This window comes from Vibrio sp. NH-UV-68, assembly GCF_042940635.1.
Classification (GTDB): Bacteria; Pseudomonadota; Gammaproteobacteria; order Enterobacterales; family Vibrionaceae; genus Vibrio; species Vibrio pacinii.
Map to the genome: position 1 here is coordinate 1,210,656 of NZ_CP134976.1, position 57,671 is coordinate 1,268,326.

Sequence of the window (57,671 nt, forward strand, 5' to 3'; positions counted from 1 at the left end):
TGGCGCTGACGCCAATAAATACCTTGCCCCATTCAAACGAAAAATTGGCCCCGATCCGGCATCGATTAACACTTGCAAAATTGGGGGTATCGCGGCAAATAACGCCAGCGGCATGTGCTGTGGCACGGCGCAAAACTCCTACCGAACCCTCGACAGTATCAAAGTGGTATTTAGCGACGGAACTCTGCTTGATACTGGCTGCCCTGACAGCATTGCCGCCTTCCGAGTTGCACGTCCAGACATCATTGAAGGATTAACCGAACTGGTGGAACAAACTCAAGCGAATACTGAGCTCAGTGACCGCATTCACCACAAGTATCGTCTTAAAAATACCACCGGCTATGCACTTAATGCGTTGGTTGATTTTAACGATCCAATTGAAGTCCTTGAACACCTAATGATCGGATCTGAAGGGACGTTAGGCTTTATTGCTGAAATCACTTATAACACCGTAATTGAACACAATTACAAAGCCTCTTCACTTCTGGTTTTTGCCAACATTGAAGAAGCATGTCGAGCGGTCACCACACTCTCAAAAACGCCTGTCGCAGCGGTCGAGTTAATGGATGGGCGTGCGCTGCGCTCCGTTGCCGATAAACCCGGCATGCCAGAGTTTATTCAACACCTTGACCTTGAAGCTGCCGCACTTTTGGTTGAAACCCACGCCAGCGAACAAGCTAGTATTGATGTCCAGTGTGAGCAAATTCTCGCGGCATTGTCGCCATACACCATCATCGAGTCCGTGCCTTTCACCTTAGATGCCAACATGGTTGCGACGCTTTGGGGAATTCGCAAAGGCATGTTCCCAGCGGTGGGCGCCGTTCGTGAAGTTGGCACGACAGTGATCATTGAAGATGTTGCATTTCCAGTTGAAAACCTCGCCAACGGCGTGCGCGATCTGCAAGCACTATTTGACAAGTACCACTACAGCGAAGCGATCATTTTTGGTCACGCCCTTGAGGGCAACTTACACTTTGTCTTTACTCAAGGCTTTGATTCGCAGCAAGAGATAAATCGCTACGGTCAGTTCATGGATGATGTCGCCGAGTTAGTTGCGGTTAAGTATCAAGGTTCACTAAAAGCCGAACACGGAACGGGTCGCAATATGGCGCCTTATGTCGAGCTCGAATGGGGACAAGATGGTTATCAGCTAATGCAGAGAATCAAGACCCTGTTTGATCCACAAGGTTTACTTAATCCAGGCGTAATTATAAATGACAATCCACACTCGCATATTGAAAACTTGAAACCGATGCCCGCCGCTGATGATCTGGTTGACCGTTGTATCGAATGTGGCTTCTGTGAACCAGTTTGCCCATCTCGAACGCTCACGCTATCACCACGTCAGCGAATTGTTTTATACCGAGAATTACAGCGCCGCCGAGCGGCTGGTGAACAGACAGCAGCAACAGAACTTGAACAGATTTTCGAGTACCAAGGTATCGATACCTGCGCCGCAACTGGCCTATGTGCAGAGCGCTGCCCAGTTGGGATTAACACTGGCGATTTAATTAAACAGCTGCGCACCGCTAAGTATCAAAAATTCACCCCGATCGCTAAATGGACAGCGGATCATTTCTCTACCACGACTTCACTCACTCGTGCTTCTCTCAAAGCTAACCAGATTGCCGTTAATGTGATCGGCGAGCGTGCTGTGGCGGGCCTGACCAACGGTATTCGCAAGCTCAGCGGCAACAAAACCCCTATTTGGCTCCCAGAAACACCGCAAGCCAACAGCCATAAACTTGAAAAGTCGATGGAGTTGCTGGTTCGCTCCGATAAAAAGGTGGTCTACCTGCCCTCTTGTGCTTCTCGTACCATGAGCCAACAATCCGATGCACAAGATCAACGTAGTCTGACTGAAGTAACGTTGTCATTAATTAAAAAGGCGGGATTTGAAGTGATCATTCCCGACAAGCTCAATGACCAGTGCTGTGGTATGCCGTACGACAGCAAAGGAATGCAGGACATCGCCACATCAAAAGCCCAACAACTCGAGAATGCTTTATGGCAAGCTAGCTACGAAGGCGAATACCCTGTACTGATCGACACCAGTCCATGTGCCAAGCGAAGCATCGAGACCTTCAGCAAACCGATGGAAATCCTCGAACCAACAGGTTTTGTCTCTAAATATCTTTTGCAGCATTTGGCCATTTCACCTAAAGATGAAACCGTTATGCTCCATGTCACCTGCAGCTCTCGTCGTATGGGATTAGAAAACGATATGTTAGTCCTTGCAAAAGCATGTGTTACTGACGTTGTTGTTCCTGAGCACATCTCTTGTTGCGGCTGGGCGGGGGACAAAGGCTTCACCACACCAGAGCTCAATGAAGCGGCGGTAGACACATTAAAACAACAAGTTCCGTCAGGTTGTTCACGTGGTTTTAGTAACAGTCGAACCTGTGAAATTGGGCTCTCTCACCATAGCGGCATCCCCTATCAATCGTTGTTATATTTGGTTGATGAAGTCAGCACACCGTTATAATCAGGTCTTTTAATCTCTTCGGGCGACGCCATACGGCTAGCCCGATAAAAAGTTGCATCCAGCGCAACGGTTTTTAATGCTTTTCGCCTGTGAAAGTGATTAGATACTGCTATGAGGTTATCGGGAGAGTCGCATGAAAATCATTATCTTACACGGTCTGTATATGCACGGAATGGTAATGAAGCCACTTAGTTATAAACTCAGTGGTATGGGCTATCAAACTCAAGTGTTAACCTACAATAGCTTGGCCATTGATGAGCAACGCGTGTTCAGTGATATTGACCAAGCACTGAGTCTAAAAGGACCCAATGTACTGGTAGGCCACAGTCTTGGCGGCCTGATTATCAAACACTATCTCAAGGCACGACGTCCATCGGTTCGCAAAATTTCACATGTGGTCGCGATAGGCTCTCCTTTGCAAGGCGCTTCCATCGCATCACGCATCGAAGAGTTAGGAATGGGCGTTATTCTTGGTAATGCCCCTGATTTTGGCTTAACCGAGCACGAAGAAGAGTGGGATTTTGTCCAGAAACTCGGCAGTATTGCGGGCACCCTACCAATCGGGGCGCGTTCAATACTGCTTCAGGGCGATCAAAAACGTTCTGATGGCACCGTCACCGTCGAAGAAACTAAAATTCCTGGCATGACTGACCATATAGAGATCAACAATAGTCACACGAGCTTAATCTATGGTTCTGCTACTCTAGAGCAAATCCATCACTTCATTCAGCGCAGTCATTTTAAACATTAAATCAGTCATTCTAAGCATTAAAAAAGCAGCGACTGGTCGCTGCTTTTAGGGTTGGATTACGCTTAAGGCGTGAGCGTGTATTTAGTTATCAAGCTCTCGCGCCCAAATGACTCTTCAATCCGCTCTCGCACCTCATCAAGCGTTATTGACTGTGTCATCATGTCAACATCTTGCAATGCCTCTACGCCATAGTCATGAACCAAATACCGTGCATAAAACCAAGCGCGTTGAACAGGATCATCCGCTAAAGGATGAAGCGCCACAGCAAGTTGTTTGGCAACCAGATCAACATCTTGTTGCGTTACGTTATCTAGAAGGCCTTGCATCACTTTAGCGACAGCCTTATCGATCTTGTCGATATCTTGTGGTGCGACTTGAGCTTCGATGAACCAATCGGTGCTGGCCTCTCCATCGAGTGAGGCACTGTAAGCATCAGGCGCATAGTCTAGGCCAAGTTCTTCACGCACATAATCATTCAGGCGCTTGGCAAGTAAGCGCTGAATCATATCGTCAATAAATGCAAGACGTGCCGTTGTTATCGATGCATTAGGATTGGTTGAACGTAGCAGATAGAAACTGTTCTCTTCATTGTAGATCGGCATATCAACACGAGCTTTCGGACTACGCTGATAATCAGCCAGCAGTTTAGCTGCCTGGCCCTGTTGCAGTGGAATTGCTCCGACATAATACTTGATCAAAGGTTCAAGCTCTTGTTCTGTCATATCAGCAATCACCACCAGCTTGTTGTTGCGGTTAACCGAAAACAGTTGTTGGTACACTTGGTTAATTTGCTCGTCATTGACCATCGCCACTTCAGGCGCAGTGGTCATACGGTGGAAACTTGATGGCAGGTAACTGTTTTGGTTAATCGCTTTATTCCACTGACCGATAGGGGTTTCTAGGTCGCTTTGTAGCTCTTCAATCACCTCACGCTTAACCACCTCAAGCTGTCGAGTATCAACCTTCGCGTTAGTCACCGCGTTGAAGATAACATTAAGTGAATCTGCGAGTTTTTTCTTCGTGGTGCCGACCTCAAGGCCATGATGACTCAGTCCGACAAATGGATACACCTCAATCGACTGCCGCGTCAGATACGCATCAAATTCGCTGCCAGAGAACTCACCGATACCACTTCGACTAATCACGCCCGGAGCTAACCCATGAGCTGCATACAGTTCACTATCTAACGCCGCTTTGCCACCTTGGCTAATGTAAACCATATGGACGAAATCGCCTGCGGTTTTATCACGTTCAAACCACACTTCTACCCCATTGGAGAGTGTCCACACCGTAAAACCTGGCAGTTGCTCTTTACTGACAATATCCCCGCCACTTAAGGGATTACTCAACTGATCGACTTGAGCGGTTAACATCACGGGTTTCACCCCAGCAATATCAAAGCTCGCACGTAGTTGAGGTAGCTGTTTGGTCAATGTGGCAACCGCTTGGTCATTCTCTGCTGCCAGAAGCAGTACTTTCTCTTGAGTCAGCAGGGTTTGAATGCGTTGATTGATCCGTTCAGGCGTCGCAAGCGCTAAAAATTCATCTAAACTGCGTTGATAGTCGGCTTTGGATTGGTTCGCGCTCGACTGCGATATTGAAGCGACCATACTTTGTACCACGTCAATGCTGCTTTGCTGTTGCCAATTGTAATCAAGGTTCTCTGCCTGTTGAACATAACCTGCTAAACCAGTTTGATACTCTTGTTTACTGACACCAAAATCGCGCAGCGCTGCAAGTGTAGAGACAATCAATTGTTGAGCTTGTTGACGCTCTTGTTCTGCAAAAGCCGCTGACAAATAGGTGTAACGGCGGTAGTTAATATAATCACTACTGACGACAAGACCTTGCAGGGGGATCGCAGCATCATTGAATTCTCTGTCAAGACGATTGAAAATCAGCGACTGAGCAAGTTCATCAAGCCACAATTGATGCTGTTGACCACGTAACTTAACGATTGACGTTCCTCTATCAATCAAAACACTGATGCTTGGCGAGTCATATTGGCCGACTTCAGCGACATAATCGTCAACCTTGAGTACTACATCTTGATTACGTTTGTTTGATGCCTGATTGTTTGCCGACCAACTGGCGAACTTCGCTTCAATTAACGCCTTCGCCTCCTCACTAGTTATGTCTCCACTAATCACAATTTGTGCATATTGTGGCTGATACCAAGTTTGGTAAAAGTCACGAATCGAATCAGCGCTGGCATTTTGAACCGACTCTTTTGTCCCTACAGGGTCCCACAGAGCCAAGGGTGTGTCAGCAATGATATGATCATAGTATTTCTCTAAGAAAGAGCGATTTTCAGGTCGATTACGGCGAATTTCACCTTGAATCACCCCCTTTTCTTTTTCAATTTCTTGCTCTTCAAGTGTAAGGCCATCAGCGATATCACGCATCCAAACGAGCGCGGTATCCAGTCGAGAGCGATCGGGTAAATCGAGTTCGTAGACGGTTTCATAATATGAGGTATAAGCATTAACATCAGAACCCGTTACGCCCGCCTGTTCAAACATCGCGATAACATTGTCATTACCTAAGCTTTTTGAGCCGTTAAACGCCATATGTTCGAGAAAGTGAGCATAACCACGCTGGGCGTCTGTTTCTTGCGCAGAACCGACGTGGAAGAATAATCGTAAAGAAACTTCTTCGGTATCTTCCATTGGATAGAGGTGAAAACGGACACCGTTTTCAAGTTGACCAGATACCCAATCAGGATCCGGTTCAATCGGAGCTTCAACGTTTGGTTGAACACAACCAGACAAAATAAACAATAGTGAAAAGAATAATTTACGCATAGCCATACTGCATTGTTATTGGTATTAAGAGAAATATACCTTAAAGCAATCAATTGGCAGAATGATTTTTGGGGCTTAATCGATTATTCGGGCAGGTGTTGCATAAATGATATTATCTGCTGCCAACGAACGTGTATAAACGAACGTTGGCGCAGCAATGTAATGACGATAACAGTGACCTTCACTGCATAATCAACTGGCTAACGGCGTTGGAAAACGTTGCTCATACAGCGCCATAAAATCAGAGCGTATTTCTTGTTCGAGGTGCACGGCTTTATCGGTTGGGCAAAACAACATGATATGAACAAATTGCTCCCCTGTAATACCACTCGTAATATGAATGTGCGCTTCAGCCCCCGGCAGATCAACGCCTGCATGCTTTTCAATCATGGTGTTATATCTTGTAGCCACATCGTGGAAATAGTTGGTGTGATGCTCAATTTTTTCGTGCAGAGTTGGTAACAGTGGATACAAATTGACGAAATCTCTCACCACGATAGAGAAGTTGTGAAAGACATAACGCTTCATAAAGTTAAGGTTTTTCACCGGATAAGTGAAAAACATACTGTTAGGCAATGTGATGGTTTTTCCCGTGTAGTGATATTGACCATGGTGAAGGTCGATTTCTTGGATCACTGTCGCCATAATGTTGTGTTCAATCACCTCACCACATGTTTTGCCAACTTCTATCCAGTCTCCGATACGAAAAGAGCGCGAGCTTGCACGTTGGATAGACCCAGTAAAACACAAGATGATCTCTTTTGATGCCACAACAATCGCAACAGCGATCGCCGCCACCGAGAAGGCAAACTCACTGATCTCTGATTGCCATAAAATAAACAGCGTCAATACCGTAAAAATGAAGGTGCCGTTTTTAGTACGAGACATCCAATTACGCTGTTTTTCCGACACAAAGGCAACATCACCACGGATCTTCGACAGTACAAGTCGCCTTACTAGTGAGATAACGATAATAATCAGCGCACTAAACACCAACTTATGAGCCAGAAGAAAATCAATAACTAGCTGTACTTTCTCCACTCGGTACTCCTAATATTTTGTAAAAAAAGAGCGGCTATGCCCCTCAATGTAACCATGTCACATTCAATCGCGCCCGAATCTTATCATCGAGCACTCAGTCTTTGCTATTGGTAACGAGCAGACGTTATAAATTGACCAAACGTTTCACACCAGATCACCACAGTGTTGTAGTCATTGATTGGGAAACCTTCAGGCAACATCATTGTAAAACGATCAAAGTTTTTCACTTCACCGACTTCAATCATCGTGTGCTTTTGAGCAATAAAATCTTGCTCCGTTTCGATAAACGTAGGGGAAAAAAACAGTCGATAATCGGGGCCAGGAGCGAGTTCACCAATAAAAGCGACTTGTTCTTCATTGATAGAAAGTGAGCCAGCACCCCAATGCAGTAAGTCGCTGTCTTTCCGCGCACGCTGAAAAGTGCCAGTATAGACAGCGTGATCAGAAACATGCTGAACATCATTGACACTAGGAGGCAGAGGTTGAATAAGAATGGGCAGCGCATAAATTCCAATCGCGAAACCCAAACCTAAACAGACTGTATGCGATAACAGCAATAAAAACCTTTTCATTTTGAAACTCGTTGCTAACCCTTACTGCTAAAGGTATATGAATTTCAATGAAATATCAGCGTAGCAATGGTGACTTATTGGTATTTTAACGCCGTTTTTTCTGCCAAGGTCACAATTACCTTAACCGCTTGCTCCATAGACTCGATAGAGACAAACTCGTGAATGCCGTGGAAATTATATCCACCAGTAAATATATTCGGACATGGGAGGCCCATAAATGATAAACGCGCCCCATCCGTGCCGCCACGAATAGGTTTAATCACGGGCTCGACATCACAGGCAATCATCGCCTGCTTAGCAAGCTCGATCACATGTGGATAAGGTTCAACTTGCTCTTTCATATTGTAGTAACTGTCGGTGAGCACTAACTCGACGCGTCCCTTGTCTAAACTCGCATTCAATTGAGCAACTTTGTCACGCATAAACTGTTTACGCTGTTCTAGACCTTGACGCTCAAAGTCACGAATAATGTAGCCTAACTCACTGCGCGCAACCGTCATTTCGGCCGACTTCAAATGGTAGAAACCTTGATACCCCTCAGTGCATTCAGGCGTTTCGTCCGCAGGCATCAGTAGCTGAAACTGGGCGGCGATGTTCATTGCGTTGACCATCTTACCTTTTGCTGTGCCCGGGTGAACATTAACGCCATAACAGATAACATCTGCACTGGTCGCGTTAAAGTTTTCATACTCAAGTTCCCCCAAAGGACCACCATCAACGGTATACGCCCACTCAGCGCCAAACTTCTCGACATTAAACAGATCCGCGCCGCGGCCAATCTCTTCATCAGGCGTGAAGGCAATACAAATATCGCCATGAGGGATCTCTGGATGAGCAATCAACTCAGCAACAGCAGAAATGATTTCTGCAATGCCGGCTTTGTTATCTGCGCCAAGTAATGTCGTTCCATCAGTAGTAATTAAATTGTGCCCATGAAGCGTATGCAGATCTGGATATTGGATGGGAGACAGCACTTCATCTCCCTTTCCTAGCGCGATGTCCCCTCCTTGGTAGTTTTCAACAATTTGTGCTTTGACCCCTTTACCTGAGGCATCTGGCGCTGTGTCCATATGGGCGATAAAACCGATCGCTGGTACTGGGTAATTAAGGTTACTTGGCAAGCGTGCCATCAAATAGCCGTTATTGTCTAAACGGACATCACTTAAACCAAGCTCATGCAACTCTTGTTGGAGAAATTGCGCAAAAACACCTTGTCCTGGGCTACTTGGGCATTGGGTATTGGTCGGGTTAGATTGGGTATCAAAAGCCACATAGCGCAGAAAGCGTGCAATCAATTCGTTCATAGTAACATCTCATTGTTATTTGTTTTTTCAGCATGCAGACATCCTACGCCGACCAAACAAAATGGTGTTGCTATAAATCAGGTTTTCGCTAATTAGCGCAATACCATGCATAACCATCACGTCATTGGTTAAACAAAAAAACCGAGCGTTCCCGGCTCGGTTTTTGATAGTAAACTTAGCTTGGGCTAGAGCAAGATAAAGATGCCCGCTAAGCAGGCACTCATTAGATTCGCTAACGTACCTGCTAATACCGCTTTAATCCCAAGGTTTGCCACTTCAGATCGGCGTTCTGGTGCAATGACGCCAATCGAACCTAGTTGAATCGCAATAGAACCAATATTGGCAAAACCACATAGAGCAAAGGTAATGATGACTTGAGTGTGCTCTGAAAGTAGTGCTTTATGTTCAACAAAGTCGATAAAGGCAACAAATTCGTTCATCACGACCTTCTGACCGATATATGAACCTGCCATCAAGACTTCGTTAGCTGGAACACCAATCACCCAAGCAAGCGGTGAGAACAAATAGCCAAACAGTGCTTGTAATGTAATGCCGCTAAAGCCAATCAATTCGCCTAAACTTTCTAGACCAGTATTGACCATCGCAATCACACTGACAAAAGCGATTAACATCGTACCTACGGCAACGGCGACTTTCATGCCGTTCATCGCGCCACTTGCCAACGCATCTATCACGTTACTTTCTTTGGCTTTATCCATCTCGATATCGCACTGTTCTATGGGAGTGTCGCGCTCAGGAACAATGATTTTAGCCATCATTAAACTGCCCGGCGCCGCCATGAAGCTTGCCGCAATCAGATACTTAAGCTCAACACCTAAACCTGCATAGCCACCTAAAACGCTACCAGCCACCGACGCCATACCACCAGCCATGACCGCGAATAATTCCGAGCGGGTCATTTTAGAAAGAAACGGACGAACTAGAAGCGGGGACTCACCTTGGGAAAGAAAGATATTACCAGTAGCAACAAGAGACTCCGCTTTACTGGTGCCGAGAAATTTCTGGATTCCCCCACCGATAAACTTGATGACTTTTTGCATAACCCCTAAGTAATAAAGTGCAGAGATAAGAGCACTGAAGAAAATGATGATAGGAAGAACGCGAACCGCAAAAATGAAGCCAGTGTTGGCAAGATCGCCAAATAAAAAACGGATACCTTCATCAGCAAAACCGAGCAAGCTTGACACGCCACTACTTAAACTGGTGAGTGCGGCTTGCCCCAACGGGAAATAAAGCACCAATGCGGCGAAGCTCACTTGAAGCAATAAAGCGCGCGACACGGTTTTCCAATTAATTGACCGACGGCTTTCTGATAATAATACGGCACATAAGAGTAGGGCCGAAATTCCGATTAAGCCAAATAAAACATTCATTAAAAATTACCTCTACAAGCATTCAATTGGTAGCTGGTCCGGTCCGTGGGGTCATTCACTAATCCCTGTGACGGCTTGTATTGGTAGAGCTGTTATTCTCAACCGGGCGGAAAGTATAGCGGCATAAATGAGAGTTTCATCACATATTTTCACGCAAACGGTCACGCGCTTAATTAATAGTCATTTTCATCGTGATGGACGAAAAAAGAGCTCAATGACCGCGTCGAATGGCACAAATTAACAATAATAAATATTGAACTAAGATCACAATAGAGAGATAAACAACCAAAAATGGTAGCAAAATTACTGGCTTAATTATCAATAACACCTACTGTTAGAAAGTGATACTTAACGTGCTCTATCAAAACAAAAAGATACACTAATAACGTCAAGGCTTTACTGTCTACAAGCCCCGCCAAGTCGCGGGGCTTGTTTATTTAGTTTTCTGGCAATTTCATTTTTTATCGATAAAATACCAGGCCTCTTTCTTGTCTGAGATTGTCTATGCAACTTGATTATACCTATAACAGCCTCTCGAACATGGCGCGCGATGAACTTGAAACACTGAGCTTACGCATGATTAACCGCTTGGTACCTGAAGACTCCATGTCCGAACTGTTTACTTTCGATGGAGATGAGATGAGCTGTGCAGAAAAGCATCAAGAAGCACAATTTGATGCCATGCTAAGAATGAATGCCATCGCGCTAAGTGAGCTACCTGCATTGTTTTCTGAGTCTGCCAATAAACAGCAAAACATTCAGCGCATGCAACGTCTGTTACTGTGGCATTTTTATAGCGTCTCCTTCCATTTGGAACGGGCGATTCCCCTAGAAACACATTGCAATCATGTTGAAGTTATCGTTGAGCAACCACCACAAAATGCTCTCGAGTGGGTCACTACCCTAACCGACTTGCTGCGTCAGTATGCGCAAATCGCGCACAAGCAACAATAGACAAAACGCCAGTCGATACTGGCGTTTGTTTTTATTAGTCGTTTTCTACCACTAAGCGAGCATTTTTCGCTTGAACAGGGCGGTTATTTTTGCCCATCACCTGCCCCATTGCCGCCACTTGATCAGTACTTAAACGATGTGGTGATTTCAGTACAAACCAGCGCACTCCTTCGCTGCACGGAGGCGTCGTCAACGAACCATTAAAGCGATAGTAATCGTCAGACTTAGGGATAAAGTCGCTGATACTGATCGGCTCAGAGAGCGCAACACTCTCGCCTTTTGTCGGCATCTTAGCCAATAATGTCGCCATGGCATGATTGCTTTTCTCAACGGTATCGAACATCACCGCAACAACCGCTAAGTTCCCTTTGTCGTCGGCATTAACAAAATGAGCCTCAAGCGGGAACTGGCGACTGTCTATCAAGTTTTCTGATGGCGTGTGGAAGTGAAACTGCGCCAAGGTAAACACCTTGCCATCAACCTTAAACTGGTTATTGCCTTCTACCACCGCTTGCAACGTGTGACCGTTATTCGTTAAACCCGTCACCTTACCAAGGTAGTCGATGTTTAGCTTTTCAATGTCAGCCTCTACCACATCTCGAATATCTATCGGGCTTTGGTTTTTTCCTTGTGCGCATTCAATAAAATGCTCCCCCCAATGTTCAGGGCCATGCTGCCCCTCGTATCCCCAATCAGAAGCCTGAGTAACCCCAGAAATCGCAGCTAACATGCCTAATGCAACTATGGTTTTTTTCATCATTATATATCCTTGCTAATTGTTCTCGTAACCGGACACATCATATAGACATGAGAATATTGAGCTGAGTAGTCAGCAAACTATGATTACACTGTTTTTTTGGAATCCGATGCAAAATAATTGCAAACGAGAGAATGGCAACCTGACTAAGGTGTAATTGAGATATAAAAAAGGCCGAGCTGGGATGCTCGGCCTTTGTAATAAGAATTTTTTATTCCCAATCGAGGATAACTTTACCCGATTGGCCACTTCGCATAACGTCGAAGCCTTGTTGGAAGTCATCAATCTTGTAGTGATGAGTGATGATTGGTGTCAGATCTAAGCCTGATTGAATCAAACTCGCCATCTTGTACCAAGTTTCAAACATTTCGCGACCATAGATACCTTTAATCACCAAGCCTTTGAAGATCACTTGGTTCCAATCAATCCCCATATCAGACGGTGGAATACCCAGTAGTGCAATGCGACCACCATGATTCATGGTTTGTAGCATCGAGTTGAATGCCGACGGATTGCCTGACATTTCAAGCCCCACATCAAAGCCTTCGGTCATGCCAAGTTCTGCCATTACATCTTCAAGCTTTTGCTCAGCAACGTTGACTGCACGAGTCACACCCATCTCACGTGCAAGATCGAGACGGTACTCGTTAACGTCCGTGATAACAACGTGGCGTGCGCCAACATGTTTTGCAACGGCAGCAGCCATAATACCGATAGGACCTGCGCCAGTAATCAACACATCTTCACCGACAAGGTCAAAAGATAGCGCGGTATGCACAGCATTACCAAACGGGTCAAAGATAGAGGCTAAATCATCAGAGATACCTTCAGGAATCTTAAAAGCGTTGAATGCAGGGATCACTAAAAATTCAGCAAATGCGCCTTCACGGTTTACGCCTACACCAACCGTGTTACGACAAAGGTGAGTACGGCCACCACGACAGTTACGACAATGACCACAGGTAATATGACCTTCACCAGAAACACGGTCACCAAGCTCAAAACCACGGACTTCTTGGCCAATACCAACCACTTCACCGACGTACTCATGACCGACAACCATGGGAACTGGAATGGTTTTTTGTGACCAGTCATCCCAGTTGTAGATGTGGACGTCTGTGCCACAGATCGCGGTTTTCTTAATCCGAATAAGAAGATCATTGTGACCAAGCTTAGGCTTGTCGACTTCTGTCATCCAAATGCCTTCTTCAGGCTTTAGTTTTGCAAGTGCTTTAATTTTCATTATTTGATGATCTCCATGTCGCGGCCTACTTCGATAAAGGCATCGATAGCGCGATCAAGTTGCTCACGAGAATGAGCGGCTGACATTTGTGTACGAATACGAGCTTGGCCTTTTGGTACCACAGGAAACGAGAAGCCAACCACGTAAATGCCTTTTTCAAGAGCGCGCTCTGCGAACTCGGCTGCGACTTTTGCATCACCAAGCATGATCGGAATGATCGCATGGTCAGCGCCACCCATAGTAAAACCAGCCGCTTCCATACGAGCGCGGAAGTGAGCTGAATTTTCCCACAAGCGATCGCGAAGCTCGCCGCTCTCTTTCAGAAGGTCAAGAACACGGATAGAAGCATTAACAATCGCAGGTGCTACCGAGTTCGAGAATAAGTAAGGGCGCGAGCGTTGACGTAGCCAATCGATCACTTCCGCTTTACCCGAGGTATAACCGCCTGAAGCGCCACCCATTGCTTTGCCTAGCGTGCCAGTAATGATATCAATACGGTCAACAACGTTGTGGAACTCATGAGTACCCGCGCCGTTTTCGCCCATGAAACCCACCGCGTGAGAATCATCGACCATAGTTAATGCTCCATATTTGTCGGCTAAGTCACAAATTGCAGGAAGGTTTGCAACCACGCCATCCATTGAGAACACGCCATCAGTGACGATAAGAATATGACGCGCACCGGCTTCTTTAGCTGCAATCAACTGTTGTTCTAACTCTTGCATGTTATTGTTTGCGTAACGGAATCGCATCGCTTTACACAGACGAACACCATCAATTATAGAAGCGTGGTTTAACGCATCTGAAATGATCGCATCTTCTTTACCAAGAATGGTTTCAAATAGACCCGCATTTGCATCAAAGCATGACGTGTAAAGAATCGTATCTTCTTTACCTAAGAATGTAGACAGTTTTTGCTCAAGCTCTTTGTGGATATCTTGAGTACCACAGATAAAGCGAACAGACGCCATGCCGAAACCATGCTGATCCATACCTGACTTACCTGCTTCGATAAGCGCGGGGTGGTTAGCAAGACCAAGATAGTTATTGGCACAGAAGTTCAAGACTTCTTGACCACTTGAAATTTTAACCGCTGCTTGCTGCTGTGACGTAATCACTCGCTCGGACTTGTAAAGACCTTCAGTCTTCACTTGCTCAATTTGTTGTTTTATCTGGTCGTAGAATGTAGCAGACATGTCTGATTCCTTGCTCGTTATTATTGTCAGTGCTTCACGTACTGATTGTCTTCAGCGTTGGTGAAGACAGAAATCTTATTGCTTAAGTGTAATTCAATCGAAAGGTTTGCATTATCCTGTCGGACGGAAAAACATTAGTGAATGGCAGGCACAAATATTCAACTTTAATGATGACGGTCACATTGTTGGCCGCTACACTAACGGTTACTTTGGTTTTGAACAGTCGCTATTCGATGAAAAATACTCAACTGATTGCCCTGCTCCCCGATTTGGCGAGTTTTATTCTTATTGTCGACGAAGGTAGTTTTACCGCCGCTGCAAAGCAACTCAGTGTCACGCCGTCGGCGTTAAGTAAGTTAGTCACTCGACTAGAGGCCTCTTTGTCTGTGAAGCTATTTGAACGCACGACTCGAAAACTGCTCATTACCCGCGCAGGGCAACAAGTGTACGACCAAGCCATCGTAATGGTGAATGCAGCAAAGCAAGCTGTTGAGATCTCAACATCGCAGCACCAAGAGATGAGCGGTGCATTAACTGTTGCCGCGCCTGAAGCTTTTCTCAACTCGGTTTTACAACCCCACGTGGTGCCGTTCTTGCAAAAATACCCCCACATTCAACTCAAACTGCGGGTTGCCGACGGTGAGATTGATCTGATTCGTGATGGGATTGATGTGGCCTTCAAGCTTACCGATAAACCGGATGAGAATTTAGTATTGAAAGAGGTCAATAAAACCAACCTAGTGCTGTGTGCCAGCCCTAAATACATTCAGCAGCGCGGCATGCCAACTCATCCAACACAGTTGCTCGAACATGACTGTCTATATTTGGCCGAAAATGACAGCGACCATATTTGGGACTTCTTCAAAGACGATGAGTTTCACTCAGTGGCGGTCAATGGCCGTTACGCGGTCAATCACTCACAAATGCGACTGACTGGGGTAAAAAATGCGCTTGGGATAGGTATTTTCCACGACTTTGTTATCGCCGATGCAATTGCTCAACATCAGGTCGTGGCGGTGTTGTCTGACTGGACAATCAAAAGTAACTACCATGGGGCGATTGCAATGCAATTTCCGCAAACCAAATACATGCCCGCCCGACTGCGAGGATTTATAGACTATATGAGCGAACAACTCGGCTCCGCAAAACCATCGACTTAGCACTAAACATAAGCTGAGCATAAACAACAGCCCCGCACATGGCGGGGCTCATAATTAAGAGAGATAAGCCTTAAGCGCTTTGCTGCGCTGCACCAGTAAAGTATCCATCGCTAAGGTCACAATGATGCCAACACCTGCCATAGGAAAGCACACCGCAATAAGTACCACACTGATTGCACCCAGTTTCCAAATGCCATCATGTTCAAAATGGGCGGGGACACCGAGTCGACGTTGTTTGGCTGGACGACGCATCCACCACATTAACGCTCCTGTTATTGATATCACAATAAAAGCAAGACAGAACAGGGCATTAAGCACTTTGTTAACCATACTAAGATCGCCTTGATGCAGTGACACTCCCGTTGCCATTAACTTTGCAATCCAGCTATAGTCATCCCAAGTCACGTCCATTAACACTTGTCCGCTATATTGATCGAAATGAGTGGTTCGATCTTGTCTTGGATCAGTTACCTCACCGGCCATCGAGTTTGCTGATACGGTGTAAACCCCCATGTCTGACTGAGGAAAATAAAGACTAAATCGCTCAAAACCTAACTGTTTTGCCTGATTAACAATGCTATCCGCATCAACCGAACTCTTAGCACGGTATTGAGTGCTAAGTTGATGCTCACCACTATGATGAGATTGTGGAACCTCTGCCAGTTCTAAGTTCCACGGCATTTCTTCTTCGCTGCCATGGTTTAGGTCAGCATGGGTCAGAGTCGATTGTGGTTTTTCGCCCCATGTGTAATAAGTGGGAAACGTATTCCACGCTTGAACCATTTTCGCCCCCCAAACGCCAGCCCAAGCGAGACCTGAAAGCAAAAATAGACACAAAACAACCGAAAGCACACCGCCAAGATTCGCGTGAAGATCACGTAATAAAATTCGGCGACCGCTTACCATTCTTAACTTTAGGAAACCCGCTTTTGAACTGTTGTCCGTAGGTAGCCACAGATAAATACCGCTAATCAATAGCAAGAGGCTCAAACTGGTCGCTATCTCAATAAGATAATCACCGGTTTTTCCGATCAGTAACGTCCCGTGAATATCATTAGCCAGTTCATACCAACTGTCACTTCTATCGATTTCACCCAATACTTTTGCAGAATAAGGATCAACAGTGACGACCTTGTTGCCCCCCTCAGCTAAGTGAATGTTAAATCGATTAGCCAGATCTGCCTTCTTAGGGTAAACGAGCTGGGTGACATTCGATTTAGGGTATTGGTTGTTAATAGCTTCAAGTTGCTTAGAGATAGGTGCAACGGTGTCCTGCGGGATGACATTAAGTATTTCGCCATAACGAAATTGCTCTATTTCATCATCAAACAACATCGTTAGCCCAGTAAGGCTTAGCATCAACATAAACGGGATAACAAATAGCCCCGCGTAGAAGTGCCAGCGCCACGCCATAAAATAACGGACCTTGGCTTTACTATTTAGCGATTGATTTTTAGGACGAGTGCGTCCCTTAGGTTGAGCCTGTGGATGACTACCCAACATAAAACTTTCCTTTTATGAGCGCACAACAACAGCCACAAACATTCGCAGCAAGTGCTGAGCATAAACTTTACTTTCGGCTTATAGCCAGATTGTTAACAGATTTTTATTTGAGGAAAAATTCACCAAGGAGGCGCTCTGGGGATAGCCAACTGAAAGCGTTCGCTGAGAGACCAAAAGGCGTACGTTCTGACCAAGGCTAGCGTTAACGCGGCGCTGTAAAGAGGGCTAGAAAACGAATCTTGATGGAAACTAGAGAAATGAGTAAACGGACAAGCCTTGTTGTGCTGGGGCTCAAGTTCTCCGGGTTTAACTTGAACCAGCTCAAAACCATTTATCGTACAGAGCGTTGCCCAAAGGCCTGCTGCCGCACCGTGAGCATTGATTATTGGCATCAATGCAACAAGCACCCAACTTAAGGTGCTTGCTATGAGCATATTTCGCTTAAAGTAGGACGTTTTGATCATTATCGCTCTCAGTTAACTGAGCGCAAATATATAACCTCTTGGTTACGAAGTCAGTATGTTACGAGGTAACAGCGTGTTCACCTAAGCGGATATGATGACGCCATTAACTAAACAACTTACTCCAAATGCTTGGATTGCGTTTGTCATGGTACTCTTCACGCAGCGCGTCAACTCGCTTCAATGCTGCTTTAGCGGCAAGCAAATCGCCGTCAGCCAACTTATCTTCTACTGTATCTAACGCCACGGATAACTTATTAAACCCCTCTAAGTACAGTTCGGTCTTTTCCGGTGGGTATTCGCCTAACTTCGATTGTTCAACTAACTGTGACAAATTCGCCACAGCTGCTTGCATTTCGGTTATTTGTTCAGCTTGAGCGGCATGATTAAACTCGACTTTAATCTGTTTCATGGTCGCTTTAAGGTCAAAATCGCTGGCATATACTTGAGCTGAAAGTGCAAAGACTAAAACGGGAAGTAACTTTCTCATTGTTGTTATTCTTAATTTGGGTTTATCAAGTCGCTCAGTTTACTGGAATTTAAGCCAATAAATTAAACGATTTTTGTATCAAGTTATAAATCTTGATACTCACGGATAGCGTCTCTGCCTCTTAAAGCAAGAAAAGCTAAAAACTGAGCAGTAGAGTGAGTTATGACTTGGTGGCTCTCAACCCCGACTTGATCAAGCAGCTCAGACACTAGCGACAAGTTGCCGACATCTTGGCAAAAATGGGCATCGCTACCTGTGGTAAAAAAGACACCAAGCTCTTTGCCGATCGCCGCAATTTCGTAGCATCGTTCCACGCTACCAACTCGGCTATTGCCTTTTAAAGTGGTGTTATTTATTTCTATCGCCACATGATACTGCTGAGCGCAGCGCAATACAGATTCAAAGTCGAAATCAAAATTAGGATTACCTAGATGCCCCAGCGCATCGACATTGCCACTTTTAATGGTGTTAATCAGCGCTTTAGTGTGCGAGTTTTTATCACTCGGCCTAAACACCGGCTCATGAAAACTGGCAATGACCCAATCCAAACTTTTATAAGACGAGGGGTGAACATCAATCTCACCCTGGGTGTTTAAAATATTCGATTCGACACCTCGAATAACCGCGACGTCATCAATAAAGCGAGGCAACACCCGTTGATTAGAAAAAAACCAATAGTGAGGTGCGCCCGGCATAGATTCAGCGTGATCAGTAGTACAAAACATCTTTAGGCCATTGTGTTTGGCCAAACGTGCATTCTCGACCAAAGTGCTATAAGCATGACCACTGGCATAGGTGTGAGTATGGGTATCAACAACTAAATTCATTCTTCAACACAAGTTATCTCTATGGTGGCTATCATGTTAACAGCCTATCCTTCTCGTTGCTCGCAATTGTTTTAATCATCACCAAGTGCCACTCTCAATCACGATTAAGCATTACAAACCAAATGTTGGCCTTTGGTGCTATCGAAGTAGAAAATATTGAGATAACAAAAATTTGCTTAACTTTTTTTGCAGGTTGTTAAGTTTGTTCGATACTTAATAGGTACTTTATTAGTGGTGTCTCTATGAGAAAGCAACGCTATTCGCTCAGCATTCATATCATTAGTCTCTTTTTATTCCTGACAACACTTGTTGGCACGGTACTTATTGTCATTAGCTATCAACACGCTCAACAGCTTCTCACTGGCAGTGCGCAAGAGCTTAGCCGTGAAAATAGCCGTAAGCTTGAATCAACCTTCCAAGTTAAAGCAGGGCCGATCCTCACCACACTCGACTTTATGGCGATGAATGAAACGATAGAAGATCACACAACCCCAACTAAACACGCCAATTTCTGGACTTCGTTAAAACTCATTTTTGACCGAAACCCTGGAGTGGTTGCTTTATACTACGCCAATGACTCTGGTGACTTCACTCTCGCAAGAGCACTCAGAAATGAGGCAGACAAAGTACGTTTTAACGCCCCCAAAGACGCGAGTTTAATGATCAATAGCACCAACATAAAAGGGCAAAATCGTGTTTTCTTTTTAGACCGTAAACTACACCATGTGGGATACACACAAAGCCAAGACAACAACTTTGATCCTCGTGTACGGCCGTGGTTTCAAAACGCCAATGATGACGGTCAAATTCGCTTAACCGACCCCTACTTTTTTTATTTTCTTAAAACTACTGGAGTAACCTTGTCACGTCGCGCCGCCGACGGAAACAGTGTGGTAGGCGCTGACTTCACATTAACTTCACTGTCTCAACAAATCAGCAAAATGGGCTATTCTGACAACACCCAACTGATTCTGTTTGATCACAAGTTTAACTCTCTAGCGCATCACAACACTGGCCATACAACCCCCCTTGAATATGACAAAGTAAACTTGGACGACACCGTTTTCAGTTCGGTTATCAATCGTATTTCAAGCCAAATCATTTACGAAACCCCTGAGTTTAACAATAAGTTGTGGTCAGTGACGCTCACTCCAGTGCAACTGAACAGTTCGACGCGACTATTGCTCGCTGAAGCAACGCCACAGCAAGACTTACTCGCGCCGCTACTTTCGCTGCGCGATAAACAGGTCACCGTTGCGCTCGCTATGCTTTCAGTGAGTTTTATTTTGGTCTGGCTCGTCGCCCAACGTTTAGCTCAACCGCTGCGCGCGTTAATGGAACAAACCGACAATATCGCGCGCTTTGATTTTAAGAAAACACGTTACTCGCGTAGCATGATCGCAGAGGTGGCCAATCTCACCAATTCAATCGAGTTGATGGAACACACTCTATATGACTTGCTAAGACTATTGCGTGAAACGGCGAGTAATCAAGACTTTTCAGTACTGGCAAAAACCATTGCACATCAAAGCTTTCTGGTCACTCGTGCTGAGACCATTGTGCTGCACGTCAAAGAGGATATACAGGCAGATTTCAATTGCGCAGCCAATCACGCCATTATTCCTTTTAAGATAGACATCAATACTCTCGTCAATTCAATTGCTTGGGTAAAAACCGAATTGAATAAAGGCGAAATTGTCCATCTTAATCGAGATGATACCAACTTAGCGAAATTCCGTGATCAGCTTTATAACTCAGATATTTATCTATTCCCATTACATAGTCGTGACAAGCATCTGGTCGGCATACTCTTGCTTGGTTACGAACGCGCTATTACGTCGGAACAATCCGACAAACACGCTTTCCTTAAAGAGCTACTCAGTTTCGGTGAAATAGCCAAAGAGAATATCGATCGCATGGAGCAACAAAAAGAGATGCTTAATGCCTTTGTCGAACTGATTGCTTCGGCGATTGATACTAAGTCGCCTTACACAGGCAGTCATTGTCAACGTGTACCCGAATTAACCAAAATGCTCGTCACTGCCGCCAATTCTGATGAAAGTTACTTTCCGCATTTTTCGATGTCAAAAGATCAATGGGAAGCATTACATCTTGCCTCGTGGTTGCATGACTGCGGTAAAGTGACCACCCCTGAATATGTCATTGACAAGGCAACCAAACTAGAAACGATCTATGACCGAATTCATGAAGTACGCATGCGTTTTGAGTTATTAAAAGCGCAAGCCGAGACTGAATACTGGAAAGCAATTTCACAAGGGGGTGATACCGACAGGCTTAAGCAAGAATTGGACATAAAACATCAACAACTTGACGATGATTTTGCCTTTATCGGTCAATGTAATCTCGGCGGCGAATCGATGAGCGATGAAGCGTTAGAAAGGCTTGGTCGTATCAGCCAAGTAACTTGGACTCGCACACTAGACGACCAAATTGGCGTCTCTTGGATTGAACAACAGCGCGCTGGCAATAAGGTCCCACTTCCGACACAAGAACCACTATTGAGCGACAAGCAAGTTCATCAAATCGATTGGCCTGCAGTCGCAAACCCACAAGATCCATGGCAAGAGGAGTTTGTCCTTAAACCCGGTCAGCTGAAATACAATCGAGGCGAGCTTTATAACTTGTCGATTTACCGTGGCACACTCAATGATGAAGAACGATTTATCATCAATGATCACATTATTCAGACTATCACTATGCTCAAGCGCCTTCCCTACCCACAACATTTAAAAGAAGTGCCTGAGTATGCGGGTGGACACCATGAACGCATGGACGGCACAGGTTACCCTAAAGGTTTAAACGAAGAGCAGCTATCTATCCCTGCACGCGTCATGGCAATAGCCGATGTGTTTGAAGCGCTAACATCAAGTGATAGACCGTACAAGAAAGCCAAAACCTTAGCAGCATCGATTGAGATCATGACAGCGATGGCAACCACAGGTCACATCGATGCTAAACTGTATCTTCTTTTCTTAGAAAAAGAGATAGATCAAACCTATGCCAAACAATTTTTATCTTTAGATCAACAAGTTGAATTCGATCGAGCCGCCCATATCAAACGCGTAAAAATGTTTTTAAGGGGCGATTTCTAACCACTAACTGCTTGATCAAATTAGAGCAAACACTTTATTGTGCAGATTTTAGGCAATGACTACCTAAAGTCTAAATATCAATACCTTAGCTTGATAGCTAGTCATTATTTAATCGATTGCCCTGCCAAAGGTTGATGTATGTCAAAGAGTCATAGACAATACGCTGCCAACTGAACTTTCAGCTCTGATTTTTTCACTCCTTTTTAGTGATGCATTGAGATTTGGCGTATTTATTCTGTTTTACCTATTGGTTTGATAGGTAAGACCGATTTTATACTTTTAGGTGTCGTTGATAGGGTTGGTTATCTATTCATGCCAGCCAATGAGGCACATGACACTACCTCGTTTTTAAGGGAAAGATGATGGTAATACCAGAAAACAGCAGCATCGTTATTTTTGGTGCTTCGGGTGACTTAACGTATCGTAAGTTGATCCCAGCTCTATATCACCTTTACTCAAATAAACAGCTGCCTGAAAACTTTGCCATTCTTGGTGTAAGTCGTACAGAATACAGCGATGAGTCTTACCGCGAAAAGCTCAAGCGCTCGCTGCTAGAGATGGAAAAAACCGAACCAACAACGCTCGATGCTTTTATCAACCATCTTCACTACCAAGCCATCAACACTTCGGACAGTGCCGACTACTCGAAACTGACCGCCCGACTCGACCAGCTCGGTGAGCAGTACCAATTTGAACAACGTAATACGCTGTTCTATCTTGCGACACCGCCTAGCTTGTACAGCGTTATTCCATCTAGCCTCGCCGCGCACGGTCTTAACTGCGAAGACGATGGTTGGAAACGGCTGATCATCGAAAAGCCATTCGGTTACGATCTCGAGTCAGCAAAAACGCTCGATAAAGAGATTCACGAACACTTCAAAGAACACCAAATCTACCGTATCGACCACTATTTAGGTAAAGAGACTGTTCAAAACCTGCTTGTCTTCCGTTTTTCTAACGCGATGTTCGAGCCACTATGGAACCGTAACTATATCGAATACGTTGAAATCACGGGAGCGGAATTCCTTGGTGTTGAAGAGCGCGGGGGTTACTACGACGGCTCTGGCGCAGTGCGCGATATGTTCCAAAATCACCTATTGCAAGTATTAGCAATGGTCGGTATGGAACCACCAGCACAAATCAACGCAGACTCAATGCGCGACGAAGTGGTCAAAGTATTACAATGTCTTAAGCCGCTTGAGGAAGACGATCTGCGTAACAATCTTGTGCTTGGCCAATACACCGAATCAGACGTGCGCGGCGAGTTTTTACCCAGCTACCGTGATGAGCCAGGCGTGGCGACTGACTCACGAACCGAGACCTATGTCGGACTTAAAGCGTACATCAATAACTGGCGCTGGAATGGCGTGCCGTTTTATGTCCGCAGTGGTAAACGACTGCCGACTCGCGTCACTGAAGTGGTTATCCATTTCAAACAAACGCCGCACCCGGTATTTGGTCAAAATGCACCAGAGAACAAGTTGATTATTCGTATTCAACCAGATGAAGGCATTCAAATGAGCTTTGGCTTGAAAGAGCCAGGGGCTGGTTTTAATGCAAAAGAAGTAAAAATGAACTTCCACTATGCTTCTTTGCAAGAGACCCAGATGTTGACCGCGTACGAGCGCTTATTACTCGATGCGCTTAATGGTGATGCGACACTGTTCGCACGTAGTGATGCAGTAGAAGCCTGCTGGCAATACGTCCAACCTATTCTCGACTTCAAGCAGGACCCACAAGCCCTGTTTGGTTACGCCTGTGGCACATGGGGACCAAAAGAGTCAGACGACCTACTTCAGCGCGATCATCGTGCGTGGCGTTTCCCATGCAAGAACCTAACTGACACGGACTACTGTGAATTATGATTAACCACAAGATTTTTCAAACCGCTCAACAAGTTGTCGAAAGCTTAGCCAATGACATGCAAGCGTTGAGTGAACTTGGTCGCCCTGTGCACATCTCACTATCTGGTGGCAGCACGCCCAAAATGCTATTCAAGCTTTTAGCACAAGCGCCTTACGCTGAAAGCATTCAATGGCACAACCTCCATTTTTGGTGGGGCGATGAGCGCTGCGTGGCTCCTGATGATGCACAGAGCAACTATGGCGAAGCCAACACGCTACTGTTCAGCCAAGTAAATATCCCAGCCGAGAACATCCATCGTATCCTTGGTGAAAACGATCCTGAGGGCGAAGTTGAACGCTTTGCACAAGAAATGGTTGACGTTATCCCGTGTGAAAACGGTACACCAGTATTTGACTGGATTTTGCTTGGCGTTGGTGCGGATGGTCATACCGCATCGCTGTTCCCAGGGCAAACCAACTATCAAGATGAAAGCCTTTCGTTATTAGCCGCTCACCCAGAGTCTGGCCAAATCCGCGTATCAAAAACAGCCAAAGTACTTGAAGCTGCCAAACGTATTAGCTATCTAGTCCTTGGTGCGGGCAAAGTTGACATCGTACACGAAATTCATACCACTCCGGCAAGTGAGCTGCCTTATCCTGCAGCCAAAATCCAGTCTAAAACTGGTGAGACGGAGTGGTACTTAGATTCAGACGCAGCAGCAAAAATTGCGTAATGCGCGTCAAAATAGATCAATTGGAGAGCAAAAATGAAAGGTGATATCGGTGTAATTGGCCTAGCCGTAATGGGTCAAAACCTTATCTTAAACATGAACGATCACGGCTTCAAAGTGGTTGCTCATAACCGTACTGCAGCAAAAGTAGACGAGTTTATTGAAGGCCCAGCAAAAGGCACAAACATTGTTGGTGCCTACTCGCTAGAAGAGCTCGTAGAGAAACTAGAAACACCGCGTAAAATCATGCTTATGGTTCGCGCTGGTGATGTCGTTGATAAATTTATCGAGTCACTTGTTCCACTTCTAGACAAAGGCGACATCATCATCGACGGTGGTAATACTAACTATCCAGACACTAACCGTCGTGTTGCTGCACTGCGTGAAAAAGGCATTCACTTTATCGGAACTGGTGTTTCTGGTGGTGAAGAAGGTGCACGTTTTGGCCCTTCAATCATGCCTGGTGGTTCTCCTGAAGCTTGGCAAGCGGTGAAACCTATTTTCCAAGGTATTTCTGCAAAAACAGATGCTGGCGAGCCTTGCTGTGACTGGGTTGGTAACGATGGCGCTGGCCACTTCGTTAAGATGGTTCACAACGGCATCGAATACGGCGACATGCAGCTCATCACTGAAGCTTACCAGTTTATGAAAGATGGTCTGGGTATGTCTGCAGATGAGATGCAAGCTGTATTTGCTGACTGGAACAAAACTGAACTAGACAGCTACCTAGTAGAAATCACCGCTGATATCCTTGGCTACAAAGATGAAGATGGTGAGCCGCTAGTTGAGAAGATTCTAGACACTGCTGGCCAAAAAGGTACGGGTAAATGGACAGGTATCAACGCACTAGACTTAGGTATTCCATTGACGCTTATCTCTGAGTCAGTTTTCTCTCGTTGTCTGTCAGCTCTAAAAGATCAGCGTGTTGAAGCAGAATCTCTATTTGGCAAGACAATCACGCCGGTTGAAGGTGATAAGCAAGAGTGGGTTGACGCACTACGTCAGGCTCTTCTCGCATCGAAAATTATCTCTTACGCTCAAGGTTTCATGTTAATGCGTGAAGCGTCAAATGAAAATGGCTGGGATCTCAACTACGGCAACGTAGCGCTTATGTGGCGTGGTGGTTGTATCATCCGCTCGGCGTTCCTAAGCAACATCCGTGATGCATACGAAGCGAACCCAGACATTGCATTCCTAGGCTCAGATGACTACTTCAAAGGCATTCTGAAGAACAGCCTAAGCGCATGGCGTAAAGTTGCGGCTAAGTCGCTAGAAGCGGGTATCCCAATGCCTTGTACTATCTCTGCGCTTTCGTTCCTAGACGGTTACACAACAGCGCGTTTGCCAGCAAACCTACTGCAAGCTCAACGTGACTACTTCGGTGCTCACACCTATGAGCGTATTGACCGTGAACGTGGTGAATTCTTCCACACTAACTGGACAGGTACTGGCGGTAATACGGCGTCTACGACTTACGACGTTTAATAAAAGGATGAGTTTAGTCTTTATTCATACCTAAGACTCATACTATAATTATTGCTTCATGGAGGATGTTAACCTAGTTAACATCCTCTATTTTTTGAAACCTACAACAAGGAGTTTTACATCTTAACGATGTAGACCATGGTGATTAACTTAACCTGGAAGGTTATCACTCTTAATTGAGGTTCTTAACATGACTATTAATAAATACTTTGTCTTTGCTCCACAAGCAGAGAAATCTCAGCGTGCAAACGACAATGATCAATTGTTAGAGAAGGAAACTCAACGTCAGGCTTTAGTAAAACAGGCGCAGCAACAAGGCGGCTTGTAGGCTAGGTTTCAAGGAAAAGGAGTCCATCGTGGACTCCTTTTTATTTTTATACTTTAAATTCAGATACTTGCAGATTTAACACTTGGCTCTCATTCTCAGAGTCGTTTGGTAATACATTATCAATAGCTGTCGCTACAATTACGCCTAGCCAATCCCTATAGCCTTTAATTTACGATAGATGGTGTTGCGGCTAATCCCAAGAACACGTGACATTTTGCTGATGTTGCCATTGTGGGCGTGATAAGTATCGACTAACGTTGAATTAACCGTGGCTTTCAAGTCTGTTGGCTCTTGTACACTGTTGTCACTCAGATTCTGAGTAATATGGGTCGCCAAGTGAGCAGGAACATGCTCAAGGCGCAGCTCTTCTTCATCGCTCGCAATCAGACAAGTCACCTTAAATAGGTTATCTAATTCACGCAAATTGCCAGGCCAACCGTAGTGCTTCAATTGCTCCAATAACGCCTTTGATATGTTCTGATGCTGAGGTTTGTATTTAGCATGAATGACATCAATCAATTGCATTCTATCGCGCCGAGTACGTAGACAAGGCAGTTCGATAACCAATCCATTCAAGCGATAATAGAGATCTTCTCTGAAAAGCCCCTGTTCTACTAACGACCGGAGATCTTGATGAGTGGCAGCAATGATTTGAATATCAACTTGATACGCTCGGCTAGCACCAATCGACATGACGATTTTATCTTGTAGTACGGTGAGTAACCGGCACTGCGCCTCCAATGGCATTTCGCCAATTTCATCTAAAAATAGGATGCCTTTGTCTGCTTGGCGAATTCGGCCTAGATAGCCTTTCGTACTGGCTCCAGTAAACGCCCCAGAGGCATAACCAAATAACTCAGACTCAATCAAATCCTTGGCCAACGCTCCACAGTTGACTGTAACCAAGGGCGCGATATTCCGAGTACTATGTTTATGCAGCGCTTTAACAAATTCACCTTTTCCAACCCCAGTTTCCCCTAGGATAAGTAAACTGATGTCTTTACCGATAACTTTATTGGCTTGCTGCCAAGCGGTTTCAACTTGAGGCTCTCCGTAATGAAGTTCACTAGACACACTAACGGCGCTTTTGACTTTGGACGCGCCGTTAAGCAAGCGCTTTTCAAACACTAAAGGCATTTGTTGCTTAGAGCGTTCAAGCAGTGCTTCGATTTTTTCACCAACAATATTCGATTGCCGAGTAAGCTGACACGCAACATGGTTATGAGCAACCACTCGACCTCCCTCATCAGCAATAACAATACCTTGCCACCCAGTATGCAAAACCGACTCATTCAACGCCAAATCGACTTGGTACGCCGCTCCTGGGATTTGGCATAACAGCCGATTTTCAACCAATTGAATCATATTTTGCACTAACAACTGAGTGGTTACATCATGTTGTTCTTGTTCACTGGTGATATCTAATATCCCGACCAGTTCGCCTTTATGATTAAACAGTGGGCTGGCCGAACAACTGATAAAACGGTGTTGTTTGATAAAGTGCTGCTCGCCAATAATCGAAACCGCACGTTGCTCAAATAAAGCGGTGCCTATTGCATTGGTTCCTTTTAAACGCTCTTGCCAGCAATTTCCAGACTCTAAAGCTATCTCAAGCAATTTTTCTCTAAATCGCTCTTGGCCCCAACTGGCTAAGATCACCCCTTCTCCATCGGTGAGAATTAAACGACTATCACTACGCCCAAGCACTTGATTAAACAGGGGCAAGGCCGCTTGTTCAACCGCCTCTATAACGCCTTTATTGTCATAACGACGCTCTTTCATCACTGCATTAGACAGCACTGCATCACTTGGCCGTTTGATTTCTTTTAAGCCTGCATCACTACTTCGTCGCCATGACGAACTCAACCAATCGCTGTTTTGTTGTCGCTGTAATTCCATCGTTGTACCATTTTTGAGCAAACTGACTGTGTCACTTTGGAACAGGTGAACATTTCATTAACATTCAGCCCTGTTGTCTTGGCTTTTATAAAACAAGCGCAAAGCCTCATTAACTCTAGCGCCAACCCACAAATGCAACAAGTTATTAACACTTGGTCTGTGATTTGCGTTTGTTGAAAACGATAAAAAAACATTCCGCATGCGAATGACATAAACACAACAACGAGAAACCAATAAGGAAATTGTATGATCTACGCACAACCAGGTAACACAGACTCAGTCGTTTCATTTAAAACACACTATGACAATTATATCGGTGGCGAATGGGTCAAACCGGTCAATGGTGAATACTTTCACAATACCTCGCCAGTCAATGGTCAAGCGTATTGTAAAGTGGCGCGTTCAGGGGAAGCCGATATCGCGCTTGCCTTAGATGCGGCCCATAACGTGCGTGCATCGTGGGCCAAAACTAGTGTCACTGAACGCGCCAACATCATGCTAAAAATAGCCGATCGCATTGAACAACATATCGAAGAACTTGCGGTGGCTGAATCATGGGAAAACGGCAAGCCCGTTAGGGAAACGCTGGCCGCTGATTTACCTTTGGTAGTCGACCACTTCCGCTATTTCGCTGGTTGTATCCGTGCCCAAGAAGGCAGCGCAGCCGAGCTTGATGAAACAACAGCAAGCTATCACTTTCCTGAACCAATTGGGGTTGTCGGCCAGATCATCCCTTGGAACTTTCCTATGCTAATGGCTGCGTGGAAACTCGCTCCAGCAATGGCGGCAGGGTGTTGTGTGGTACTTAAACCCGCCGAGCAAACGCCAACCTCTATTTTGCTTTTGATGGAAAAGATCGGCGACCTTATCCCTGCAGGTGTGATCAATGTGGTCAATGGTTTTGGTAATGAGGCAGGTCAAGCACTCGCAACCAGTGATCGGATCGCCAAATTGGCCTTTACTGGATCGACGCAAGTGGGTAACCATATCCTCAAATGCGCCGCCGACAACCTGATCCCTTCTACGGTAGAGCTAGGTGGTAAATCACCCAATATCTATTTCCCCGACATTTTTAATCACGAAGACGAATACCTAGATAAATGTATCGAGGGCACATTACTTGGATTCTTTAATCAAGGGGAAGTGTGTACCTGCCCTTCTCGCGTTTTGGTTCATGAGTCCATCTACGATGAATTTGTGGCCAAACTTTCCGAGCGAGCCAAGACGATTAAACAAGGCAATCCGCTTGATACAGATACTCAAGTTGGTGCGCAAGCGTCACAAGAACAGTTCGATAAAATTTTGAGTTACTTAGAGATAGGTCGTCAAGAAGGCGCCAAAGTGGTCTTTGGCGGAGGCGTATCACAGCAGCCAGACAGCATTAACCAAGGCTACTACATCCAACCGACAATGTTGGAAGGCCATAATAAAATGCGTATTTTCCAAGAAGAGATTTTTGGGCCCGTGATTGCTATCACTAAATTTAAAGATGAAGCCGAAGCCTTGGCCATTGCTAACGATACTGAGTACGGCTTAGGGGCTGGGGTATGGACGCGTGATGCTAACCTTGCCTATCGAATGGGTCGCAACATTGAGGCCGGACGAATTTGGATCAACTGTTACCATGCTTATCCTGCCCACGCCGCGTTTGGCGGATATAAAAAATCCGGTATCGGGCGTGAAACCCATAAAATGATGCTTGATCACTACCAAAACACCAAAAATCTATTGATTAGCTATGACGTCAACCCGCTTGGGTTCTTCTAAAACACGCAAAGGGGTTCATTCATAGAGCGCCATCAGGCGCTCTTTTTCAGTTTAGATTTGCGATACTTGTCGTTGATATACAATGCCGCACTCACTACTAACGCAGCGATAGATACGGTAAGAAGCACTGGCATCTTAAACACCCACGCAAAAACTGCACACAGAAATGCGACGAAGGTAATCATGCGGCTGCTCGACATGACTCTGCCTAGTTTTCTACTCATAACGCCTCCTTAAACAACAGTCCATCCTGTTGTTTGATAGCGTTATTATGCCGATAGGCGAGCTAAATAAACCTAAAATGACCTCAAATCGGGGCAGAACGTGATCAACAACACTTACCGCTATGAGAGCGATAAAATACGTTTACAAATATACATCAGCGAAAAAATACAACGTCATGGCGATGCTTGATAATGCCACAAAACCTTTCACATATTTTTGCTCGACTTTTCTTGAGACTCGCGCCGCCACGTAACCACCTAACAGTGATCCCATCATTACCGCAAAACCTTTTTGCCAATCAATCACCCCATCCACCATGAACACCACAATCGCAATCACAGAGACACACGATGAAACCAGTAATTTTAACCCGTTCATTTGATTGATGTTGGTGTAGCCTGCTAAAACAAGGTAGCTCAGTACAATAACTCCTAGGCCAGCATTAAAAAAGCCGCCATAAGCCGAGACCAGTAATAACAACAAACTGATTGAGATCGTTGACCATATCGGATTAAGAGAGACGCGTTGTGCCCCTTTTGCAAGCCAAGTACTTAAATGATGGCCGAACAAAAATAGTAAGGTGGCAAAAAGAAGCAACCAAGGAATAGCAATTAAAAACTGCTGCTCTGAGACATTGAGCAGTAAATACGCACCAAGTGCACCACCCAATAAGCTGATCAAAATTAATGAAGGTAATCGCTGGGCCGAATGTGCAATGTCTTGGCGAAAACCATAAGCACCACTAATATAACCGGCACAAACGGCGAAGGTGTTGGTCGCGTTCGCAGCAACCGCAGGCAAACCAAAAAACATCAGCGCGGGAAAGGTAATAAAGCTACCGCCACCGGCAATACTATTTAAAATACCACCTACCACGCCCGCTGCAAAAAGTAGAATCCATTCCATATGCAAATTTCGTTATTTTCAAGATGATATACATTAACGTGCGGTGTCAGAAGAAAAAACCACCGATGGCTAAAACTGTGCTCATCCTACTGAATATCCAATGCCAGCTCTTTCCAATCTTCAAGCTCATCACGAAAATGCTGCGTCTGTTTTAACGACATGGTATTGATAATTTGTGTTAAGTAAGTTCTTGCCACCTCCCGGTTATACTCAATTTTGCCTGCAAGCTGAGGCGAATAAAAACTATCAGGGTTGAACATGAGATCTTGAAAATCGGGTTTAAATAATGCTTCGTTAAGCCTCTCTACCAGCAGTGCGTTGATTTCAACACGCATCTTAGTTTGATGGGTGACCCAATCGCGCGAAGTAATTTGCAACTCATTGGTCCAACGGGTGAGAAGTTGCTGCTGTTTTTCCGTTAAGTCGCCCAGCCAATTCTCAAGATTTTTCTCAATTCGCTGGTGATAGCGTTGCTTGATCTCTTCATCAGTGAGTGACTGGTATTTCTTTTTGTATTTAGTATGACGCACACGTAGATTATCCATAAACTCATTGACTTGATCGTCAGACAACTGTGTCGTAATTTGATATAGGTCTGGAGCAACTCGTGCAACTAGCCGTTGCGAATGGGCACGTATTTGTTGTTCGTGAACTCGCATATCATCAATAGTAAATTGACTTGGTTCAATCGCGATAAGTTGATCAAGTTGCTCGATATAATTGGGAATTTCTTCCTTTCGATGCCACTCACTCAGTTGCGAAATTTTATCGCTAACAAAGTCTTCTTGCTGTTCATCAAGTTCTACGTAATCTTCAACAAACTCAAGCACCAACCAATCGATGTGGTTGTATACGAACTTTGAGCTACAACCAAATAAACTCAAACTTATCACTATCAATACTATTAGTTTTCTCATGCTTATCCCTGCAAAAAGCCATTCAGCGAGTTGGGTCACTCTATTTATTATTAAGTTTAGTCATTACACTCTTTACGATGATGCCAGCATTATCGAATCTAGTTTCAGCGCGACTAGTTTTGTACGTAGCTCTACCTATTTTGACTCAAAAACAACCCAAACGACCAATTATTAACCGCCAAATCACTATGTCAGTGAAGAGTGAGTATCTTAAACAAACGCTATCACAAACCGCGATTTTGTTTACGCAGCAGTGACAGTCTTATTTCGTTGCACAGTAAGCTTGTATTTGAGAGCCCATTAGGAGACACAACGATGAAAAAATTGATTCTTTTTGCCACATTGGTGATCAGTGCTTCTGTATTCGCTGCCAATCAAACTGTCATTAGCCATACCACGCTAACGACTGACGCATACGCAACCAAACAACAAGCCTATGATGCTGCGTTTGATCTAATGGACGAAATGAAAGCGATGGATAGCGCTAAATTGAAAATTGTACTCCCAATACACGAAAACAATGTTATTTCTCCAAGTGTCAAAGTAAATGACATGTTGGTACAAGTTGAAGAGTATGCCAAAGCTCCCGGCCAGTTTGAGTACAAAGCGAAGCTCGGGGTTGATTATCAGTACACCTACCGTGAAAGCCGTCGAGACTAATCTTGTTAGCGCAAACAATCAGGTCGCAGTGCGCAAGCATCGCGACCTTTTTATGACGGTTTCCTGACTTATCAGAGCTCGATCGAACTATACTCGAAAAATAAACTTGCTTCGGCACCCTTTCGCTGTCCGTCATTTTTATTTAGAAGGTAAACGATGAAAATTTCTATACTCAGTTCTTTGTTGACGACCCTCGCGCTAATGGGATGCAGTCAGACTTCTCAACCCACTATCCAAGAGCCTTCACCTAACCCGCTATGTACCACTAAATCTATGCCTGGGGGATGGAGTGATGCCGACATCACGCCTGATGTCCAAGCTGCCGTCAATGCCCTCATGTCACATATGGGCAGTCATTCAGAATTACAAAGTGTCGACAAAGTGCGCACACAGGTAGTCAGTGGCATCAACTATGCGATTGAATATCGTCTGAAGAATGGCGAAGTGTGGCATGCTGTTGTTTATCGGAATCTGCGAAATGACTACATGGTCGACCAAGTTGCGACGCCTGGCCCACTGTGTCCATAAAAAATGACCTTTGTTTGAATGAAAAAGGCATAATTAGGTCGCTTCATCGCGTTTGGCCGATATAATAAGGGTTCAATAACAAATAGGTTTAAGCATGAAAATTTGTGGTGTAGAACTAAAAGCAAACGACGCAATTATTTGTCTTCTTTCTCATTCAGACAGTGTGGTTCATCTGCCTGACTGCCGCGTATCGAAATTAACGATCGGCAATGCGAATGACACACAAGAAATCCGTAAGTTTCAGTTCTCTTTCGCCAAGCTGGTCGAAGATTATCAGATCGAAAAAGTGGTGATTCGTCAGCGTCAAACCAAAGGAAAATTTGCCGGTGGTGCCGTAGGTTTCAAACTTGAAGCAGCGATTCAACTTATTGAAGGTCTGAATGTTGAAGTCGTCTCTCCGACAGAGATCAAAGAGAGCTTAAAGCGAAATCCACTCGCCATCGCATTTAAAGAGACTGGCCTTAAGCAATATCAGGAACAAGCATTTGCGACTGCTTACGCGTGTGTAATGAAACGCGGCTAATCGCTGTTAATCAAACGCTTAATGACATAAAAAGCCCAGCATTGATTGCTGGGCTTTTTGTTATCCGTTCACGTTATGCTACGCGTCGGTCTTTAAAATTACCTAACAAGGCATCGTACAATTCATTATCGGTGAGTACGCCCACCAGCTGGTTATTTTCAACCAATAAAATAGGTTGATTACTGCGTTGTTTTAGCTCAATTGCTTCACGCATCCCAATTTCAGGGCTTGCCTGAACCACGTTGGATTCACTGACTTGTGCCATTTCAAATGTGCCATCACTCCAATCTAGTAATGTTTTATCTGAGTCAACTAAAGCAACACCATTGGTTTGCTGTTTTACCCATAAATCGTCACGTGAACAAATTTGCCATTGGTCATCTCGGCTGATGAGCTGTTCACGCATTTGCATCAACGAGCGTCCTTTCAACACGTTCAATGGATTAGTGTGTGCGACAAAGTCTTTGACGTATTCTGTTTCTGGTGCAAGTACGATCTGCTCTGGCTTACCATGTTGAATAAGCTTACCAGACTCCATAATCGCGATATTATTACCAATCTTGAGCGCTTCGTCTAAGTCGTGACTAACAAATAAAATCGTCTTATTGAGTTTTTTCTGCAATAGAATCAGCTCGTCTTGCAATTGAGCACGAATCAAGGGGTCAAGCGCTGAAAACGGCTCATCCATCAATAAGATATCGGTATCCATAGCAAAAGCACGAGCAAGACCAACTCGTTGCTGCATTCCCCCTGAAAGTTCATGAGGATGCTTGGTTTCCCACTCAGCTAATCCGACCATTTCGAGCTGCTCTCGTGCTTTTTCACGACGTTTAGCCTTCGGCACGCCCTGCATTTCTAAACCAAAAGCAACATTATCTAGCACAGTCAACCATGGCATCAAGGCGAACTTCTGAAATACCATAGATACGCGATGGGTTCTCAGGTGACGCAGTGTGCCTTCATCACAATCGGCTAAATTGACACTTTGCTCGCCATCTTTAATCTCTAAGCTACCGCGAGAGATTGAATTAAGACCATTGACGGCGCGTAATAAGCTCGACTTACCCGAACCAGATAAACCCATTAGCACACAGATTTCGCCCTCTTTGACTGTCATTGAAACATTATCAACGCCGACAACTTGGCCAGTTTGATCAATAATTTCTTGGCGACTTTTGCCTTGATCAAGCAGATCGAGCGCCTGTTGCTGCTTGTTACCAAAAACCACGTCAAGATTGTTAATTGTAATTGCATCCATCATTAAGCCTCTTTCTGGTTTGGTGTTTTGCATAAGCGGTCAAGAATAATGGCAACCAAAACAATGGCGAGGCCAGCTTCAAAACCTTGTGAAATATTCACCGTGTTAAGTGCACGTACCACAGGTTTACCCAGTCCGTCGGCTCCAACCAATGCCGCGATCACCACCATTGATAGTGACAACATAATGCATTGAGTTACGCCCGCCATAATGCTTGGCATCGCCGCCGGAAGCTCAACTTTGAATAGCAACTTTCTACGGCTAGCACCAAACGCTTTGCCCGCTTCGATCAGCTCTTCCGGTACTTTGGTCATTCCTAAGTAAGTAAGACGAATTGGCGCTGCAATCGCAAATATGATGGTTGAAATTAACCCCGGTACGATACCTAAACCAAACAAGACTAAGGTCGGGATAAGGTAAACAAAGGTTGGCACGGTTTGCATCAAGTCGAGTATTGGTCTCAACAAGGTATATAACCACGCGCGGTGCGCTGCCATGATCCCTAGAGGTACGCCAATTAATACGGAAATCGTTGTCGCTGCAAATACAAGAACAAAGGTTTCCAACATCTCCTGCCAATAACCAATATTGAGAATGGTCAGCAATGCGCCAACAATAAACAGCACCAAAGGAATACTTCTATGCAAATACCAAGCAATCGCCGCCGTTAAAATAATTGGTGCGGCAGGTGGCATCCACTTAAACACATCGACAACAAAAAGAATCACAGTTTCAAGAAAGATAGAGACAGCGTCGAAAAAGCCTGCGCCATTAAGCGTCAGCCAATCCACCACGGTTTCCATCCATTCACCCACAGGGATTTTGTTGTTAGTAATAAAATTCACAATAAGACCTTTCTTTGATCGGTGAGGTGCGAATAACACCTCACCGCAATGAGATTACGCGTTTGATTTAATGTAGTTATTTACGGCTGTGGCTGCGTCACCACCTTCGAGTGTTTTCAGCCCCTCAAGCCAAGCTTCCACTTGTTTTGGATTCTCTTTCAGCCATTTTTGCGCCGCTTTCGACGGCTTGACGTTCTGGTTTAAGATCTGTTCCATTAACTGGTTTTCCATCTCTAAGCTGAACGTTAAATTCTTAAGCAACTGGCCTACGTTCTGGCACTCCGCAAGGTAACCTTGACGTACGTTTGTGTAGACATTAGCCCCACCGTAATTTGGACCGAAGAAGTCATCGCCACCGGCTAAGTATTCCATTTCAACATTGCTGTTCATTGGGTGTGGAGCCCAACCAAGGTATACGATCCATTGGTTGCGACGCACCGCTCGTGATACCTGTGAAACCATACCCGCTTCACTAGACTCAACGAGGTTAAAATCTTTAAGACCAAACGCATCACTATCTATCATAGATTGGATCAAGCGGTTACCATCATTGCCCGGTTCAATGCCATAGATACGGTCTTTAAAATTGTCGGCATACTTGGCAAGGTCGGCAAAATCTTTTACACCTGCGTCATAGACAAACTTTGGTACAGCAAGCGTATATTTTGCACCTTCAAGGTTGGCGCGTACGGTTTCGACGGTGCCTGCTTCTCGGTATTTAGCGATGTCCCCTTCCATCGTTGGCATCCAGTTGCCAAGGAAGATATCGATATCACCGTTTGCCATTGAAGAATAAGTCACTGGTACTGAAAGTAAGTCAGTTTTGGTTTTATAACCCATACCTTTGAGCAACTCGCTAGTCACTGCCGTCGTTGCCGTAATGTCGGTCCAACCAACATCGGCAAAACGAACGGTTTCACACTGGTTCGCATAAGCATTAAAAGCGAATGTACTGACTGCGAGGGTAGTCATTGTTTTTGTCATCATAGACATAGTAATTTCCTTGTAATGATTGCTGACTAATTTACTTGGCTGTTTCGACAGCCCTTTTTGGAGTTTTCATTCTTTGGTGTTGCTGCCAACCTGGTGCAATCCAGATGGGCTGCTGCTGTTCTTTTAATAGACGTTTACCTAAGATCATGTCTGCGGCACGTTCTGCAACCATAATGGTTGGCGCATTAAGGTTGCCATTAGGGATGGTGGGGAAAACAGACGAATCGACCACGCGCAACGATTCGATACCGCGCACTCGACACTGCTCATCGAGTACCGCCATTGGATCGTTATCTGCGCCCATTTTGCAGCTACACGATGGATGGTACGCACTTTCGACATTACTCTTCACCCAAGCATCAATATCGTCGTCTGACGTAATCTCACCACCGGGTTGAATCTCTTCTCCACGATATTTGTCTAACGCAGGCTGTTCGAGAATTTCGCGAGTTAAACGAATACAGTCACGCCAATCTTGCTTATCTTGTTCGGTTGAAATGTAATTGAACTCAATTTGAGGGTGCACGTGCGGATCGGCCGAAACAATTTGCACACTGCCACGACTCTCGGGTTTATTTGGCCCAACATGCACTTGAAAACCATGGCCATCAAAAGCAGTACGGCCATCGTAGCGCATCGCAGCTGGTAAGAAGTGATACTGAATATTTGGCCACTTCAGCCCTGGACGAGAACGAATAAAGCCACACGATTCAAAATGGTTGGTTGCCCCAAGTCCTTTGCGTGTCAAAATCCATTCGGTACCAATTTTAGCTTTGCTGACAAGACCCAACTTGCTGTTGAGGCTGATGGGCTCTTTACAGTGATATTGAAAATACACTTCGAGGTGATCTTGCAGATTCTGACCGACACCAGGCAGATCAAGCACGGTTTCAACGCCCGCTTGATCAAGTACCGCTTTAGGGCCAATACCTGATAGCTGAAGCAGTTGCGGCGAACCAATCGAGCCGGCGCTCGAAATAACCTCTTTTGACGCCGAAACGCGTTGCACTTTGCCCGACTTTTCGAACTCAAGACCTGTGGCCTTATTGCCTTCAATAAGGAACTTACGCGCCACAACGCCTTTAATTAGCGTTAAGTTTGAACGTTTCAGAGCACGCCTTAAGTAAGCGTTAGAGGTAGAAGCACGCACGCCTTTATCTACCGTCATGTGCATCGCACCAAACCCTTCTTGCTGATAACCGTTATAGTCATCTGTTTCTGGGTAGCCTGCCTCAACGCCTGCATCAATGAACGCGCGATAAAGTGGATTGAGCTGCATATCATTGCCAGCACATGTTCCTAGTGGCCCGGCGCCACCACGGTAGTCATCTTCACCACCAATCCAAGACTCGGCGCGTTTAAAATAAGGTAAACACGCTTGGTAGTTCCAACCATTTGCCCCTTGTTGTTGCCATTCATCGAAATCGCACGCATGGCCACGAACGTAGACCATGCCATTGATCGATGAACTGCCGCCGAGCACTTTTCCACGCGGACAATGAAGCTGGCGTCCGTCTAAACCTTGTTCCTGCGTGGTCTCAAATTGCCACGCATAACGGTCACTGTTCATCGGATATGAAAGCGCTGTCGGCATTTGAATAAAGATGCTTTTATCGGTGCCACCTGCCTCAAGTAATAGCACTTGATGCTGACCACTTTCGGTTAAGCGATCCGCCAATACACAGCCAGCCGATCCCGCACCGACGATAATATAATCGTAGTGTTGTTGCATTGTGTCTCTCCGAATTATGTCGCTAGGCGTAAGGGCTTTCGAAGCCACCCAGTTCAATTAATACACTCTTGGTTTGAGTGTAACTGCGCAGTGTCTCGGGTCCGTTCTCTCGGCCAATGCCTGAATGTTTGTAACCACCAACAGGCATTTCTGCAGGAGAGTCTCCCCAAGTATTGACCCAGCAGATCCCCGCTTGCATTTGATGAATTACTCGGTGGGCACGGCTTAAGTCTTGGGTAAATAGCCCTGCGGCAAGTCCGTAATCGGTGTCATTCGCACGAGCAATCACTTCTTCTTCATCGCTGAACTTGAGCACCGACATCACAGGACCGAAGATTTCATTTTGAACATGTGACATGCTGTCGTCGCAATCAACAAACACGGTTGGCACAACAAAGTTGCCATTTTCTAGGCCGTTTTCGGTAACTTGATAGCCACCAGTGAGCAACGTGGCACCACTTGCTTTCGCTGTCTCAATGGCGGATAACACTTTGCTAAGATGCTCTTTGGAAATGAGCGCACCGATTTGTGTCTCAAGATCCATAGGATCGCCGACCACTAGTTTTTCTGTACGAGTTTTGAGCTGGGCAACAAAGTCGTCATAAATTGATTGGTGAACAAATACGCGTGTACCATGAGTGCATACTTCACCTTGAGTGTAAAAATTGGCAACCATCGCCGCTGAAACTGCATCGTCAAGTTTGGCATCACCAAATACGATCATCGGCGATTTACCACCAAGCTCCATCGTTACCTGCTTGAGTGTTTTGGCACTATCCGCCATCACTAATTTGCCAGTGCCCGATTCGCCCGTGAACGATACTTTGGCAATATCAGGGTGCGCCGTTAGCATTTGACCAACACGATGATCGCCTTGCAGTACATTAAACACGCCATCAGGCACACCAGCTTGCTGAAACACTTCTGCCAGTTTTAATGCCGTTAATGGTGTCTCTTCTGACGGTTTGAAGATCATTGCGTTACCCGCAGCTAGCGCTGGCGCTGACTTCCACATGGCAATTTGAATTGGGTAGTTCCACGCACCAATACCAGCGCAAATGCCTAAAGCCTCACGACGAGTGTAGAAAAACTGACTGTCTCCCATCGGTTGCTGTTCACCTTGCATCGCTGGCACAAGTCCGGCGTAATATTCAATGACGTCGGCACCGGTGGCAATATCAACCTCGAGTGCTTCTTGTAAAGGCTTACCCGTATCGGCGACCTCAAGTTCCGCTAATTCATTATTACGCTCACGCAAAATCGCGACCGCTTTGAGTAAAATGCGACTGCGTTCAATGGGCGCCATCGCTGACCAAACAGCAAAGCCACGCTTTGCAGCTTCAATTGCTCGCGACATATCATCATCGCTAGCTTGGCCTATCGTTGCTAGCGGTTCACCGTTAGCTGGATTGTATGTGATAAAGCTTTGATTAGATGTGGCGTGACAAAACTGCCCATCAATAAATAGTGATTTCATATTGAGTCTGACTTTGGTTATTTTTGTGAATAAAAGATAAGCTGCTTATCGAGATAATCATTGATGATCAGTCGTGCTTTATTTGCATCTATGCCTTGTGGGTTGAGCGTGCCACGTAGCCAAATACCATCAATCAACGCTGCGATACCGTGGACGATAATCTCAGCCTGTTGTTTATCGAAGAGCGCTTTTAGTTCAATTTTGAGGTGCGAAATCAAGCGTTTTTCATTTACTCGTTGTAATCGCTTTAGTTTTTGGTCATGCACTGAATAAGACCAAAATGCTAGCCATGTCTTGGCGACTTTATTCTCGGCTTGGAAGCCAACAAAGTTACCTTCAACAATCGCATTAATTCGTTGTTGATGGGCATCAGCAGGAAGAGCGCGTAGCTTATCCGTCACGGTTTGAGATAACTGACGCAGTATTTCACGCATCGTTTCCTCAAGCAAACCATGTTTACCACCAAAATAATGGTTGATGATTCCCGTCGAAACCCCCGCCTCTTTGGCTATTAAAGCAATGCTTGCACAAGGCAACCCCACTCTGTCTATCACTGACATCGTCGCGTTTACCAGCTGTGGTTTTCGGATACTTGGCATCCCAACCTTAGGCATTTTTGCTACTCCTCAATTTTTAATTGAACGATTAGTTAAATATAAAATGCCTGAAAATCATTTAGAACTCAAATGATTTTTTGGAATTTGTAGCACGTTCAATACAAAACCACACCGGCAATAGCATTCAACTCTAAGTAAATACCCATCTCAGTAAAACTCTATGAAGTTAAGCTGGGAAGTCACACAACAATACAATAAAACCTTTAAAAACATTAAGATAAATAAAGTTCTATCATTTTTTAAAAGTTAAAACCCAGCCTAAAAAACCGGAGAAATATTAACACTGGTTACATAGCCACAACTAATGCCAAATAATTTACTTCGCACTCTAATTTACTCAGCAACTAAACCATTCAAATCAAAACTTAGACTTCTATTGGATTTTATTAAGGTAAAACCGAGTGCATATAGAAAAGTTGCTAAAACCACTAAGCTAGCTATTCTTATGAAATAAAATGCATTTCGTTTCGCGCGGTTAGTTCCCTAACAAAACCAGGTCGATAATATGAAACTTCCGTTTACCTCCTTCTGGGCACCAAAAAAGCACACTACTGCAACGCCAGAGCTCAAAACTGGCGTCTTGAATGTATTGTCCGAAGGTGTCTTAATTTGTGATGGTATGCAGGGTTCGCATTCCATTTTCTATGCCAACCCCGCTTTTTTGAAGTTTTATCAACACCAAGATCGCCCCGTTATCGGACATAGCCTTCATGATTTTTTCTCTTCCCGACTTACCCAACAACACCTTGATAAGCTGATTTCACTTGCCGGCAAAGGTTCGAAAGCCAATGTAGAACTTGAAGTCAAGAGCAACGCAGATACACGCTGGCTTGAAGCAACAATCGAGCCCATGCGTGACAACGAGGGGAAACTTAACTATCTGGTCATCACTCAACGTGATATCACCAACATTAAACATGCCGAGACTGCACTTAAAAAGAGTAATGATAAGTTACAAAACCTGATCGAAGAGAAAAATCACCGAACCAATGAACATGAGCAGCAGATGGGCGTGATGTTCGAACAGTCGTCTGACGCCATGATTTTGCTCAACAGCAACAACCAAATTGTGGATGCGAATGATTCGGCACTGACTTTTTTTCAAAGTGAACGTTGTGAACTTATTGGCAATACGATAGAAACCTATATTGAGCCGATGCAAGCAGACGCTATTAGTCAACAACTCAGCCAAGTGCCACTCTATCAAGAGGTTTTCTTTGATCGAGAACTCACCCTGGCCAGCCATTTGGAACAAAAGTCAATGCTTGCCGCTTGTCGATATATTTCGCTCAAGAACGAGAGGTTTATTGTTGTCACCCTCAAAGACAGTCGCTCTGAACAAAAGACAAGGCTTGAGTTAAAACGCCGTAAAAACGAGCTACTTAAAGTGGTAAGCAGTTTGAATCTCGCCACACAGGCTGGTGGAATAGGGATTTGGAGTTGGGACTTTGCAACCAACAAGTTGATCTGGGACGAGCGTATGTATGAAATGTATGATGTCGACCCAAACATATGTAACAACACATACTCGATGTGGCGTGAACGAGTTCACCCAGATGATCTGTTTGATTCTGAGCAAGCACTTCTTCTTGCTCGAGAGGGCCTTCGTCAATTCAATGCCGAATTTCGAATCGTCATTCCTAGTGGTGAAACTCGCTGGATCAAAGCCGCAGCGCACGTTGTGTTTGCATCTGATGGTCAAACACCCACGGGCATGAGTGGTGTCAACATCGACATATCTAAAGAAAAACAATCTCAGCTGTACCTTAAAAAAGAGAGTGAAGCTGCACAAGCCGCCAGTGAAGCCAAATCGATGTTTTTAGCCAATATGAGCCATGAGATCCGTACCCCAATGAATGGGGTCATCGGCATGATCGGGGTATTGTCTGAGACAGAGCTAAGGCCTGAACAACGAACCATGGTGTCAACAATTGAACAATCGGCCATTACTCTATTGCACATCATCAATGATATTCTGGATTTCTCTAAGATAGAAGCAGGTCGAATGTCACTTGAAAGTAGACCTGTTGAACTACTGGAGCTTCTCGAGCGAACCTTAGATGTGCTTAGTTTACAAGCTCAAAATAAAGGCAATAATTTATTCCTAACTTATGATAGTCAACTGCCTCATACCATCATGAGTGATAGTGTTCGTTTGAGTCAAATAATGCTCAATTTGGTCGGAAATGCCGTCAAATTTACTCAGAGCGTAAATGGTATAAAGGGTAAAATATGGGTATCTGCGTCACTTGGGCATAATGGAGTAGCGCCCTGCATTGACCTCATCGTTGAAGACAATGGTATCGGAATTTCAGAAGAGCAAAAGGGGCGCTTGTTTAATGCATTTACTCAAGCAGACCCAACAACTACACGGCTATACGGTGGAACGGGCTTAGGGCTATCTATCACTCATTCATTACTTGAGATGATGGGAGGAACCATTCAGGTAGAAAGCCAGCAAGGTATTGGAAGCCGTTTTTCACTAGAATTACCTTTTATCCAAGTGGAATCGCCCCCACAAGACAGTACCTACCACTTGATTGATGGTAGCCGAGTGTTAATCATTACCAAGAATCAAGACGTAGCAACATTTTGTGAAATTAACTTGTCTAATTGCAACTGTAAAATACATACCATCCCTACGCTAAAAAACGCGATTACCGTATTGAATCAGGCAAAACAAGCTGGGGTAAGAATCGATCTATTGATTATCGGCCCAGACTATTACAATTTTTTTGATAACAGTCAGCTAAATGATGAAGATACCGCGACGTTGGCCTCGTTTGACATTATTACCCTTTCTGCACATAACAAGGCAAAAACCTGTTTATCTCGGCCCAACCTATACACGATGCCATCTAACCCATTTAAACCGAGTGAATTAATGCGAGCGATCAGAGCATTGAAATCCCCTGGAAACGATGCTTATGCCAGTAATCAAGGGGTTAGAATGGCCAAGCCAAATTACCAAGCAAGCAACATTCGTATTCTGGTGGTTGATGACCAACCGACCAATCGTGATGTATTCCAACGCCAACTCAATTATCTTGGCTTTCAATGTGATATCGCGTCAAATGGTCAACAAGCTCTCGACATTTGGCGCGCCCACCAGTTTGATTTACTGCTAGTCGATTGTCATATGCCAGTGATGGATGGCTATGAACTCACCCGTCAAATCCGAACAATCGAGCGCAACGAACACTTCCACAGCCGTACCCCCATTATTGCGATTACGGCAGACGTGACCGTTGACGCAGCGAAACAGTGCATCGACAGTGGAATGGACGACTATCTCGCCAAGCCCGTTGAATTGAGCCAATTAAACCAATCACTAATGACTTGGTTAGAAATCTCAATGCCTGCACCTAGCGCTGAACAGCCAAACGCAGTGAAGAGTGAAAGTGATTCACCCATATCGATGGGGGCGTTACAAGATATCCTTGGTACAACGGAGCACGCCGTTATCGCACCATTATTACAAGATTACTGGTCATCGGTGGTTGATGACTTACGTAAAGCAGAATCGGCGCTAGATAACCAAGAACTAAACCAGTTACAACATCTCGCCCACGCCGCCAAAGGCGCGGCTCGTTCTGCCGGTGCACAGACAATCGCTGACACGTTTGAAACACTGCAACATAATGCCACTACCAAAGATTGGAACACGCTTAACAAAACGATAAAACGCTGCCGACAAGATGTCGATGCGCTTGGAATGCTCTTGATTGAGCTTAACATCATTGAACCAACAGAGGCATAAACATGGCTGATTTCGATCCTACGAACTTCACGCTATTGGTGGTCGAAGACCACGCATTTTCTCGTAAAGCATTAATCAATATGTTAGTAAAAAATGGTTATGAAAACCTATTGAGTGCCAGTAATGGTGAAAAAGCGTTGGACAAACTCAACCATAATCAAATTGACCTGATTATTACTGATATTAATATGCCAAACATCAATGGGTTAGAGCTAATAAAAATGGTTCGTGAGGGCAAAACGTCTGTCGCTAAAGACACCAGTATTATCGCGGTCACAACCTTGTCAGATACACCCACCATTTCCGCATGCATGACTTTAGAGGTTGACTCATTTTTAGTAAAACCGATTACCGTCAGTAGTGCTCAACAACAAATAAAAAATGCGGTGTCTGAGCCTAAGTGCCTCTATCAACAGCATCTCTATCATAGTGTCTCTACCGCCGTTACCTTTGAACAAGTAAATAGCAAACCCGATTCTACCTCTCCACGTATATCGGAAGTGTCATCCCATATAGTAAAAATAGAGAAGTTATCGGAATTAAAAGAAGGGATGGTGCTTTTAGAAGATATCCATGTTATTTCTGGTGGCAGCTTAGTCAAGGCTGGCACAACACTCAATGCTAAGCTCTTGCGCCGACTGTTTGAATTGGGCAATGTGATTGAAATTAATCCCATCTGCGCCCGTGTAGATCAAGCGCAGATGGTGACTTAACTATGGTTGTTTATCAAAAACCTTTACCCCTTTAGGAACCTCATACCAGTCTTGTTTTTCGCTGACCCAAACATGCACCGTTGGTTCGAATACCTTATGATCGTCAGGGCTGCTGGATTTTAACTTTAACTTCAGTGTTGACGGATCGTCTGGATTAAAATGGTAAACACGATTGCCACAGTCTGGGCAAAACATAGCGTAGTTTTTATTGCCGCTGTCAGCTATACGTCGCCACTCTTTGAGTTCACCTGTAATTTCAATGTCTTCATTGCTCACAACAGCGGTCACGCTAAAAGGCGCCGTAGATAACTTCTGACACTCAATGCAATGGCATGCAATCACCATCTTGGGCGTTTGATTAAGCGTGTAAGTAACATTGCCACACTGACAGGCACCTTGTACTGGATAACTCATTAATGGTTCCTCCTGAACATCAAATAATGCGATCACTAAAGAAATATAAAAAAACAACACTTTAGCGAAATAAATAGCCACAAATTACTCTGCAAGCGAAATTAAATCCATCAATAATCTGCCTGTATTGTAAACCTCCCCTAAACTAGTGGCATACCATTTTAGAGTTCTTCGGCTTAGACTGAGCATAGAAGGAGAACTCGCGATGAAAAAATCACGTTACTCAGAAACACAAATCGTCAAAATCTTAAAAGAAGTGGAAGTTGGTCGTAAGGTCAATGAAGTGTGCCGTGAATACGGCATTTCAGATGCCACCTACTACAACTGGAAAGCCAAATACGGTGGGATGGAAGCCTCTGAAGTCAAACGCCTTAAAGACTTAGAAGAGGAGAATCGTCGCTTGAAAGCCATGTTTGCTGAGTTGAGCTTAGAGCATCGAATTCTCAAAGACATCGTAGAAAAAAAGCTGTAAAGCCAGCGATAAGACGAGAACTGGTTGAGTATGCCAGACAACGGCACAATGCCAGTTTACGTCTTGCTTGTCGCGCAGTTGGCATTAGTGATTCTGTTTATCGATACCAGCCTAAAGCGAATAACGATCATGAAGTGATTGTTGAACTGCAAAAAGCGGTTGAGCGTTATCCAGCCTACGGTTTTAGCAAGTTGCTCAAAATACTTCGTCGGTGGGGACATGGCTGGAATCATAAACGGATATATCGGATTTACTGCGAACTCAAACTCAATAAGCGTCGTAAAGGGAAAAAACGCTTACCAACTCGTTCGCCTGAGCCGCTTAATGTGCCAATGGTAGCTAACCAGTGTTGGTCGATTGACTTTATGAGTGACAGCTTACAGTGCGGACGTCGATTTAGAACCTTCAACGTAGTAGATGACTTCAATCGTGAAGCACTCGCTATCGAAGTGGATTTAAGCCTCCCTGCGCAACGAGTGGTTCGAGTGCTTGAACGAATCATTGCATGGCGAGGTTATCCAGAAAAGTTGCGAATGGATAATGGCCCAGAGTTCATCTCTGTAACGCTGGCGACTTGGGCTGAGGAGCATGATATCAAGCTGGAATTTATCCAACCAGGCAAACCGACTCAGAACTCCTATGTCGAACGATTTAACCGTACGTATCGCACAGAGATCCTCGATATGTATGTGTTCAGAACCTTGAATGACGTGCGTGAGCTAACAGAAAACTGGATACGAGAATACAACGAAGAACGTCCCCATGATGCCCTCAACGATCTGACACCATGGGAATATTTAATGAAGAATGAACAAGCCGAAACCTCTCATTATGGGCGCAACTAATTAGGGGAGGTTTACAGTATCTTGAACCGTTGATAACCAACGTACAATAGAATCAATATAAACAACTTAACTACGGATCAATAGCGTTAGTTTGATATGACATGCATTTCTCACGCTACACCGACTGACAAGAGCTTGATGATGATTTTGGTTCAACCGTTAACAAATTAAGCATCACGGTTGCAATAACAATCGCGATAATAATAGAAACCAAACGCATGAGCTCTGCATTCAAAGGCTGACTACCTTGATAGGAGAGTATTTGATTCACTAATACAATAAAATTTGTAAATAACAATTGGTAGATACTCAAACGACACTGTCGACGAATGGCATAACACGCCAGTTGCAGGCCCAAAAAGCACGTAACACCTAATATTGCCCACATGGGTAATCCGAACCAATGCAATAACATGATCGGAATAGTCATCAATATACCTACCGTCGTGGCAATCAAGCGGTTGTTGCGAAAGATTCGTTGGTCACGTGAAACAGGAATTTTGATCATACTGCCTACCGTAATCGCAATCAGTAATGTTTGCGGGCTACCCGTGCCAATCAATGCGAACAGAGCAAGCAACAACGCCGTCGTTTTGAAGGCAATGATGCCAAGATGGATTTCGGCACCTGCCATGTCTTGCTCATCGGGTAAAATATCTTTCTGATCACCAGGAAAAAGTAGAAAACTCACGTATGTCACAACTAAGGCCGTCAAGAAGGTATTGAGCATCACCAATGGTAAATTAGCAATCGAAGTATCAAATTGCAGATTCACTACACTCGTAATAATCACAAATAACAGAGCAAAAGTTGCAAGCATGTCTTTTGGATCTTTATGACTACGGTAAAAGCTCCAAAAAAGAATCAACCAACAGAACAAAACAAAACCTGTTAGCGAGTCAACTAACAATTCTCCTATCGCAATAACCCCAAAACTCACCACAAAAATCACAGCGAGCAACTTGAGCATCATATCCAGCGGCGGCCGTGATGGCATGATGGTGAGAAAAATCACCACAAACATTGGGGCCAACACTGGAAAAAAGGCCCCTTGAGAAATTAAATAAAACAGCAGTAAGGTTGGGGCAAACACCAACCGAATGACTGGGTTTGCCGCACTACGAAACATAAGTCCAAATACTCAAAATTCTCATCCAAAGACTCGCTAACCACTGACCCACCGTACTTTGCTCGGTGTAAAAGGCCACCGTTGCTTGTGAACCATAGCGAATATTGGTCAGCTCTTCAGGGTTATCAAAGATAATGTTGATTGGATAACGTTGCGGGGTAAAACTGCTGGTTTTTGCATTCAAGAAGCCAGTCGTTGGATCGATATCATTGCTGCCACCAGTGCCCCAACCGATGCTATCAACCTGACCACTTAGCACTCGTCCTGGTAATGCATCAAGAACAATTTTCACCACTTGTCCTGGACGGATATGTTCGATGGAGTTTTCACGCGCCAGTGCCGAGATCCAGACGCTTCGAGGGTCAATAAAAGTTAATAATGGCGCACCCGCAGTGGCCGTTTGACCAACCGTAAGCTGCATATTCGTTACAACCCCCCGAGACGGTGCCAGCACTTGCGTTCTTAACAAATCGAGTTGCGCTTTCTCTAAGCTTGCCATCGCGGCAAGTATTTGCGGATTGTTGCTGCCAGTCGGTCCTAAGTTTTGCTCTGCTTGAACTAACGAGGCTTGCGCCGCTTCAAGACCTGCCTGAGCACGATTTTTTGCTTCAATCGCGTTATCCAGATCTGCTTGGCTCAACACACCGCGCGAGGCAAGTTCGGCCGTTCGATTGGCTTGTTCTCTTGCATTATCACGCGCAGCGAGAGCATCGACGACTTTAGCTTGAGCCACCTCCACCGCTGCCGTACTTGCCCCTATATTTTGTCCGGCAATGGCAAGATTGGCTTGCGCTCCCTTTAACGCGACTTGGTAGTTGCGAGGGTCGATTGTCAGCAATACCTGACCCGCCTCAACGATTTGATTGTCTTCGACATTGACATCGACAATATTTCCAGAGACTTCTGGCGCCACTCTGACTAAGTAAGTGTGTACTTGAGCATCACTAGTAATTGGTGTGACACGATCTGACCATAGGCTATAAAGCCAAATAACCAAAACAGCAGTAATGATGTAAAGACTGAGCTTGCGTGAGGATTTTTCTGCAACAGACATAAGAGCTTGATGAAATTAACGAAATAGATGGATTAATTATAAGTCATTCGCTCTTTGAAACCATAGAGCTATATAACATTTTTCGCCCCTATATTTGCAATGCCAGATATACACATTGGTCTTTTGTTTATATAACAGCCATTTCAAACAGAGTGTTTGTTCGTGTTTTACCTTTACGCCTGATAACGTATCAGTTGCAGAGTGAGTTGTTGCTTATCAATTATTTAAAGCAAGGCACTTTGTGTACCGCTTTTTTACAATTTTGCCCGTGCCCCCCCCAAGCCGGGCTTTTTTTTACTCTCTTTATAATTAGGAGCTGATTCCAATATCCTTCAAGTCATATCACCATTAATAAACACGGCGTTTCATTTCAATTAAATGTCAATCTTGTCAATATCAAATCAGCTTTACACAACGCAAAATATTTTAGTTGCTGGCCCAAGGTCGATTGACGCTTCAGCATAAGAATATGATGGAAAGCATACCCACTTAAGAATATAGAAATGAACTGACAGCCCCATATTCGTTCTGTTAGGAGAAAATTAATGGCAATACCTAGAGATACCAAAGCGAAATTTATAGAAAAGTCACGACATCGATGGGGCGACCGATTTGGCTATGATCAGGTTCACTATGTCAATAGTCGAACTCCGGTACTATTGTTTTGTAAAGAACACCAAACGTATTTCCCGCAAACCCCAAAAGCTCATTTCATGGCTAAGCATGCGTGTTGCCCTATATGTTATGAAGAACTTGCAGGAACATTTCAAAATGCATGGCGTCAACAACAAAAAAATGATGTTTGCGGTCAAAGATTCCGAGGGCTTATGCATCAAGTGTTTGCAGAATGAGGATTTATCTACCTTGACCATAAAAACAATTAGGCACGCTTTAATAGCGTGCCTAATATTGATTTTCTAGTTGTACATTACGCTCTTAAATCATAAATGAACACATCTATCAATGTATAACCACGCAACTGAATATAGATCTATTAACGTTTGTTTTGCTCTGTGACCGTACCTACAAAAGCACCTGTTCCTTCTTTAACTAAGTGTTTTATGTTGGTCATTATTTTTTCCACTATCATATGATTAACTCCTTGATTTTGATATTTTGGAGCAACAATGACATCTTGAATACAAAAGTATAATGCACCATCTCCAACAACACGTCCTATACCGATCACTTCATTGTCAACTAATGCACAAACTGAAATCAAAGAATTATTCAACGCTAAACTTGCACGACAGTTATCAATGACTTTCCAACCAATTAACTTCCTCAATTCATTATATTGATTGACAGTAGGCACTCTCACCTGAACTCTGATCTTAATATTACTCATACCATTATCACCATAAAATTGCTTCAACAACTAAGTTCAATAGTTATGTGGTTATGCACTCGTTTTCTATTTCTCCATCTTTCAATAACGTCAAATAGGCCTTTGAAACCATGTTTAACATTTTCTTCTTGGGATTCATTTTGTGATAAGACATATAAACAGGAAGCTCAAGACTATCTAGATCTTGCAACGATTCAATGTCAATCCCTTCGATAGAAAATGCACGAAATGAGGCATTATTCAAAAGCAATATGAGTGGTAACTCTTTAGATACCTTGAATAAACTGTCAATATCTGGAAGGATAAGACGCGGCATTTTTTTTATTTTTTTACTACAATCCTTTTGGCACTGCTCAATAAAATCCACGATAACATTATTATTGCTAGAACTACCTAGATCTAGCATTGCCAAATAGCTTATACCGTCATTGTCTAACTCATCTCTGTTAACTACCCGATAAAAGGAATATTTATCTGTATATAGTTGCTTATTCTCGATTGCACCGGACTCAAATCGGTAATAAGATAACACCATATCTAAGTCGCACGCTCTAAGCTGGCTATGCATTTCTTGTTCATTGAAATGCTCACTAGTCACGGTTACCGATAGTAATTTATCTTTGTCTTCTCTATAATGATAATAGTGTGAAATGATTTCACCGCTTAAATTCATCTTAATTTGTGGTAAAACACAGGCTTTAATAACCTCGTGATTCATATAACAATTTAATTGATGAGATAAATTAATTAACATTGAGTTTGTATCAACTTCTTGATATAGACGACAGCCTTCCTTGGTTGGTTTGAAATCATTTTTGTCCGAGTAAAACAACTTCTTCTGGACTATCTGTTCAAGTTCATTGAGGGAACGAGACAGTCGACATAATGGAATGCCAGTTTTTTGCGCCGCAGTTCTCAATCCATCGTAACGGTAGATTGCCTCGAAGTGAATTAAAAGTACTGATAAACTTGATATGTTTTGCATATAACATCCTTTCCACTGACCTAACGATTTATCGTATTGTCCTTCATCGTTTTTCTTTTACTTTTTCTGTTTTTTCGGGTGAACCTAAATCAATCTTTTTCAGTTTTTATTTTAACATCAACTAATATTGACAAAAAAAACACTTACGACAAGTAAACGCAATGTTTCAATTAATAGTGTTTCATGAGTTTTGATTGATATTGATTGATATGTGGTATGTGATATGTGATAGACGATAAGTTGTTTGTATTTATGATGTGATTTTATTAGTGTAAAGTATTTGTCTAAAGATTAATTACATTCTTATTTTTAATTAAATTTTACAAACAATTTTTACTGGTTGAATATAAGCCTACCTAAGAACCAAAAACCACTTTGTTGATATCGACTATATGTAATAAATTTAATAAAGGACTTCACGAAAGTTATGAGTAAACGTTAAACAACATACACAGCCAAAACTAAGAATTTGTTTTATTAGACTTTTATTTTTCAAGATAAGGCCTGAATAGAATAAATAATGGTTACATTTATTCTATTCAGGAAAGAGGGAGATAATGCCATAGGCTTCCGAGTATGAATACGACACTATGCTATTGAAAATATAAATCACTGACTATTGATTCACATTACATACCTCTTTTTTCTTAGAGTTATCATAAAACCATTTTACTACAGGCTTATTATGTAATGCAGCTTTGGTTGTTACAAAATAAAGCATTGACGACATAAATGGCTCGCGCTCATAAACAAAATCTTCTTCAATATTTTTTAGATTATCAGCCAAGCAGACACCTACGAATCGAGTTTCTTTAATAACCTTATAGTAATGAGAGACATTTTGAGTAATGAATCCCACCTGATTTTCAGGTGCTACTCCAAAGTATTTTTGAAAATCCACACCAGTTTGACCCAACCAAGAGTATTTAGCGAATTTTGTCGATTCATTGATATCATCTGATCCAATTGAGTCGTAATACTTTTTAGAGGCAATGAGCGATGTTTTATGCTCTCCAATTCGTTCAGAAACAAAGCTTATAGAGTTATTGGGTTTGTAATCAATCATAAAGTCCAGTTCACCGTTAACCATAGCCATATAGGCCTCCTCACTGGAGCTAAACCTAAACCCTTCATTAATTACAAGTTCTGTACCAAATTCATGGTTAAACTTTACCAATTTATCAACTAAATTAAAAACTGACATCTGAGGTGGAATCAGTGCATTGACATAACGACCATTTGATTTAAACAGACTATAGCTATTTACTAACTCACCATTGTTTACTGTTAACCGTTCATAAAGAGAATGTGCGTATGCTGTAGGGCGAAACTTACCTTTTACATTAATAAATAGTTGTACTCTACTGTCTTCCTCTAATTCCTGAATAGCTCTTGAAATTGTAGCTATGGACATACTTAGATTTGCTGCTGCTTCACGATAGTTACCCTGTTCGTATAACTCATTAAAGATAATTATGTTCTTTAATTGCTTCCTCACAATTACACACCTTGTTACAAAATTTTCGAGACGAATTTAATTGACAGGACACTCATCGAAGTTAGCGTTTAGTTATTTATTTTTCAGGATAATGTCAACTATTTTTAGCATATTAACTCTAATATTAAAAAACACATACAAATCAGTTGCTTTATGATTAAATAAATTACAATCATGTATTTTTCATGGGAATTTATTCTACACCCCATAGTAGAACTATCCTCACTCACATTAAAAAAAAATATAAGATCGACAGTTTGAGATACAAGATAATTATTATTTTATTACTAGACATTCAAAAAACATTAAACTCTAAATACCTTAGTCAGTTTCTGAATATATAGTCCTGATCTTTCGTCCACATCGGATAAGATAACGCAGGAGTTGAATGTATAGTCCTGATCTTTCGTCCACATCGGATAAGATAACGCAGGAGTTGAATGTATGTAACTCAATGTGTCATTGGTTACTAAATCTGATGCATTCAACATAGCTCAATGGTGATATGGTTAGCTGTCAGGAAAACTACTATGTCGCGAAAAATGAGCCAGTCGTATGGAATGCCATTTGGTTCTGTGATGAAGTTTCTTGCCCTTAACTGACTAGAACGACGCTGCCTCAACGTTAATTCGCGAGTCAGACATATACCTACATTCCTATCATGGGTACAAAGTCGGGTTACCCCACACTAAGATTGAGCTCTGTGAAATGTTTTCATACTAAAAAATCAATTGAGGTTGTGAACGTACGGAAACAAAAAAAGGGATCTATGGTGTGATGCCAAGACCCCTTTTTTGAAACATTGTGTCAATCTAAACGATTACTAATCAGTAATCGATACGCATGAAACACTATTTTGGTCACTATTAATGTGATTCCCCAACGTTCCATTCGACAAAGAGATCGTTCTATAATTCATTTGGTTTATATATGTTGTTGATGACCAATACCATTCTGTTGTAGGCCAACCTAACCTCTCGGACAATTTACCATGTTTTTTAAATAGACCATTCAATTCATCTATCGTTGGCATCCTCCAATTATCTCTTCCTGCGAAATTCAAACTCGCCAAATGTGCACAATACCTATCAGATTGCCTATCGTCAGTAATTGCATGCCCACCGTTGCCGTTCATAACGAACTCAGCAAACTTTCCGTTATTACTATCTATCTCACTAGCATAAGTTCGGCCTGTGTTAGTTTTAGTTTGATCTGCGCTGTAGCCTAATGGCTCAAGAAACTCAATTGAAGGTGTCGAGGTAAACCAATTACCTTTGCTATCATCAGCCACTTTCAAACAATTACCTGCGGCGTTATTGGGATCCTTATCATTTATTTGATCACCACAAATAGTGGTAACCACTGGCGTTGACGCAGTAATCAACACATCCAATCGATCGTGCCCACCTTGTAAACTGCCCGAGCCCTTCCAAGATATGGTAATGAGCGTACCACTCTCATCCAATTTTTCACTGTCTATTGCACTTGTATCTAGCTCTCCCGTCACTGGATTAATCGTCACCCCTAGTTCCGTTGCAGATTTACTAATACTCCAGACGCCTAGCGTCTCATCATCAGGAACCGTAATATCGTTGCCATCTTCTAGTTGAACTGTGCTTTGCGCTTTGACGCTTTCACCCACAAGAATCTGGTTATCTACTAATGGTACGCCATCTTTCAGTAACACTACCTCCGTACTTGAAACCTCGGCCAAAGTCACCATAAACGCTTTATCTTGAACTGTTTGGCCTTCAAACCAACCGTCATCAAGGAAAGTCGCTTGAACGAAGAAATCTTGCTGAGCTAAAGTCAACGCCTCTTCCACATCCGGGATGGTCACTTTCCCTTCGCTGGTCGGGTTTAACGCTTCAACCTTGTTGTCGCTTGAATCAACCACACTCCAAGAAATATGGTTCGCGTCCGGCATATCTAACGTGGTTTGAGTTTCGTCGGTCGTATTGAGTTCAAAGGTGACGCTTGCTTGCAACGACATTCCTGGCGTCACTGCCTCGTTATCAAGCACTAAATCGACATTCTCTACGTTTTGCGCCGATATCGGATTATCTTCATCGAAGTCATCCCATCCTTCGACATTTTCCTGACCCGCGAGGTAACCATCACCGTCGTTGTCCGCAGCCCCATCGTTGACTGGGTTGTTTGTATCGTTATCATCCCAACCTTCAATGGTTTCCTGTCCCTTTTTGAGACCATCGCCATCATTGTCTTTATTGCCATCTTGTGCCGGGTTACTAGGGTCGTTTTTACCCCAATCATTTATCTCTTCTAAACCATCTTTGATGCCGTCACTATCGCTGTCTAGGTGTCCCTCTTGAACGGGGTTGTTGGCATCGTTTTTATCCCAACCTTCAACGGTTTCCTGACCATCTTTAATTCCGTCACCATCGCTGTCTAGGTCACCGTCTTGCACTGGATCATTTGAGTCACTTGGGTCAGTGCCATTGTCGATTTCTTGTTCGTCATTGATGCCGTCCCCATCGCTGTCACATACCGCATAACCTGAACATACGGAACCTCCCCCAATTGGCGGCCCACTATTATCCTCGTGGCCACATGCACTCATTAGCAGCGCCACCATTAATGGTGCCACCTTTTTTATTTGCTGTTGATTAACGAACTTCATACTATAAACCTTGTTGCATAATCTTAGTTCCAACCACCGAACTGGGAGTGTGGCTATTTCATCTCTGTGTTTACATGCAATGCCATTCACCATTTCATTCGAAGTGATTTGTTATTTAGAGGACCATCAAGGACATGTTGCGGTCGATTGATTGTTGACAACCAGTAAAACTGACTACAGTTACACTCACTGAAGCCATGCCCGTTTTTCCTAGTAACGAAAGTGTTACAGGACAGAGGCAGCTTGACTATTGAACGATGCGTTCACTGTTTGGAGGGGAACTTTTATAGGTATGTTCATTAAAAAGGGCTCTGCGGCATAGCGCCCAGAGCCCATATTGCTAGTTGCTAGTTGCTAACAAAAGCTAGTATTACTAACCTCCGGTCGACATACATGAAACATGATGTAGTGTACCACCGAGGTTATTTTCAACTCTACCTGATGACAAAGACAGTATCTTGTATTGTTTCGGTGTGAGATGTGATGATGTCCAGTGCCAATTTGCAGGCCAACCTAAAGTTGCATCGACTTCGCCATGCTTCTCCATCAGACCTTGTAACTCTTCAAGCGTTGGTATCCTCCAATCATCTCTTCCTGCGAAACTCAAACTAGCCAAATCAGCACAATACCGTTCAGATTGCTTATCGACATCAGTTGCAGACTCCATCGTAAATTCAGCAAATTGACCATCTTCTGGATGATTAACTCCAGTACCAATATGCAAATCCGCATAAGTTCGACCTTGGTTATCATCGCTCCTATCTTCTGTATACCCTAAGGGTTGAAGAAATTCAATTGAAGGTGTCGAGGTAAACCAATTACCTTGATTGTCATCAGCTACTTTCAAACAGTTACCTTTTGCAATAGTTGAATCGGTATCATTTAGCTGACCACACATCGGACCAACTTTTGACTTGGAAAGCAATACCACAAAACTATCGTGCCCACCTTCTAAGCTGCCTGCTCCGGTCCAAGATACCGTAATGTTACTGCCATTTTCTCCTAGCTGTTCAGGGCTCACTTTACTGGTATCAAGCTGACCCGTTACCGGATCAATCGTTACCCCTAGATCGATTGCTGTCTGATCTAGGCTCCATTCACCTAAGGCTGCATCAGCCGGAGCGATAATCTTACTACCATCAGCCAAATTAACTGTACTTTGCGCAGTAATGTTATCTCCGATGGAAATTTCGTTATTCGCTAGTGGCTGACCATTTTTTAAAAGCGCTACTTGAGTACTTGAAACCGACGCCAAAGTCACTTTAAAACTCTCTTGTTGGGGAGCCTGACCAGCAAACCAGCCATCATCAAGGAAAGTGGCACGCATTGCCAAGGTCTGACTAGCAAATTCAAGCGCACTTTCTGAATCAGGAATGATGACATACCCTTCCGTGGTTGGCGTTAACCCGACCACTGTATTTCCCTCACTATCTACGATACTCCAATTCACATGGTTGGCATCCGCGAAGTCAAGGGTACTGAAGGACTCTGGTCCTCCTTGCACCTTAAACTCAATCAGGCCCTGCACACCCATACCCGGTGATACGGTGGTGTTATCCAATTTTAAGGTCGGGTTCTCTACCTTCTCTGCCGCAATCGGATTATTCGGGTCGTTATCATCCCAACCTTCTACCGTCTCTTGCCCCGCAGGGAAACCATCGCCGTCCTTGTCGGCAGCCCCATCGATTGCAGGGTTGTTGGCATCGTTGTCGTCCCAACCTTCTACTGTTTCCTGACCTTTATTGATGCCATCTCCATCACTGTCGAGATTGCCCCCTTGCACTGGGTTGTTGGCATCGTTGTCGTCCCAACCTTCTACTGTTTCCTGACCTTTGTTGATGCCATCTCCATCACTGTCGAGATTGCCCCCTTGCACTGGGTTGTTGGCATCGTTGTCGTCCCAGCCTTCAACAGTTTCCTGACCTTTATTGATGCCATCTCCATCACTGTCGAGATTGCCCCCTTGCACTGGGTTGTTGGCATCGTTGTCGTCCCAATTATTGATGCTTTCCTGACCTTTGT

Annotated in this window: 47 protein-coding genes (2 of these 47 cut by a window edge); 17 read left to right on the top strand and 30 right to left on the bottom strand. The window is 44.0% G+C overall.

Going from position 1 to position 57,671, the window contains the following annotated elements:
• Both ViNHUV68_RS19680 and ViNHUV68_RS19685 read left to right on the top strand, forming a co-directional pair.
• Window positions 1-2,485, top strand: partial view of an FAD-linked oxidase C-terminal domain-containing protein gene (locus ViNHUV68_RS19680; protein ID WP_391090866.1) — the 3' portion only. Its footprint begins 353 nt before the window's first position; 2,485 of the gene's 2,838 nt are visible here — the last part of the coding sequence; its start codon lies off the left edge, out of view; it ends in the stop codon at window positions 2,483-2,485.
• A gap of 133 nt (window positions 2,486-2,618) precedes the next feature.
• Entirely contained in the window at window positions 2,619-3,236 is a 618-nt protein-coding gene (locus tag ViNHUV68_RS19685) for a cob(I)alamin adenolsyltransferase/cobinamide ATP-dependent adenolsyltransferase (protein ID WP_038176723.1), read from the top strand.
• A gap of 62 nt (window positions 3,237-3,298) precedes the next feature.
• On the opposite strand, the gene ViNHUV68_RS19690 is transcribed toward ViNHUV68_RS19685, so the two are convergent.
• The 5 genes from ViNHUV68_RS19690 to ViNHUV68_RS19710 all read right to left on the bottom strand — a co-directional run bounded on the left by ViNHUV68_RS19690 (window position 3,299) and on the right by ViNHUV68_RS19710 (window position 10,351).
• Window positions 3,299-6,040, bottom strand: coding sequence for an insulinase family protein (locus ViNHUV68_RS19690; protein WP_391090868.1), 2,742 nt, complete (start codon window positions 6,038-6,040; stop codon window positions 3,299-3,301).
• Window positions 6,041-6,232: 192 nt separating this feature from the next.
• Entirely contained in the window at window positions 6,233-7,081 is an 849-nt protein-coding gene (locus ViNHUV68_RS19695; RefSeq protein ID WP_038176727.1) for a mechanosensitive ion channel family protein, read from the bottom strand.
• 104 nt (window positions 7,082-7,185) lie between these two features.
• On the bottom strand, window positions 7,186-7,653 hold the full coding sequence (locus ViNHUV68_RS19700; RefSeq protein ID WP_038176728.1) for a DM13 domain-containing protein: 468 nt from the start codon (window positions 7,651-7,653) through the stop codon (window positions 7,186-7,188).
• Window positions 7,654-7,727: 74 nt separating this feature from the next.
• A complete protein-coding gene (gene pepT, locus ViNHUV68_RS19705; RefSeq protein ID WP_038176730.1) occupies window positions 7,728-8,957 on the bottom strand; it encodes a peptidase T in 1,230 nt (409 codons plus the stop codon).
• A gap of 185 nt (window positions 8,958-9,142) precedes the next feature.
• Window positions 9,143-10,351 (bottom strand): NupC/NupG family nucleoside CNT transporter, encoded by a 1,209-nt coding sequence (locus ViNHUV68_RS19710; RefSeq protein WP_038176731.1) that lies wholly within the window; start codon window positions 10,349-10,351, stop codon window positions 9,143-9,145.
• A gap of 504 nt (window positions 10,352-10,855) precedes the next feature.
• On the opposite strand from ViNHUV68_RS19710, the gene ViNHUV68_RS19715 reads away from it, so the two are divergent.
• Window positions 10,856-11,305: an exoribonuclease R gene (locus ViNHUV68_RS19715; protein ID WP_391090871.1), complete on the top strand. Its 450-nt coding sequence runs from the start codon at window positions 10,856-10,858 to the stop codon at window positions 11,303-11,305.
• Between the two features lie 34 nt (window positions 11,306-11,339).
• On the opposite strand, the gene ViNHUV68_RS19720 is transcribed toward ViNHUV68_RS19715, so the two are convergent.
• From ViNHUV68_RS19720 to ViNHUV68_RS19730, 3 genes are all read right to left on the bottom strand, one after another.
• A complete protein-coding gene (locus tag ViNHUV68_RS19720) occupies window positions 11,340-12,062 on the bottom strand; it encodes a carbonic anhydrase family protein (protein ID WP_391091875.1) in 723 nt (240 codons plus the stop codon).
• A 211-nt stretch (window positions 12,063-12,273) separates the two neighbouring features.
• Window positions 12,274-13,305: an L-threonine 3-dehydrogenase gene (tdh, locus tag ViNHUV68_RS19725; protein ID WP_038176733.1), complete on the bottom strand. Its 1,032-nt coding sequence runs from the start codon at window positions 13,303-13,305 to the stop codon at window positions 12,274-12,276.
• Window positions 13,305-14,501, bottom strand: a complete 1,197-nt coding sequence (locus ViNHUV68_RS19730; RefSeq protein WP_038176735.1) for a glycine C-acetyltransferase — start codon at window positions 14,499-14,501, stop codon at window positions 13,305-13,307. Before ViNHUV68_RS19730 ends, tdh begins: the two co-directional genes overlap by 1 nt.
• A 233-nt stretch (window positions 14,502-14,734) precedes the next feature.
• Here ViNHUV68_RS19730 and ViNHUV68_RS19735 point away from each other — a divergent pair, with 233 nt between their 5' ends.
• The gene (locus ViNHUV68_RS19735; RefSeq protein WP_391091876.1) at window positions 14,735-15,661 is read left to right on the top strand and encodes a LysR substrate-binding domain-containing protein; all 927 of its coding nucleotides are present in this window, start codon (window positions 14,735-14,737) and stop codon (window positions 15,659-15,661) included.
• A gap of 54 nt (window positions 15,662-15,715) precedes the next feature.
• Here the strand turns inward: ViNHUV68_RS19735 and ViNHUV68_RS19740 are convergent, their stop codons facing one another.
• From ViNHUV68_RS19740 to ViNHUV68_RS19755, 4 genes are all read right to left on the bottom strand, one after another.
• Window positions 15,716-17,074 (bottom strand): PepSY domain-containing protein, encoded by a 1,359-nt coding sequence (locus ViNHUV68_RS19740; RefSeq protein WP_391091877.1) that lies wholly within the window; start codon window positions 17,072-17,074, stop codon window positions 15,716-15,718.
• 209 nt (window positions 17,075-17,283) lie between these two features.
• Window positions 17,284-17,628, bottom strand: a complete 345-nt coding sequence (locus ViNHUV68_RS19745) for a hypothetical protein (protein WP_038176739.1) — start codon at window positions 17,626-17,628, stop codon at window positions 17,284-17,286.
• A 103-nt stretch (window positions 17,629-17,731) separates the two neighbouring features.
• On the bottom strand, window positions 17,732-18,115 hold the full coding sequence (locus tag ViNHUV68_RS19750) for a cytochrome b562 (protein WP_038176741.1): 384 nt from the start codon (window positions 18,113-18,115) through the stop codon (window positions 17,732-17,734).
• A gap of 83 nt (window positions 18,116-18,198) precedes the next feature.
• Window positions 18,199-18,942, bottom strand: coding sequence for a PHP domain-containing protein (locus ViNHUV68_RS19755; RefSeq protein WP_391090873.1), 744 nt, complete (start codon window positions 18,940-18,942; stop codon window positions 18,199-18,201).
• Between the two features lie 242 nt (window positions 18,943-19,184).
• Between ViNHUV68_RS19755 and ViNHUV68_RS19760 the strand changes: the two genes are divergently transcribed.
• The 5 genes from ViNHUV68_RS19760 to ViNHUV68_RS19780 all read left to right on the top strand — a co-directional run bounded on the left by ViNHUV68_RS19760 (window position 19,185) and on the right by ViNHUV68_RS19780 (window position 26,443).
• Complete coding sequence (locus ViNHUV68_RS19760) at window positions 19,185-22,055, top strand: HD domain-containing phosphohydrolase (protein WP_391090875.1); 2,871 nt, start codon at window positions 19,185-19,187, stop codon at window positions 22,053-22,055.
• A gap of 362 nt (window positions 22,056-22,417) precedes the next feature.
• The gene (zwf, locus tag ViNHUV68_RS19765) at window positions 22,418-23,920 is read left to right on the top strand and encodes a glucose-6-phosphate dehydrogenase (protein WP_038176744.1); all 1,503 of its coding nucleotides are present in this window, start codon (window positions 22,418-22,420) and stop codon (window positions 23,918-23,920) included.
• Window positions 23,917-24,633 carry a 6-phosphogluconolactonase gene (pgl, locus tag ViNHUV68_RS19770; RefSeq protein ID WP_391090877.1) on the top strand — a complete coding sequence of 239 codons (717 nt, stop codon included), beginning with the start codon at window positions 23,917-23,919 and terminating at the stop codon, window positions 24,631-24,633. Before zwf ends, pgl begins: the two co-directional genes overlap by 4 nt.
• 33 nt (window positions 24,634-24,666) lie before the next feature.
• Entirely contained in the window at window positions 24,667-26,115 is a 1,449-nt protein-coding gene (gene gnd / locus ViNHUV68_RS19775; RefSeq protein ID WP_038176747.1) for a decarboxylating NADP(+)-dependent phosphogluconate dehydrogenase, read from the top strand.
• A gap of 190 nt (window positions 26,116-26,305) precedes the next feature.
• Window positions 26,306-26,443 carry a hypothetical protein gene (locus ViNHUV68_RS19780; RefSeq protein WP_169739024.1) on the top strand — a complete coding sequence of 46 codons (138 nt, stop codon included), beginning with the start codon at window positions 26,306-26,308 and terminating at the stop codon, window positions 26,441-26,443.
• 144 nt (window positions 26,444-26,587) lie between these two features.
• Here ViNHUV68_RS19780 and ViNHUV68_RS19785 read toward each other — a convergent pair whose 3' ends face one another.
• Window positions 26,588-28,342 carry a sigma 54-interacting transcriptional regulator gene (locus tag ViNHUV68_RS19785; RefSeq protein WP_391090879.1) on the bottom strand — a complete coding sequence of 585 codons (1,755 nt, stop codon included), beginning with the start codon at window positions 28,340-28,342 and terminating at the stop codon, window positions 26,588-26,590.
• Window positions 28,343-28,588: 246 nt separating this feature from the next.
• Between ViNHUV68_RS19785 and ViNHUV68_RS19790 the strand changes: the two genes are divergently transcribed.
• Window positions 28,589-30,109 (top strand): aldehyde dehydrogenase family protein, encoded by a 1,521-nt coding sequence (locus ViNHUV68_RS19790; RefSeq protein WP_391090881.1) that lies wholly within the window; start codon window positions 28,589-28,591, stop codon window positions 30,107-30,109.
• A 32-nt stretch (window positions 30,110-30,141) separates the two neighbouring features.
• Here ViNHUV68_RS19790 and ViNHUV68_RS19795 read toward each other — a convergent pair whose 3' ends face one another.
• The 3 genes from ViNHUV68_RS19795 to ViNHUV68_RS19805 all read right to left on the bottom strand — a co-directional run bounded on the left by ViNHUV68_RS19795 (window position 30,142) and on the right by ViNHUV68_RS19805 (window position 32,157).
• Window positions 30,142-30,333, bottom strand: a complete 192-nt coding sequence (locus ViNHUV68_RS19795; RefSeq protein ID WP_038176752.1) for a hypothetical protein — start codon at window positions 30,331-30,333, stop codon at window positions 30,142-30,144.
• Between the two features lie 142 nt (window positions 30,334-30,475).
• On the bottom strand, window positions 30,476-31,240 hold the full coding sequence (locus ViNHUV68_RS19800; RefSeq protein ID WP_391090883.1) for a TSUP family transporter: 765 nt from the start codon (window positions 31,238-31,240) through the stop codon (window positions 30,476-30,478).
• An 86-nt stretch (window positions 31,241-31,326) separates the two neighbouring features.
• Complete coding sequence (locus ViNHUV68_RS19805) at window positions 31,327-32,157, bottom strand: DUF6279 family lipoprotein (RefSeq protein ID WP_038176756.1); 831 nt, start codon at window positions 32,155-32,157, stop codon at window positions 31,327-31,329.
• 315 nt (window positions 32,158-32,472) lie between these two features.
• On the opposite strand from ViNHUV68_RS19805, the gene ViNHUV68_RS19810 reads away from it, so the two are divergent.
• From ViNHUV68_RS19810 to ViNHUV68_RS19820, 3 genes are all read left to right on the top strand, one after another.
• Complete coding sequence (locus ViNHUV68_RS19810) at window positions 32,473-32,817, top strand: DUF3316 domain-containing protein (protein ID WP_391090885.1); 345 nt, start codon at window positions 32,473-32,475, stop codon at window positions 32,815-32,817.
• Between the two features lie 156 nt (window positions 32,818-32,973).
• Window positions 32,974-33,345, top strand: coding sequence for a cystatin domain-containing protein (locus ViNHUV68_RS19815; RefSeq protein WP_038176760.1), 372 nt, complete (start codon window positions 32,974-32,976; stop codon window positions 33,343-33,345).
• Between the two features lie 94 nt (window positions 33,346-33,439).
• Complete coding sequence (locus tag ViNHUV68_RS19820) at window positions 33,440-33,868, top strand: DUF3010 family protein (RefSeq protein WP_038176761.1); 429 nt, start codon at window positions 33,440-33,442, stop codon at window positions 33,866-33,868.
• A gap of 73 nt (window positions 33,869-33,941) precedes the next feature.
• Here the strand turns inward: ViNHUV68_RS19820 and choV are convergent, their stop codons facing one another.
• The 6 genes from choV to betI are packed head-to-tail and all read right to left on the bottom strand — an operon-like array spanning window position 33,942 to window position 40,787.
• The gene (gene choV / locus ViNHUV68_RS19825) at window positions 33,942-35,126 is read right to left on the bottom strand and encodes a choline ABC transporter ATP-binding protein (protein ID WP_038176762.1); all 1,185 of its coding nucleotides are present in this window, start codon (window positions 35,124-35,126) and stop codon (window positions 33,942-33,944) included.
• Between the two features lie 2 nt (window positions 35,127-35,128).
• On the bottom strand, window positions 35,129-35,971 hold the full coding sequence (gene choW / locus ViNHUV68_RS19830; protein WP_038176764.1) for a choline ABC transporter permease subunit: 843 nt from the start codon (window positions 35,969-35,971) through the stop codon (window positions 35,129-35,131).
• A 54-nt stretch (window positions 35,972-36,025) separates the two neighbouring features.
• Entirely contained in the window at window positions 36,026-36,964 is a 939-nt protein-coding gene (locus tag ViNHUV68_RS19835; RefSeq protein ID WP_391090888.1) for a choline ABC transporter substrate-binding protein, read from the bottom strand.
• A 31-nt stretch (window positions 36,965-36,995) separates the two neighbouring features.
• A complete protein-coding gene (betA, locus tag ViNHUV68_RS19840; RefSeq protein ID WP_391090890.1) occupies window positions 36,996-38,696 on the bottom strand; it encodes a choline dehydrogenase in 1,701 nt (566 codons plus the stop codon).
• A gap of 22 nt (window positions 38,697-38,718) precedes the next feature.
• Window positions 38,719-40,173 carry a betaine-aldehyde dehydrogenase gene (gene betB / locus ViNHUV68_RS19845; protein ID WP_038176768.1) on the bottom strand — a complete coding sequence of 485 codons (1,455 nt, stop codon included), beginning with the start codon at window positions 40,171-40,173 and terminating at the stop codon, window positions 38,719-38,721.
• Window positions 40,174-40,190: 17 nt separating this feature from the next.
• Window positions 40,191-40,787 (bottom strand): transcriptional regulator BetI, encoded by a 597-nt coding sequence (gene betI / locus ViNHUV68_RS19850; protein WP_391090892.1) that lies wholly within the window; start codon window positions 40,785-40,787, stop codon window positions 40,191-40,193.
• A gap of 508 nt (window positions 40,788-41,295) precedes the next feature.
• On the opposite strand from betI, the gene ViNHUV68_RS19855 reads away from it, so the two are divergent.
• Window positions 41,296-44,550: a response regulator gene (locus tag ViNHUV68_RS19855; protein ID WP_391090894.1), complete on the top strand. Its 3,255-nt coding sequence runs from the start codon at window positions 41,296-41,298 to the stop codon at window positions 44,548-44,550.
• Between the two features lie 2 nt (window positions 44,551-44,552).
• Window positions 44,553-45,263 carry a response regulator gene (locus ViNHUV68_RS19860; RefSeq protein ID WP_391090896.1) on the top strand — a complete coding sequence of 237 codons (711 nt, stop codon included), beginning with the start codon at window positions 44,553-44,555 and terminating at the stop codon, window positions 45,261-45,263.
• Here the strand turns inward: ViNHUV68_RS19860 and ViNHUV68_RS19865 are convergent, their stop codons facing one another.
• The gene (locus ViNHUV68_RS19865; RefSeq protein ID WP_391090898.1) at window positions 45,264-45,677 is read right to left on the bottom strand and encodes a GFA family protein; all 414 of its coding nucleotides are present in this window, start codon (window positions 45,675-45,677) and stop codon (window positions 45,264-45,266) included.
• Window positions 45,678-45,882: 205 nt separating this feature from the next.
• Here ViNHUV68_RS19865 and ViNHUV68_RS19870 point away from each other — a divergent pair.
• Window positions 45,883-46,994, top strand: a protein-coding gene (locus tag ViNHUV68_RS19870) for an IS3 family transposase (protein ID WP_391088903.1) whose coding sequence is annotated in 2 segments (ribosomal slippage) — window positions 45,883-46,144 and window positions 46,144-46,994 — 1,113 coding nt in all. Because the reading frame shifts where the segments join, the coding sequence is not laid out codon by codon here.
• 115 nt (window positions 46,995-47,109) lie between these two features.
• On the opposite strand, the gene ViNHUV68_RS19875 is transcribed toward ViNHUV68_RS19870, so the two are convergent.
• Both ViNHUV68_RS19875 and ViNHUV68_RS19880 read right to left on the bottom strand, forming a co-directional pair.
• Window positions 47,110-48,123 carry a DUF2955 domain-containing protein gene (locus ViNHUV68_RS19875; protein WP_391090900.1) on the bottom strand — a complete coding sequence of 338 codons (1,014 nt, stop codon included), beginning with the start codon at window positions 48,121-48,123 and terminating at the stop codon, window positions 47,110-47,112.
• Window positions 48,113-49,177 carry an HlyD family secretion protein gene (locus ViNHUV68_RS19880; RefSeq protein ID WP_038176780.1) on the bottom strand — a complete coding sequence of 355 codons (1,065 nt, stop codon included), beginning with the start codon at window positions 49,175-49,177 and terminating at the stop codon, window positions 48,113-48,115. Before ViNHUV68_RS19880 ends, ViNHUV68_RS19875 begins: the two co-directional genes overlap by 11 nt.
• A 545-nt stretch (window positions 49,178-49,722) precedes the next feature.
• Here ViNHUV68_RS19880 and ViNHUV68_RS19885 point away from each other — a divergent pair.
• Window positions 49,723-50,028 carry a hypothetical protein gene (locus tag ViNHUV68_RS19885; RefSeq protein ID WP_038176781.1) on the top strand — a complete coding sequence of 102 codons (306 nt, stop codon included), beginning with the start codon at window positions 49,723-49,725 and terminating at the stop codon, window positions 50,026-50,028.
• Window positions 50,029-50,171: 143 nt separating this feature from the next.
• Here ViNHUV68_RS19885 and ViNHUV68_RS19890 read toward each other — a convergent pair whose 3' ends face one another.
• The 5 genes from ViNHUV68_RS19890 to ViNHUV68_RS19910 form a co-directional block, all read right to left on the bottom strand.
• Window positions 50,172-50,525 carry a GNAT family N-acetyltransferase gene (locus tag ViNHUV68_RS19890; RefSeq protein WP_157631201.1) on the bottom strand — a complete coding sequence of 118 codons (354 nt, stop codon included), beginning with the start codon at window positions 50,523-50,525 and terminating at the stop codon, window positions 50,172-50,174.
• Window positions 50,526-50,568: 43 nt separating this feature from the next.
• The gene (locus tag ViNHUV68_RS19895; RefSeq protein ID WP_038176782.1) at window positions 50,569-51,510 is read right to left on the bottom strand and encodes a LysR family transcriptional regulator; all 942 of its coding nucleotides are present in this window, start codon (window positions 51,508-51,510) and stop codon (window positions 50,569-50,571) included.
• A gap of 616 nt (window positions 51,511-52,126) precedes the next feature.
• Window positions 52,127-53,008 (bottom strand): LysR family transcriptional regulator, encoded by an 882-nt coding sequence (locus ViNHUV68_RS19900; protein ID WP_038176783.1) that lies wholly within the window; start codon window positions 53,006-53,008, stop codon window positions 52,127-52,129.
• A gap of 823 nt (window positions 53,009-53,831) precedes the next feature.
• Window positions 53,832-55,649 (bottom strand): DUF1566 domain-containing protein, encoded by a 1,818-nt coding sequence (locus ViNHUV68_RS19905; RefSeq protein ID WP_391090904.1) that lies wholly within the window; start codon window positions 55,647-55,649, stop codon window positions 53,832-53,834.
• Window positions 55,650-56,022: 373 nt separating this feature from the next.
• Window positions 56,023-57,671, bottom strand: the 3' portion of a protein-coding gene (locus ViNHUV68_RS19910; RefSeq protein ID WP_391090905.1) for a DUF1566 domain-containing protein. 643 nt of this gene lie beyond the right edge of the window; only the last 1,649 of its 2,292 coding nucleotides appear in the window; its start codon lies off the right edge, out of view; it ends in the stop codon at window positions 56,023-56,025.

Excerpts from the sequence above, each read along its gene's own strand:
- ViNHUV68_RS19685 (WP_038176723.1), top strand. The coding sequence starts at position 2,619 with ATGAAAATCATTATCTTACACGGTCTGTATATGCACGGAATGGTAATG.
- ViNHUV68_RS19690 (WP_391090868.1), bottom strand. The coding sequence starts at position 6,040 with ATGCGTAAATTATTCTTTTCACTATTGTTTATTTTGTCTGGTTGTGTT.
- ViNHUV68_RS19700 (WP_038176728.1), bottom strand. The coding sequence starts at position 7,653 with ATGAAAAGGTTTTTATTGCTGTTATCGCATACAGTCTGTTTAGGTTTG.
- pepT (WP_038176730.1), bottom strand. The coding sequence starts at position 8,957 with ATGAACGAATTGATTGCACGCTTTCTGCGCTATGTGGCTTTTGATACC.
- ViNHUV68_RS19710 (WP_038176731.1), bottom strand. The coding sequence starts at position 10,351 with ATGAATGTTTTATTTGGCTTAATCGGAATTTCGGCCCTACTCTTATGT.
- ViNHUV68_RS19715 (WP_391090871.1), top strand. The coding sequence starts at position 10,856 with ATGCAACTTGATTATACCTATAACAGCCTCTCGAACATGGCGCGCGAT.
- ViNHUV68_RS19720 (WP_391091875.1), bottom strand. The coding sequence starts at position 12,062 with ATGAAAAAAACCATAGTTGCATTAGGCATGTTAGCTGCGATTTCTGGG.
- tdh (WP_038176733.1), bottom strand. The coding sequence starts at position 13,305 with ATGAAAATTAAAGCACTTGCAAAACTAAAGCCTGAAGAAGGCATTTGG.
- ViNHUV68_RS19730 (WP_038176735.1), bottom strand. The coding sequence starts at position 14,501 with ATGTCTGCTACATTCTACGACCAGATAAAACAACAAATTGAGCAAGTG.
- ViNHUV68_RS19735 (WP_391091876.1), top strand. The coding sequence starts at position 14,735 with ATGAAAAATACTCAACTGATTGCCCTGCTCCCCGATTTGGCGAGTTTT.
- ViNHUV68_RS19740 (WP_391091877.1), bottom strand. The coding sequence starts at position 17,074 with ATGGCGTGGCGCTGGCACTTCTACGCGGGGCTATTTGTTATCCCGTTT.
- ViNHUV68_RS19745 (WP_038176739.1), bottom strand. The coding sequence starts at position 17,628 with ATGATCAAAACGTCCTACTTTAAGCGAAATATGCTCATAGCAAGCACC.
- ViNHUV68_RS19750 (WP_038176741.1), bottom strand. The coding sequence starts at position 18,115 with ATGAGAAAGTTACTTCCCGTTTTAGTCTTTGCACTTTCAGCTCAAGTA.
- ViNHUV68_RS19755 (WP_391090873.1), bottom strand. The coding sequence starts at position 18,942 with ATGAATTTAGTTGTTGATACCCATACTCACACCTATGCCAGTGGTCAT.
- ViNHUV68_RS19760 (WP_391090875.1), top strand. The coding sequence starts at position 19,185 with ATGAGAAAGCAACGCTATTCGCTCAGCATTCATATCATTAGTCTCTTT.
- zwf (WP_038176744.1), top strand. The coding sequence starts at position 22,418 with ATGGTAATACCAGAAAACAGCAGCATCGTTATTTTTGGTGCTTCGGGT.
- pgl (WP_391090877.1), top strand. The coding sequence starts at position 23,917 with ATGATTAACCACAAGATTTTTCAAACCGCTCAACAAGTTGTCGAAAGC.
- gnd (WP_038176747.1), top strand. The coding sequence starts at position 24,667 with ATGAAAGGTGATATCGGTGTAATTGGCCTAGCCGTAATGGGTCAAAAC.
- ViNHUV68_RS19780 (WP_169739024.1), top strand. The coding sequence starts at position 26,306 with ATGACTATTAATAAATACTTTGTCTTTGCTCCACAAGCAGAGAAATCT.
- ViNHUV68_RS19785 (WP_391090879.1), bottom strand. The coding sequence starts at position 28,342 with ATGGAATTACAGCGACAACAAAACAGCGATTGGTTGAGTTCGTCATGG.
- ViNHUV68_RS19790 (WP_391090881.1), top strand. The coding sequence starts at position 28,589 with ATGATCTACGCACAACCAGGTAACACAGACTCAGTCGTTTCATTTAAA.
- ViNHUV68_RS19795 (WP_038176752.1), bottom strand. The coding sequence starts at position 30,333 with ATGAGTAGAAAACTAGGCAGAGTCATGTCGAGCAGCCGCATGATTACC.
- ViNHUV68_RS19800 (WP_391090883.1), bottom strand. The coding sequence starts at position 31,240 with ATGGAATGGATTCTACTTTTTGCAGCGGGCGTGGTAGGTGGTATTTTA.
- ViNHUV68_RS19805 (WP_038176756.1), bottom strand. The coding sequence starts at position 32,157 with ATGAGAAAACTAATAGTATTGATAGTGATAAGTTTGAGTTTATTTGGT.
- ViNHUV68_RS19810 (WP_391090885.1), top strand. The coding sequence starts at position 32,473 with ATGAAAAAATTGATTCTTTTTGCCACATTGGTGATCAGTGCTTCTGTA.
- ViNHUV68_RS19815 (WP_038176760.1), top strand. The coding sequence starts at position 32,974 with ATGAAAATTTCTATACTCAGTTCTTTGTTGACGACCCTCGCGCTAATG.
- ViNHUV68_RS19820 (WP_038176761.1), top strand. The coding sequence starts at position 33,440 with ATGAAAATTTGTGGTGTAGAACTAAAAGCAAACGACGCAATTATTTGT.
- choV (WP_038176762.1), bottom strand. The coding sequence starts at position 35,126 with ATGGATGCAATTACAATTAACAATCTTGACGTGGTTTTTGGTAACAAG.
- ViNHUV68_RS19835 (WP_391090888.1), bottom strand. The coding sequence starts at position 36,964 with ATGTCTATGATGACAAAAACAATGACTACCCTCGCAGTCAGTACATTC.
- betA (WP_391090890.1), bottom strand. The coding sequence starts at position 38,696 with ATGCAACAACACTACGATTATATTATCGTCGGTGCGGGATCGGCTGGC.
- betB (WP_038176768.1), bottom strand. The coding sequence starts at position 40,173 with ATGAAATCACTATTTATTGATGGGCAGTTTTGTCACGCCACATCTAAT.
- betI (WP_391090892.1), bottom strand. The coding sequence starts at position 40,787 with ATGCCTAAGGTTGGGATGCCAAGTATCCGAAAACCACAGCTGGTAAAC.
- ViNHUV68_RS19855 (WP_391090894.1), top strand. The coding sequence starts at position 41,296 with ATGAAACTTCCGTTTACCTCCTTCTGGGCACCAAAAAAGCACACTACT.
- ViNHUV68_RS19860 (WP_391090896.1), top strand. The coding sequence starts at position 44,553 with ATGGCTGATTTCGATCCTACGAACTTCACGCTATTGGTGGTCGAAGAC.
- ViNHUV68_RS19865 (WP_391090898.1), bottom strand. The coding sequence starts at position 45,677 with ATGAGTTATCCAGTACAAGGTGCCTGTCAGTGTGGCAATGTTACTTAC.
- ViNHUV68_RS19875 (WP_391090900.1), bottom strand. The coding sequence starts at position 48,123 with ATGTTTCGTAGTGCGGCAAACCCAGTCATTCGGTTGGTGTTTGCCCCA.
- ViNHUV68_RS19880 (WP_038176780.1), bottom strand. The coding sequence starts at position 49,177 with ATGTCTGTTGCAGAAAAATCCTCACGCAAGCTCAGTCTTTACATCATT.
- ViNHUV68_RS19885 (WP_038176781.1), top strand. The coding sequence starts at position 49,723 with ATGGCAATACCTAGAGATACCAAAGCGAAATTTATAGAAAAGTCACGA.
- ViNHUV68_RS19890 (WP_157631201.1), bottom strand. The coding sequence starts at position 50,525 with ATGAGTAATATTAAGATCAGAGTTCAGGTGAGAGTGCCTACTGTCAAT.
- ViNHUV68_RS19895 (WP_038176782.1), bottom strand. The coding sequence starts at position 51,510 with ATGCAAAACATATCAAGTTTATCAGTACTTTTAATTCACTTCGAGGCA.
- ViNHUV68_RS19905 (WP_391090904.1), bottom strand. The coding sequence starts at position 55,649 with ATGAAGTTCGTTAATCAACAGCAAATAAAAAAGGTGGCACCATTAATG.